This window comes from Gemmatimonadota bacterium (genome assembly GCA_026705765.1).
Lineage (GTDB): Bacteria > Latescibacterota > UBA2968 > UBA2968 > UBA2968 > VXRD01.
In genome coordinates, this window is the sequence record JAPPAB010000079.1 from 1 (window position 1) to 55,303 (window position 55,303).

The following is a 55,303-nucleotide window of genomic DNA, read 5'->3' on the forward strand; positions in this document are numbered from 1 at the left end:
ATAACCCGCCACGCCCACCATATCGACCACACTCTCGCTGCATGGCAGAATATCTTCAGCCCAATCGCTCTTGCCCGCATCCGCCATCATTGCGAGTTTCATCCCCGTCGCTTCGGGATCGTGATCCCCGGTAATTTTGCGAATATCCTCTTCATCGCTGTGTCGGAACGCACCAAAATCTCTTTTGGGGAACATCTCCTTGGAGTTTCGGTACCCAATTTCCATATAGTCAACACCTGCCGCGACACATGTTTCATACACGGCCTTTACAAAATCATCATCAAAATGATGGTCATTCATCAAACCGCCATCGCGGATCGTACAATCGAGTACCTTGAGTTCCGGACGGTAGGTAATCCAGGGTGCTTTCATGAAAAAATCCTTCCTTTGGGTTAAGTAATTAGTGAAAAATCTACATACACCTGCCCAGTCACGCCGACCACTTTACCAAAAAGTAGCTGCGTTTGCCGCGGCGAATCACCAGATATTTTCCAGCCAGTCTTTCAGATGGCTCTAAAATATGGCCCATATCTATACAGCGTTGCCCATTGATATAAATAGCACCATTCCCGATATCTTCACGCGCCTGTCGTCTGGACGAAGAAATCCGCGCATCCACGAGCAAATCGATCAAACCCACTTCATCAGCACCTTTGAGCGCGTAAGACGGCACATCGCTAAACCCCTCTGCGATCTCCTGTTCATTCAAATCCCACAAATTGCCGTAAAACAGCGCCTCGGAAATATGCACGGCGCGATCCTTTGCGGCTGCACCGTGGATAAAAGTCGTCACCTCTTCGGCCAGCACGCGCTGCGCCTCGCGCTTCTCGGGTCGCGCCTCCACCTCTCGCTCCAATTCCTCTATGCGTTCGCGGCTCAAAAAAGTGAACAACTTCAAAAATTTCACCACATCGCGATCCGCTGCATTCACCCAAAACTGATAAAATTGATAGGGCGACGTCTTCTCGGGATCGAGCCATAACGTACCCGTCTCGGTCTTGCCAAATTTCGTCCCATCCGATTTTTCCAGCAGAGGAAACGTCAACCCATACACAGTCTTATTCAGCACGCGCCGACACAACTCTATTCCCGCTGTAATATTGCCCCACTGATCACTGCCCCCGATCTGAAGCTCACAGCCATACTCCCGGTTCAACTCCATAAAATCATACGCCTGCAAAATCATATAACTAAATTCGGTAAACGAAATCCCGGTTGAAAGACGCGACGACACCGACTCCTTGCCCAGCATATATCCCATTGAAAAGTGTTTGCCCACATCGCGCAAAAATTCAATCGTACGCAACTCCGAAAGCCAGGTATAATTGCTCACCATCAGCGCCGAATTGTGCCCGGTCTCAAAATCCAGATACTTCTCCAACTGCGCGCGCTGGCGCTCTGTATATGCCTGCACTACCTCCAGGGAATTCAACTGACGCTCTTCTGCTTTTCCACTCGGATCGCCGATCAATCCCGTGCCACCGCCCACGAGTGCAATGGGCTTGTGTCCCGCATCTTGAAAGCGACGCAATCCCATAATAGGAACCAGACTGCCCGCATGCAGACTATCGGCTGTGGGATCAAATCCGCAATACAATGTCATCTGCCCCTCTGCCAAACGCCTGCGGAGCTTATCCTCATCTGTCATCTGAAAAATATAGCCACGAAATGCCAAATCGTCTAACACATCCACGTTTTTATCTCCATATTCATATCACGCCTTTGCACGCGCCAAAAAATCTCGTACTTTTTTGTGATCCTTCTTCCCTGGCTCGGCTTCTACGCCACTACTCGTATCCACCGCATAGGGACCAACTCGCTCAATCGCCTCCTGAACATTATCTGGATTTAGCCCACCAGCAAGAATAATGCGCCCATACTCTTTTGCCTCCACCGCCTTTGTCCAGTCAAATATCTCCCCCGTACCGCCGTAAAAACCCGCTTTCTCTGTATCCAATAAGAATGTATTGACCAGATACGACCCCATGGTCTGCACATCAAAATCGCGTCCCACGCGAAGCGCGCGAATCACCGGAACCGCATGCCCCAGACATGCTTCGGGCGGCTCATCCCCGTGCAATTGAATCGCTCGAAGTCCCGCCAACTTCACGGCAACGTCAATCTCGCGCTCCGATGCATTCACAAACACCCCTACGGGAGTCACAAATGGTGCCAAATCAAAAATAATTTCTCCGGCTTTCTCGGGCGCGATATAGCGAAGACTCTTCTCGTAAAAATTAAACCCCAGGGCATCTGCACCATGATCAACCGCGCACAGCGCATCATCCCGATTTGTAACACCGCAAATTTTAGCTCGCATGCCCTATCAACTCCTGCAACCTGGCGGCAATATCCGGTTCGCGCATCAAACTCTCGCCCACCAGCACGGCATCTGCGCCCGCATCTCGAAGCGCGACAACATCCTCGCGCGTATAAATACCGCTCTCACTCACCTTCAACACATCATCGGGAATATAATCGATCAACCCATAAGTCGTACACAGAGACGTATCAAAAGTTTTCAAATTCCGATTGTTAATCCCAATAATCTCTGCACCCGCATCAAGTGCGACCATCAGTTCTTCTCTCTCGTGCACCTCCACCAGCGCATCCAGCCCCAATGCCCGACTCGTCGCTATAAATAAGGACAATTCTCGAGGCGTTAAAATCGACACAATCAACAACACAGCCGAAGCCCCAATCGCGCGCGCCTCGTAAATCTGATAGGGATCAATCGTGAAATCCTTTCTCAAAATGGGCCGATCAACAACTGTTGAAATCTGAGTCAAATAATCTGCCGACCCCTGAAAAAATTTCTCATCCGTCAATACCGAAATCGCCGAAGCTCCATTTTCCACATAAATTTTCGCAATATCCACCGCGTCAAAATCCCCGCGGATCACACCCTTGGACGGCGAAGCCTTTTTCACCTCGGCAATCACAGCAATATCATCCCCATATACCAGCCCATCAAAAAACGAAGGCGGCTCTGGCGCATCTTCGGCCAACTGCGCCATCTCCTGAAACGGCGTCTGCCCCATACACCTGGCGAGAAAATCGCGTTTATACGCCACAATCTCATCGAGAATATTGCCGGCCATAAAGTCCCACCATCCTAAAGCCAAGACCGCGGATCGGGAACGGACACCCATCCATTTTCGCGTACTGACTGCAACCCCGCAATACCGGGCAGTGTCATATCCAGCGCCTGCATCAAATCTACCGGCGGTGGCGATCCATTCGCAACCGCCCGCACAAAATCCAGAACAATGAGCATACTCGTTTTGCCGTGACCTGCACCGAGCGCGTCCGAAAACTGGGACAACTCGGGATGGTGGCATTCTTCTCGCGTCACCTGCTCCTTATTCCCCACCGAATAATAACACACCGTTCGGGCTTCGCGAAATCGCCCTGTCTCAAATGAGCCCTCATCGCCATAAAAACTCAAAAAATGGCTCATCCCATGCACATTCTGAAACGAATTGGTCAACCTGAACACCGCACCTTCTTCGGTTCGAAACAAAGCCGTCTGTACCCAATCTGCTTCATACCCTTCTAAAAACTCATCTCGTCCTGAAGCCGAAACAGCCATGACCTCAACCAAGCGGTCGCCCGTCATATTCAAATACGGCGACGTCCCATGTGTCGGATAAAGAAGGGGTTGCAGACTATTCCGCCAGGTAGATCGTCCATCGGGATGTCGTCTCAACGCTTTTAAACCGTGAATATACTCGGCTTCGGCATAGTAAATACGCCCCAATTTCCGCGACTCATAAAGCGACCTCGCACGCACCACACTGGGTTCATAGACCCAATTCTCTGCCATCATATAAATGCGATCACTTTCTGAAATAACCTCGACCAGCGCCCTTGCCTCATCCATAGTCAGCGCAGCGGGCACGGCACACAAAACGTGCTTACCTGCCCGAATCGCTCGAATCACATGTTCTGCATGAAGCGGCGCGGGAGTAAAAATAGCCACCGCATCAACCCGTTCATCAGCGACCAGATCATCAAAAGCCGCATAACAAACATCGACACTCAACTGCTCTTTTGCCTCGTCCAGTTTCTCCTGCTGGATGTCACAAACAGCGACCAACTCAGTCTCGGCATACGCATCAAACACCCGTGCCCAGGACATGCCAAATCGCAAACCAGCAACACCTACGGAAAGAGCCATTTTACCTCACTCCAATCATTCCTGACTCGCCGCCACCAACCCCTCCAACTTCTCCAACGCCTTGCCCGAATCAATCACTTCAGCCGCGGCCTGCACGCCTTCCATCAAATCACGCGCCTTATCCCCCGCCACAATTGCCGCTGCCGCATTCAACAACACAATATCTCGCCGAGGACCTTCTTCGCCATTCAGAATCGACCGCGTAATCTCCGCATTATAATCGGCATCCCCGCCTTTTAGCGCGTCGACTGGGGCCTGCGCCAGCCCAAAGTCCCCAGGCGATACATCATACGTCGAAACCGATCCATTCTTCAATTCACTCACCCGCGTCGGCCCCGTCAGCGTCATCTCATCCAAACCATCCGAACCGTGGACGACAAACGCGCGCTCCGCTCCCAGAGTCCCTAAAACACCCGCGAGAGTCTCGGTCAATGCCGCGCTGTACACACCGACCACCTGCCGCGTTGCACCCGCCGGATTGCTCAACGGTCCCAGCGCATTAAAAATTGTCCGCGCACCAATTTCCCGACGCGGTCCAATCGCGTATTTCATCGCCCCGTGTAACGAAATAGCAAACAAGAACCCGATACCCACATCGTCCAGACACCTGCTCACCGTCTCGGGCGATGCCTCAATATTCACACCCAATGCACCCAGCACATCCGCACTACCGCTTTGACTCGTCGCCGCGCGATTGCCGTGTTTGGCCACACACAAACCCGCCCCAGCCGCCACAAATGCCGCTGTCGTCGAAATATTAAACGTGCCCGAATGATCGCCCCCCGTGCCACAAGTATCGACAATCACATCGTGCCTTGTCGCAATAGGCGTCGCCTTCTCGCGCATCACAGACGCAGCCCCGGCAATCTCATCAACACACTCGCCCTTCACGCGCAACGCAATCAAAAACGCGCCGATCTGTGCATCCGTCGCCTCGCCCGACATAATCTGATTCATCACATCCGTCATCTCACCCCGGCTCAAATCCGCACCTTCAATCACTTTTGCAATCGCCTCTTGTATGTTCATATTCATCTCCTCAGCTAACAAATCATGCATCGAGAAAATTTTGCAGCAAATTCTTGCCCTCACCCGTCAAAATCGATTCCGGATGAAACTGCACGCCATCCACCGCCATATCTCGATGGCGCAAGCCCATAATCACGCCATCACCGGTCTCTGCTGTAATTTCCAAACAATCGGGAAGGCTATCTCTCTCCACCACCAGCGAATGGTAGCGCGTGGCAATAAACGGCTCGGGTAGTCCCTGAAAAATAGACTCCCCGCTATGATGAATCTCCGACACCTTCCCGTGCATAATTGTCGGCGCGCCCACAATTTTCCCACCAAACGCCTGTCCAATAGATTGATGTCCCAAACAAACCCCTAAAATCGGAATTTTTCCGGCAAAACGCTGCACCAGAGCCACGGAAATCCCCGCTTCGTTTGGCGTACACGGCCCCGGAGAAATAACGATCTTCTCGGGCGCCATATCATCAATCTCCTCAAGTGAGATCTGATCATTGCGATACACCACCAGATCCGCACCCAGTTCCCCGAGATATTGAACGAGGTTATAAGTAAAAGAATCGTAGTTATCAATGACGAGAATCACGACAACTCTCCTCCTTCAGCCATTTCCACCGCCCGAAACAGTGCCCGCGCTTTGTTCACAGTCTCCTGATATTCGTATTCCGGCTCGGAATCGAACACCACGCCCCCTCCTGCCTGCACATACGCTTTCCCATCCTTAATCACCAGCGTGCGAATGGCAATACACGTATCCATATTGCCCGCAAAATCGATATAACCCACCGCACCGGCATAAGGCCCGCGGCGCGTAGGTTCCATCTCGTCGATAACCTCCATCGCCCGAATTTTTGGCGCACCCGACACTGTACCCGCCGGATAACATGCAAAAAGCGCGTCCAGCGCATCGACCCCCTCGTGCAATTCGCCGCGCACATTCGAAACGATATGCATCACATGTGAATAGCGTTCAATCGTCATCTGCTCGGTCACGCGCACCGTATCAAACTTTGAGACGCGCCCCACATCATTGCGCCCCAGATCCACCAGCATAATATGCTCGGCGCGTTCTTTTTCATCTGCCAACAATTCCTGTGACAGCACCTGATCCTCTGCCTCTGATTTGCCGCGCCACCGCGTCCCCGCAATAGGTCTCACCTGCACCACCCCATCCTCTACCCTGACGAGCAACTCAGGCGACGCGCCCACGAGTTGATGGTCTATCAAATCGACGTGAAACATATAAGGCGAAGGATTCACCGTCCGCAACGCCCGATAAATATCCAGCGCATCCACCGTCACATCCATTGCAAAACGCTGTGAAGGCACCACCTGAAAAATATCACCTGCCACGATGTATTCCCCGCAACGCGCCACCACATCCATATACGCTTCTTTGCTCGTATTTGAAGTCACCTCGCACGAACTCGTTCCAGGCTTCAGGGATGCATCCACCGGTTGAGCCAGTGCCTCAATCAGTGCATCGATCCGTTTGACTGCATCCTCGTAATTAGCCTCCAAATCTCCTTCTGTATGCACATTGGCCATCACATGCACTTTGTGCGTCACATTGTCAAACGCCAGCACAGAATCGTAAAACGAAAAAAATATATCGTCCAGACCGAGGTCGTCTTCAACCGTCTCGGGAATGCGCTCAATCAAACGCACGGCATCATAGCTCACATAGCCCACGGCACCACCTGTAAATCGAGGAAACCCCTCTATATGTTGCGAGTGATATTTTTTTAACAACCCCCGCAACACCTCAATAGGTTCCCCCTTAAATAGTCGCAGCTCACCCGTCGTCGCATGTTCAATCGAAATTTTTGTTCCGCGCGAACGAAAAACCAAAAACGGATCCACGCCCAAAAACGAATACCGCCCAATCTGCTCGCCGCCCACCACGCTTTCAAACAAAAACGCATGCGATGATCTGGCGCGAATTTTCAAATAGGCCGAAACCGGCGTCTCTGTATCCGCGAGCAACTCTCTTGAAATGGGAACGAGACCACAGCCTTTGCTCAACTTTTTCACAGTTTTGAGATCGGGTTGAATCACTGGAAAATCCTGAAAAAAATAAAAAAGGTCGTGAGCAGTTTGCCCACGACCTCGTACTTTTATTCACTTACATCACACTTAAAACGCAGGACAAACCACACTCTTGGACGGGCGGCGATAATAATATCGGCCGTCAAATCGACGCCAAAAATACCAGAAGCAGGTTGCAAAAGCGTTCATCACATCAAATTCCTTAAACGAGATTTATATATCAGACGCGCCAAAGATAACAAATTCTAAAACAGTGTCAAGAAGGAAGTTATTCATGACCATCAATCGTGCCCACCTCAATCTTCAACTCATCGCGGTCAATAATGCGATCTACGCGGCCATCGCGCACCCACACCACGCGGTCAGATACCGACAGCATCTTGTGATCGTGCGTCGCTGAAATCACGGTCACGCCCGACTCCTCGTTCATCTGACGCAACAGTTCAATAATCTCCCGCCCCGTATTCAAATCGAGATTCCCAGTCGGCTCGTCAGCCAGAATGATCGCAGGGTCGTTGGCAAAAGCCCGCGCAACAGCCACGCGCTGCTGCTGCCCACCCGAAAGCTCAAAAGGCTTGTGCATCACGCGCTCGCCCAGACCGACCTGGGTCAACAATTCCACGCCCTTGTCGCGCGCCTCGTCGCTCGTCAGTCCGGCAAACACCATCGGCAGGGTCACATTCTCAAGCGCTGTCATCACCGGAATCAAATTATAAGATTGAAAGATATAACCGATTTTTCGGCAGCGCAACCACGCGAGTTCATAAGCGTCGAGTTGGGCGACATCGACATCGTCGATATAAACCTTGCCCTCGGTCGGCTTGTCCAATCCACCCACCATATTGAACAGAGTACTCTTCCCCGAACCAGAAGGTCCCATAATGGACAGGTATTCGCCCTGTGTCACTTCCAGATCCACACCTTTGAGTGCGTGAATCTGCTCATCGCCCATTACGTACACCTTCTTCACATCTTGCGTGCGTACAACTGTCGCTTCTTCGGCCTCTGCATTCGTTTCTGTTTTTTCTTCGGCAGCCATAAAACACCTCACAATCAGATTTAAACTTCCAATGACATCGCGTCAACTGGCTCCATCTTGGCAGCGCGATAGGCTGGCAAAATACCGCCAATCAGCGACAAAACAGAACCAATAACAATAGCTTTACCACCATCTTGAAGAATTTGCGCCATAGGAAGATGATCGAAAATCACCGTGCCAAAACTCGACATATTGAGCAATGCAGTCAGCAAAAACCCAATGATCACGCCAATAATCGTACCTGCTGTACCCATAAACGTCGATTCGAGAATAAACAGCTTAATAATAAATCCGTCCAATGCGCCCATACACTTCATGGTACCAATCTCTCGGAACCGCTCGGTAACAGACATCAGCATAGCATTGGCAATACCCACCAAACACACGAGCAGTGACAACACCACCAACCATGCATCCTTAGAGCGCTGCTGCATTGCGGCGGCACTATCGGGATCAATCTCAACACCCTTTTGTTGCAAGATCAAGTTGATCTTGGGATCGCTGGCAGACATCAAACCGTCAATAATGGAATTGCCCGCCCAAATCGACATCAAAAAAGCGATAGCAAGCACAATACCACTCACCGTAATCAAAGACCGGCCAAATCGAATCTTAACGCTATTAAAACTGATCTCCACCGCTTTGGAAAGCGGAAGAGATATCTGGGTATTGAGTTCGTGCTGCACTGCCATAAACGCCTCCAGTTTCGAAAGAAATGCACAAATCAATGCTCAACATAAAAGCCAATTGTTCCTCTGTCAAGCCAAAATACCAGATTATTTATTATCGGCGTTGCTCTTTTTGGAAAAAATATAGAATGTCAATAATTGCTTGAGAAACAAATAGTACTCAGTCCAGTTTAACTTGCTACTGCTGTATTGCCGGTTGCGAAACACAAAGGGTACTTCTATAAAAGACTCATAATGTCCTTTGACCAGAATCTCCAGCAAAATTTTATACCCCGGCGAAGTCAATACCATGTCTTTAATAACGCGCCGATGCAAGAAAAAATAGCCCGCCAGAGGATCTTGCACACCGGTTAATTGCCGCGCGAGAAATACTCCCAATTGGGAAATAATCCTGCGGTACCAGGCCCATTTTTCGACGTGACTCTCCGAATCAAACCGGCTACCAATAGCCAGATCGTGATCCCGCAACCCGTAAATGAGTTGAGGCAAAACAATGGGATCGTGGCTCAAATCGGCATCAATCACCCCCAGGAGATCCCGCTCTGCCCGCTCAAATCCGGCCATCACGGCGCTACCCAATCCCAATTTCCCGGTGCGGTGGACCACCTGCACCGGATAGCGATCCACGAGTGATTCGGCCACCTCTCCCGTACCATCGGGCGAATTATCATCAACCACAATTAATTCGAGATCGATGTCGGGATAGTCTTTCAGAACGTCGAATATTTCTTCTACCAATAAAGAAATGTTCTCGCGCTCGTTATAGGTGGGTGTAATCAGAGAAATGCGGAGTGTATTATCAGACATAGGTATTAACAATCCTGTGAAAAACGCCCTTTAATTGTCTTAAATTACGATCAAAAGAGGCAGGTACAATATCACACAGTGTTCTGGCAAGTGCGGTTGTCAACCCCGCTCGCAACGGACGCTGTGCAAGCTGCCCAAATTCTGCGGACGTTGTAGAAGACACCAGCGAAAAATCAAGCCCCATCACAGCACAAATCCGCTCGACCATTTCAAAGCGCGTCAAAAAATCAGCTCCTCCAAAATGCACCACGCCGCGAAAGTCAGTGCGACACAGTTGCAAAATAAATGCGGCGAGTTCATCGACAAAAGTCGGATTTGTCCACTCGTCTATCACCACGCGAATCGCCTCCCGTCCTGCCAGCGATGAAATAGACCAGGTCACAAAATTGGGCCGACAAGATGAGTGAAAACCGTACAATACCGCCGTTCGCACCACAATGCCGGGGCAAAGTGCATTCAACAGAATAGCTTCACTTTCTAATTTGGTCTGCCCATACACATTCACTGGCTGTGCTTCATCGCCTTCGGCATAAGGCCCTTTCTCTCCATCAAACACATAATTGGTCGATAAGTTCACCAGACCACATCCAACCCGTTCACACGCTTGAACCAGATTGCGCGTTCCAACGACGTGTATCGCACGCGCAAGCGCGGGATTTCGCTCGCATCCATCAACACTTGTCATAGCTGCCGAATTGATCACCCACCGGGGGCGCACCTGTGCCACTACCTCGTGTACCAAATCGGACCGTGTCAAATCCACGAAGAGATGACCTTTACCGCTACGCGACGCAGGTACTCGCTCCCAGCCATCGCAGGATACATCGCAAAGCGCGTGCCCCAAAAAGCCCGATGCACCAATAATGAGCAACCGATTATTAGCCATTAGTTTTCGCTTTCTCGCACAAATAACGCCAATGCGCGATTCAGCGCGCCGGCATATCCGATGCGATCTATATTGGGTCCAATCAGAGCGGTCAAAATCGCTTCGGCCCGATCTCGATAGCGCGGCATCTGCGTCTGCACAAAAAGCCGCATAAAAACCTGTGCTGCTACACCATTTCCAGAAGGCAACCACCGATCAATAGCGGGCGATAGCGCGGCATTGACCTCGGGCATTCGGTCTTTCAAAGCACCCGAAGAATCGGCAAAAACTGTCATAATCCGATCTGCATGCGCCCGCGCAAATAACAAATCGGCCTCGCGTTTCTGAGTCTCAAACAAATCGAGGGCGGCGCGGATGATTAAAACCTGATCCAGCAAAAAATGGGGCTTACTCAGAGATTGCGCGTGGGCAAACAGGCTATCTTCCCGTTCAAATCGCGTCTTAACCGCTTCAAAAATTCGCCGTCCAGCATCTAAAAAACGCGTCTCTCGAGTCTCGCGAAACGCCGCACACAAACCCGAAACTGCCAGTGCATTCCAGCCCGAATAAATCTCTGAATCCCACAATACATTTCCCGCCTGATCTCGAAAGCCAGCCAGCCCGGCCCCCAACAAAACATCGCCAGATACGGCAAATAGTTCGAGCACCGCATCGGCCAGATCGCGAGACAAATTTACCCGTGCAAACGCCCGCAACAATTGGGCATTGACCGCCATGTGTTTTTCTGCATCAGTCACAGGTCCGCGATGCGTTAATACCCCCAACATATAAACGCCATCTGTATCGCGCCGTGCGCTGTGTGCAAAATTGATCAAAGGCGAATCAATACCCACTTCTGCAAGCGCGAGAAGGCCTTCAGGACCTGGATCAAAACCGCTTTTTACTACCGATTTTAAACTATCGCGCACGCGGTGCAAAAGCACTGTGCTCGGTTCGATACGAGGGCGTGGATCTCTCTTTTTTTCGAGTTCCGCTCGTCGCTTCAACTCTGCCCGCTGCTCTTCGAGCCTGACGAGCCTATCGGGATTATCGTACAAAATTTGCACCCATCGCAACAGATCTATCATATCATCGGGATCGAGATAGGTGCTGCCCGTGATCCATTGCTCATCAGGCGTCAAAAAAGATAGAGATGGAACCCCACCCAGACCAAAACGCTCAAACAAATCGGGCCGCTGATCGGCATCAACCCATATCGGCAAAGTGTAACGGGCAATTGCCCGCGCAATTTCTGAATTTTCAAAACATCTCGCTGCCAGATCGCGGCACCAGGCCGATCGCTGTGTAAAAAAAAATAATAAAATGGGGCGCCCGAGGACTCGGGCAGAATCTCTTTGGCTCCATGTCCGCCAACTTATGCTCCCGCCATCCAGCGCCGGTACATCTAATTTTACTGTCTCATCTCCTCCACCACATGCACCAGATAAAAACCCAAACGCGAACGCGATCCAGATATTTTTTCTCAAAACGACCCTCATGTGAACGATAGTACATAAATTTTGTAAAAAAATGTGGAACTCGCTGCATGGGAAAACGTCTAAACCGTTCAAAAAAGGCTTGACACATGGGAAGGATTTGTTGAAGTTCTAAAATACTTTAGAAATGGGGAAAAGCCTATTGAGACACGAATTTTTCTATTGGGATGGCTTCGTCGATCAACATGATGGGAATCGCGTCCTGAATGGGATATAAAAAGACGCGATCTTCGCGCACCAGGCCTCCATCAATTGGCTGTTCAACTTTTTGCTCCCCCCGGTTTTTAACCTCGCCTTTTTCAATCGCGCTATTGATCGTATCAATCAGCGGTTGATCGGCCAATTTCACGGGCATTTTGTTCTCTGGACAGGCCAAAATATCGAGTAAATCCCGATCAATCACGATTCTCCTCCTTCACTAAAAAAAATTCGTGATTTGAAAATAGTCAACACGCGAGTCTCAAACAAGCAGTTTTTTTGATTTTATCTCACCATTAATCAGGGAAATTGTCTATCGCATCACCGCTAAAGCGCTGTTTTTTACATCGGTAAAATCCCATCGGTCATTTGTCCGATATCCGTGATGTGTCTGCTTTAGCGCGCGATGTTAGAATGCCCCCCGGTTGGCGGCGCGTTCACACGCGCTCACGGCCGGGTTTTTTCATATCTTGCAGGCTTTCCGGCCAATTCTATAAAGGAGAACCCCATGAAACACCGCCTTCTCGCCCTGTTCGCGTTTGGTATTGGCCTGTTCAGCACCCCAGCTTATGCAACGCCAGAAAGCCATGCTGCAGCCACTTTTTTGTTATTCGCACCATCGGCTCGTGCAGCGGGCATGGGCAATGCGTACGTCGCTATTGCCGATGACGCCAACGCCACGTACTACAACCCCGCCGCACTGGCCTCGTTGCAAATTCACAGTCTCAGCACCACCCTTTACAAACCCGTTCCCCGACTGGCCAGTGACATCTTTTCGTCCTTTGGTGCTTACACACATCCATTTAGTGATATTGGCAATCTGGGATACAGCCTCATTTACAGTTCTTTGGGCGAACAACAACGCACCGATGAAGAGGGAAATCTTCTGGGCACATTTAAGAGCTACGGCATGGCCCTGGGCGTATCTTATGGCACGCACCTCTTCAAAAATCTGGCCATGGGCATCACAGTTAAATTCATCTATGAACACCTCTCCGACACAGGCGCAGGTATTGAGCAAGGCAAAGGTACAGCGACTTCTTTTGCCGGAGATATAGGTCTCATGTGGGCAGCCACAGACCGGCTTAGCTTTGGCAGTGTGTTGCACAATGTTGGCCCAAACATGACGTTTATCGATGCCGATCAGGCAGATCCACTGCCTCAAAATTTCGTTTTTGGCATTGCGTACAAAGTGATCAAAAACACCTCGTCTTCCCTGATGCTCACCGCGGATGTTTATAAACCCCTCGCCGCGGATGGTTTCTTTTCCTTTATTTCTGGCTGGAATGACGACACCTTTGGCTGGAAGCCCAATCCGGGCGGCAACGGTTTTACGGAATTCGACGATATGGATTACCGCGTCGGTGCCGAATGGATGTACCAGCTTTCTGAAGATTCGGCTTTTGCCTTGCGCAGTGGCTATTCCTATGACAAGGATGGCAAACGCAACTTTCCCACCTTTGGACTCGGCCTGAAATACAACTGGGCAAATTTCGATATCTCATATTTTGTGCCGACAGAAGATACGCCTGCCAGCAATACATTCCGCTTCACGGGTGGATTTATATTTTAAGCCCCACAGGTTCAGAAACTGACTCCTCTTGCGACGAAGACATCAGTTGAATACAATGCTAAATCTCTTGAGATATAATGCCAAACCTCACCTTCTCGCGCTCGGTACCGCCAGTTTGCTAAACCTCACACTCTTAATTTCGTCTCTTTTCTCTCAAAATAGCAGCCCCCCTTCTTCGGACTTTAATGGCAATGGTGTTGTCGATTTCCCCGACTTCCTGCTATTTGTCACCGCGTTTGGCTCTCAAACCGGTCAAGAGCGCTACGATGCGAAATACGATCTGGATGGCAATGGCGAGATTGCATTTGACGATTTTCTATTATTTGTCGATAGCTTTGCGGCATCATCACAGCCACCACCCCCCAGCGATCCACGCCTGACGCGAATTGAACTACCCGAAGGATTCCACATTCGCATATACGCCGAAGGGATAACTGGCGCTCGCTCGATGAGCCTCAGCCCAGACGGCACCCTGTTTGTCGGCACCCGCCCCAGCGGCCGTGTGTACGCACTGCGCGACGAAGACGGCGACCACAAAGCAGAGCGGGTCATCCTCCTCGCCCGCGACCTGAACAACCCCAATGGCGTCGCCTTCAAGAACGGCGACCTGTACGTAGCTGAAATCAGCCGCATCCTGCGCTACCGCAACATCGAAGCACAACTCGACAACCCGCCGCAGCCAGAAATCGTCAACGACACTTTCCCCACTAATCGATCGCACGGCTGGAAATTCATCCGCTTTGGACCCGACGGTTTGCTGTACGTGCCGGTCGGCGCACCGTGTAACATCTGCAATCGCGGGGATCCATATGCCTCAATCGGAAGATTGGATGCCAATGGCAACTTCAGCATCATAGCGCGGGGCATTCGCAACACCGTCGGTTTCGATTGGCATCCGGAAACAGGTGAACTGTGGTTTACGGACAATGGAAGAGACAGGATGGGCGACGATGTGCCACCGGACGAACTGAACAGAATAACCGTCGAGGGACAGCACTTCGGTTATCCCTACTGCCACGGCACCAACATCGCCGATCCCGTATTCGGCGATCAGCGTAGCTGCGGAGAGTTCGTCGCGCCGATCCAGAACCTCGGTCCGCACGTAGCGGCACTGGGAATGCGCTTCTATACCGGCGACATGTTTCCAGAAGAGTACCGCAATCAGATCTTCATCGCCGAACACGGATCCTGGAATCGCAGTAGCAAGATCGGCTACCGCGTCACCCTGGTGCGTCTAAATAGCAATAGGGCGATCAGCTACGAACCATTCGCAAAAGGCTGGCTACAGGGCGAATCGAACTGGGGCAGACCAGTCGATGTACTCGTCATGCCCGACGGTTCTCTGCTGGTATCGGACGACCAGGCCGGTCTCATCTACCGCATCAGCTATTCTCACTGATTTAGCATTATGAATCTGAACAGACGCTTGACTATGACCCTCCTGCACGGATGCTCAATCCTCCTGTATCTTATAGCTCTCTTTGTACAGCCCATTATGTCTGCCGACACCTATCGCGTCTTAGCCGTGCGCGTCTCTTTCCCCCCTGAAACTCCCGACAACGAAACTACCAGCGGGGACGGCACATTCAATCTCAGCACATCCGAAAGTTCTGATCGCATCTACCCATTTGACGCGCCCCCCCACGACCGCGCCTATTTTGAGGCCCACCTTCAAGCTCTATCCAATTATTACCGCGACGTATCCCGGGGGCAACTGATCGTCGAATACGACGTGTACCCGCAGGAATCTACCGCGAGTTACACCCTCGATACCCCCTTGATCGAATACGGCAATGGACGCACGAGACGCGAAATAAATGAGCGCGTCACTCAGCTCTTTCGGGATGGCATTCGCGCTGCAGATGCCGCAGATGGCGCAACCATAGACTTCTCAAAATATCACGCCTTTGCGGTATTTCACGCGGGACTCGGCGGAGAAGCAGGTCAAAAACTCAACGACATACCCTCGGCTTTTATTTTTGAACGCGACCTCATCGAACTCACCGACGGCGCGATTTCCGTCAACAATGGTGCTTTTCAGGTGACATCGGGCATGCTATTGCCCGAAGCCATAAGCACAAACGGGCAGGGCGGTCTCAATGGCACGCTCGCCCGATTTTTTGCCTCTCAACTCGGCTTACCCGGTCTGTCAGACTTTGAAAACGATCTGCCCGCAATTGGCGACTGGAGTTTGATGGATACAGGCGCCAACAATCAGATTGACGCCGCACGTCTGGGGCTCCAACCCCTGATAAATGACCCCACCAGTACAAATTTGATCGGATTTTTACCCAGTCGCATGATAGCCTGGTCGCGCATACAACTCGGCTGGCTCGAACCACTCGTAATCACCCACAACGACACCGTAGAAATCGCCGCATCCGGCAACTCGTCCGATCTTCCGCAGGCTATTCGCGTACCCATCAGCGCCACGGAATACTTCCTGATCGAAAACCGCTTCTCTCGTCTCAATATTGAAAATCGCATTCCGCAAATCGAATTTTCTACCCCTCATAATGTCTGGCTTTCCGCAGACGACTACGATGCGTTCATACCCGGTTCGGGCATTCTCATCTACCACATCGACGAAGCGATTATTCGAGATAGCGACGCAGAAAAACACATCAATAGCCACCCCGATTATAAAATTGCACCTGCTCAATATCGCCGCGGCATTGCTCTCGAAGAAGCCGATGGCTTGCAAGACATCGGCAATGTATCGGCCAGCCGCATCATTCAAGCTGGTATCATCTCATTAAGCAGTATCGAAGGCGCGCCAGAAGACGCCTTTTACGTAGGCAACAACGCCTTATTTGGTCCCGATACCTCGCCGAATACCCGCAGCAATTTGGGCTATAAAAGCGACATAACCATCGAAACCCTCAGTCCACCCGGTGAAGTAATGACAGTTGCTATCCGTTTTGCCAGGCAACTGGACAACTGGCCGATCACAGACTTGAATCCCACGCTGGAATCGCCCCGCGTCATCGACCTCGATGGAGATGGCATCAAAGAAATCCTTCACAGTTCTGGCGCGTGGAAAATCGCGGGCACACAGCACAGCACAGGCGAGATATTTGCGACAACCCCTGCAATTGGCGACCCGGAAATAGCCGGCTTCATCTATCATCGCGGAGAAACAACTCGAACGCACTGGCATCCCGGTGGTACAGTCCACGAAACCGTCGATATCACCTCCTCTTTTTTTTCCACAACACCTGTCATTGCACAATTCCCCACAACACCTGTCGATATCTGGGGATGGAGCGACGGAAAAATCGAATGGGGTAATTTTTTATCGGAAATCGCGGGCAACATCGCCCTGAGCGACGCCATACAATCGCTCGCCGTGGGCAATATCGACAGCGATTCGGACAATGAACTCATCGCCATTACCAGCAGTGCTCAAATCCACCTCATACACGACACCGGCCAATCCAATCCACTCGCCACATTCGCATCTCCCATCATCGGTAGTCCCGCAATAGGCGACCTCGACCGCGATGGTGATGACGACATTGCAGTCGTCACAACAGATGGCATCCTCTACATCCTCGACGCCAACGGCCTCACCTTTGCGAGCGACCCCGTGCCCGGTGGCGCGCATTCACCCCCTGTTGTCGCCGACCTCGACCAGGACGGATTTATCGAAGTCCTCTTTGGCGGCAACGGCAAACTCTATATTTATCGCTTCAACGCCATCTTGCAAACTGAAGGCGCACTCGCCTTTCCGATAAAAGACGACGCCGGTCCCATTGAAGCACCGCCCATTCTCGCCGACATCAATAACGACGCATCCCCCGATATTTTTGTGGGTACACGCGGTGGCCTCCTCTACGGCCTGACCGCCGAAGGACATCCCCTGCCCGGCTTTCCCCTGTTAGTGCCCGGCCCCATTCTCTCATCGCCACTTATCGATGACCTTGACAACGACGGCACTCTGGAACTCATTATCTATACCGCCGACAGCAGCGCGCACCTCTTCCATCTGGAAACAATTGACCCATCTTATACCGGCAACAAAATTATCTGGGGACAACTCGGCGGCGGGCCGGGCAACGCGGGCAAATTGCTCCAGCAGCCTGTCGAAATCGCAACCCCAACAGACACCTCGCTTTTACCCGCGACGCGAGCATACCTCTACCCCAACCCGGTCCGCAATGGCGACAGGGCGCGCATTCGCTTTTTTTTATCACAACCCGCCGAAATCACTATGACCATTTACAATCCCCTCGGGGAAAAGATCGCCGACCTCACACACGACAATCCCATGCCCAATACCGACAACGAAATCGCGTGGGATGTAGCCGATTACGCCAGCGGCCTCTATATCTGTCGCTTGCAAGCCAGCAATAGCACGCGCACAGAGGTGCGATTTATCAAAGCCGCAATAATAAAGTAAGAAGGTGCAGGTTTAACCCTTCCGTTCATTCGCGTTTCATCTGCGTTCATCTGCGTTCATCTGCGGATCAAACATGTCTTACAAATTCACACAAACAATTCTCATTCTCCTGACCCTGAGCACACAGGCTCTCGCGCAATTTGACGCCAATCATCCCGAACTGGACTGGCGCGTCATAGAAACCGAACACTTCAAAGTCTATTACCATCAGGGCCTGGAAAAACTGGCTCCGCGTGCTGCACAGGTCGCCGAAGACGCGTACGGCCCAATCGCATCCTTTTACAATTTTGATCCCGACAGCAAAGTCCGCATCATCCTCAAAGACACCGAAGACTATGCCAATGGCGCGGCGTATTATTACCACAACACCATCGAAATCTGGGTTTCCAACCTCGACTTTGCACTGCGCGGCAGTACAGATTGGCTCCCGAATGTGATAACGCACGAATTGACACACATCATCTCCCTTCAAATCGCCCGAAAATCCTCGCGGCGCATCCCGGCCATCTTTGTCAACTACCTGCAATATCAGGGCGAGGGCAAACGCGACGACATCCTGGCTGGCTACCCCAATGTCCTGGCCGCGTATGCCATCCCCGCCACCATCATCCCCCCCTGGTTTGCCGAAGGCACGGCGCAATACATGGCACCGGGCGCACAACACGACCGCTGGGACTCGCACCGCGATATGGTCTTGCGCCAGGCCACGCGCAATGGGAGCTTGCTCACCCGCAACGAAATGTCCGTCTTCGGCGCGAAAACAGGTCTCGGATTTGAAAAAGTATATGACCACGGCTATTCGCTCACCCTCTTTATTGTCGATACCTTTGGGCGCGACAAACTCCCCGAATTGTATCGGCAAATGAAAGTCTGGTGGCGCACGGATTTCGGCGGCGCAATCCGCGCGACCCTGGGCATCTCTGTAAGCGAATTGCACACGCGCTGGATCGCATCGCTCAAAAAACGCTATGCGACTCAAATCGCACGGATCGAAACCAACCCCGAACAGGGCGACCTCATCCGCGAAGACGGCTACCTCAACCTGCATCCCCGCTGGTCGCCCGACGGCAAAAAAATCGCCTATCTCTCCAATAAAGGGCGCGATTACGGGCGCACGAGTTTGATGGTCTATACCCTCGCCGACAGCAGCGTGGAACTCACTGCTCCCAGTGCCGTCACGGCCTTTGACTGGTCAACCGATGGCGAACAATTCCTCTACGCGCGCCACAGCCAGCCCAACAAATACGGCGGGCGGCAATGGGATTTCTATACCATAGATCCCAAAGCCTCGAAATCGGGCCTATTTCAAAATGTCAAAACCGCCATTGGCCTCGCGCGTGCCACCTTCCCGGGCGAAACGCGACTCAGCACAGGCTTGCGCGGCATTCACCCGACCTATTCGCCAGACGGAACGCAAATTGCATTTGTCAAAAATGGCGGGGGCAACACCAATCTCTGCATCCTGGACATTGCAGCAGACACCATTCGCTATCTCACATCCTTCGACGACGGCTCACAGGTTGCCACCCCGCGCTGGTCGCCCGATGGATCGCAAATCGCATTCTCGCTCTACCGAAGTGGTACCTCGCGGGACATTGCCACCATTCCCGCAACAGGTGGAAACTACACAGTGCGCGTTGCCTCCCGCGAAACCGACCGCGACCCGTGCTGGACACCCGATGGGTCATCCCTCGTATTTGCCTCTGACCACGACGGCATCTTCAACCTGTACCGCGCAAATCTATCCAGCGGCGCAATAGATCGCCTCACCCGCGTGTACGGCGGTGCATTTCAACCCCATGTGCATCCAGATGGCGACCGCATTGCCTATGCCCACTACGGCAAAAACGCCTACGAAATTCGCGTTATTTCCCAGCCATTAAATGAACCCGTAGCGAGCAACATCTTTCAGGTCGAACCCTTCGCGGCCGCAAAGCCTAAACCCGCAATAACGAGTCGCCCATACAAAAATGAGTTTTCATCCACCACCATACTTCCACGTCTGGCAATCGACAGCGGCAAACTCAAACTCGGCGCCATAGCGGGATCTGACGACGTCTTGCGAAAACAAACCTTTTTCATCAGTGGCCTGCTTGCCCACGACCTGGACATGGATTTATACGCGCTTTACGAATACCGCAAAAAACGGCCTACTTTCTTTCTCGAAGCCTATCGCATATCGCGCCACGTTGAAGAAGATGTAATCAGCCGCGACGAAGACTTCCGCATCTACAACCGCACCTTCGCGCTGACGGGCATTGAAATAGGCGGCAAATACACCATGAGACGCGGCGGTATGATCGACGCCCGCCTCGTGTATCATCGCACGGGTGCCGTTCTGGATCAAGCGCGGTTCAACGGCCTCAATCGCGACATAGTCGGCGCCACTACGCTCAACGGATTTGACCTCGCCCTCACCTATCGTCTCGATGCCATAGGCCGCTCACGCGACTCGGAAATCAACCCCCGATCCGGACGCCGTCTCGCGTTGCGTTACGACCGCTATTTCAACTGGTTCATCAGCGGCTTTGAGGAAAATACCTCGCTAATTATCGAAACCTACGATCGCTATTTCTACAACCAGCTCTCCCTCGACTGGAATGAATTTATCCCGACTGCCCCCGGACGCAGTGCGCTGAGTTTCCGCTTTTTTGGCGGCCTGATCGACAGCGAAGTTGACGACACCTTTGACTTCTTCCTCGGCGGCTTGCCCGGCATGAAGGGATATACGTTTTACAGCCTGGAAGGCCGCCGTGCCCTGATGTTGCGATCGGCTTATCGCTTTCCCCTCTGGTCGCGCATCGACCGACAAACCGGCCCGATCTACTCCGACCAGCTATACGGCGCATTCTTTGCCGGAATCGCCCGCGCCTGGGACGGTAAACCCGAGGACGCGATACTCAAACGCGGCTGGAAACGCGAACTGGGCACACAATTGCGCTACGACGCCACCTCGTTTTATCTTTTTCCCACACGCGCCAGCATCGACGTAGCCTACGGCTTCGACCATGTGCCTTTGCAACGGGCTGGCGATCCACTTGAACGAAGCGGCTTGAAGATTTACTTTACATTGTTATTTGGATTTGTTACAGATGTTGGGAAAGGCAACTTTTAGCCAAAGGACTCCCCATGCGAAAATTCACACTCTGCACGCTTGTTTTCGCGCTCATGTGCGGGCAGGCTACCGCGGAAAAATCGCCAAAAACGGCCTTCTTTCTCTCACTACTTGTACCGGGTTTGGGTGAATTATATGCCGGGGCCAAAATACGCGCAGTCGGGTTTATGGGCGCCGAAGCCCTCACCTGGACCGCTTATATTTCCTGGCGGGGCAAGGGCAATGATATTAAGGAAGAATTTCGAGCGTATGCCGATCGGCATTGGCGGGAACCGCGGTACAGCGCCTGGCGGGAATGGAACAAAACTCAGCCCGATCCATATCACGAAACCCACGCCCTACCCTCCAAAAGCGAAGACACGCAACAGTATTACGAACTCATTGGCAAATACCACCAATTTGTCTATGGCTGGGACGATGTGACGGCTGACTTTTCCACCGATAACAAAAACGTGCCATCGTCACGCAGGCTGGACTATGAAACCCGTCGCAACGACAGCAACAAATACCTCAAGCGCGCGTCTGTTGTCACGGGCCTGGCCGTGCTCAACCACATTGCCAGTGCCATACACGCCTCGGCCTATACGCGCACGCTACAAAAACAGACCGGACCGAGCTTGTGGATCGACATCACACCTGTCGATAGCTATGGAAGGTCCATGGTCGAACTGAAAACGAGATTTTAGCACCGTGAAACCATCATCTCAAATTCTAATCGCATTCTCAATCGCCTGTTTGCTCGCGCCATCTGTCGCATTTGCACAAGAAGCGAAATCACCGAAAAAAGCCGCTTTTTTATCGGTCCTTTTACCCGGCCTGGGCGAGCGGTATGCGGGCGGACGAAAATCCGCCAATTTTTTTCTCTTCACCGAAGGCATGTTCTGGACGGGCGTATTTGCATTTAAAAAACTCAACACCACGCGAGAAAACACCTTCCGCGCTTATGCCGCGGCACGCGCTGGCGCAACCACGGTCAAAAAACCCAACTCCCATTACGACCGCCTGTCCAGTTACAACAGCATCTACGACTACAATGCCCGGCTGCAATACGTCGAGGGCTCATCGGCCACCCCACTGCCAGAAACACCCGAAAACTTTTGGGAGTGGGACACACCGTCTTCCCGCGAACACTTTCGAGAACTGCGAAGCAAAGCCACCTGGGCGCGCACGCGCAGTTTTCTCTTTGTGGGCGCACTCATCTTCAACCGCTTTGCCAGCGCGCTAAACGCCGCCAGCATCGCCGCCAAAACCCGCCCCATCGCAACAGTCTCCCCCAACACCTCTGGAGACTTACAGGTACGTCTCTCAGTCCGGTTTTGACAATGCCTCTGCCAACAATCCTCAAACGCGATTTGCGTTATATCCTAATTTTTTTTCCCTGCTGCATTGTGCTTTTTTGCATCACAGCCCACGCCCACCCCATCCCTCAAAGCGGAACCCACCTGATTCCACGTCAAACCACACCCTATCTCCCCGCAACCAAAATATCCCTCTCCACGCCTTTCCGCGTTGGCGATACGCTCACGCTACCGGCATACAGTTTTCAACTGGTTGGCGGCGGGAAATACCACACCACAACAACCTGTCGCTATGTGGGCGACCACTGTTACATTTTTGTAGAAGATGACATGTGGAACACCCCACGCGTAACACAAACGGGCATTGAATCCCTTGCCCTTGCATTTGATAAATCCACCGCACACCATCCCAACCGCGGCATTTACGAGACTGTCACCGACCTCTTTGGCGATCCCCCGGATGTCGATGCCGATCCCCGCATACTCATCCTGGTACTCGATGTGCTCGACAGTCCAATTACGGGCATCACATTTGTCGGTTATATCGACACCGACAACGAAGCCCCGCCCGTCTCGCGCGAAATCATTTATATTGACGCACGCCCCCTCGACATTGACAGCAACCTCGCACGCGCCACACTCGCCCACGAATTTCAGCACCTGATCCACTGGAAAGCCGATCACGACGAAGCCAAATGGCTCGACGAAGGGTGCTCGGAATACGCCGAACTCGCCTGTGGATACAAAGACACGACAGCAGCCGCGACCGAAAATTTTCTCTCGCTCGCGGCCAACACAGGCCTCACCCATTGGGAAGATCAATTTTTTGATTTTGACCAGGCATATCTCTACATGACGTACTTCGCACAGCGCTATGGCGAGGGCGCACTCCGCAAACTCGTCGCAGACCCGGACAGCAGTATCGCGAGCATCGACAATGTCCTTCAATCGCTCGACGCGCCCGAACGATTTGACCACCTCTTTGGACAATGGGCCGCTGCCATGTACCTCGACGGTGAGGGCGACCTCGGCTATCGCGCCATTGATCTGCATCCCGCAAAGCGCGAAGTCCTCACCATCCCGACCAATAATCTCACGCGACGTGCCGCGCGCTGGGGCATAGACTATCTCGATCTGGGCAAAACACCCGGCCTCGCCTTCACCATTCAATCCACAGGTGACAACGATCTCCTCGTCACACTCATCGCCGAAGGGGATCAACCCTTTGCCGCACCGATCCCCATTTCAGCCTCACAGCACAAACGCATTCACACATCGGGCAATATTGCCAGAACCCTCGCCATCACCTCCACATCTGGCACAACAATCGGTTACACCCTATCCGTATCTGAACTCGCATCCGGTCCCACAACCTCAGACTTTGACGGCGACGGGGAAATCGGCTTCTCCGACTTCCTCGCCTTTGCCTCTGTCTTTGGCAAAACCGCAGGCGACATTGGCTTCGACCCCACCTTTGACCTCGACGGCGACCTGCGCGTCACCTTCTCTGACTTCCTCATCTTTGTCCAGAATTTCGGCGCAGACTTTTAACATAAAAAAACGAAAGGCACGCCCATGCCAATCACGACTCTTATTCACTCAGGTAAAATTATCGACGGCACCGGCAACCCCTATTTCTACGGCGACATAGCGCTTGAAAACGGCAAAATATCCACCATCGAACCGCCGGGGACCATCCCCCGCGATGGCATCGGCGAAATCGTCGATGCATCCGGTCACATCATCTGCCCCGGCTTCATCGACATCCAGAGCCACTCCATCGTCCCGCTCATGCGCGATGGGCGATGCCTCTCCAAAATCACCCAGGGCATCACCACCGAAATCATGGGCGAAGCGTGGACCCCCGCACCTGTTGGCGGCTCCAACACCCTCTCGCGATCTCTACCCAAAAACTGGCGGGAACGCGCGCGGAACTGGCACCGCTTCGGCAACTGGCTCGACGCCATGATCAAAGCTGGCGTCTCACCCAACGTCGGCTCCTTCCTGGGCGCGGGCACCCTGCGCTCGCTGGCAATGGGCATGCGGATGAGCGAGCCAACCCCCGACGAAATGAAAACCATGCACCGCATCATGTCCGAATCCATGGAAGACGGCGCCTTCGGTCCCTCCTATGCCCTCATCTACCCACCGGACACATATACCAGCACGGATGAAATCGTCGAAATCTGCAAGACAGCGGCGCAATTCGGCGGCATCTACATCACCCACATCCGGTCCGAAGCCGACAAACTTCTCGAAGCCCTGGACGAAGCCATCGAAATCGGACAGCGCGCCAACATCCCGGTCGAAATCTATCACCTCAAAGCCGTCGCCGAGCGCAACTATCCTAAAATGCACCAGGTCATTGCGCGCATAAACCAGGTACGCGCCGAGGACCTCGACATCACCGCCGATATGTATCCCTATCCCGCAAGCGGCACCGGCCTATCCACTGTCCTGCCCACCTGGGTGGCCGCAGACGGCAAATTCTTCGACAACCTGCGCGACCCCGACATCCGCGCAAAAATCGTCTCCGAAGTCAGAGACCGCCAGGGCGAGATACCCCGTCGCCCCGACCAGATCGCCCCGGTCGCATTCAAAAAACCCGAAAACCAGCAGTACATCGGCAAACGCCTTTCCGAAATAGCCGAGATGCGCGACCAGGACTGGATAGAAGCCACCATCGACCTCCTGCTATCGGAGAACCAGCGCATCTTCACCATCTACCACACCATGTCCGAAGACAACGTCCGTCTCCAACTCCAGCTCCCCTGGATCAAAGTCTCCACCGACGCGGGCGGCGTCGATCCAGAATGGGCGGCTGCTGAAGGACCGCTCCACCCCCGGTCGTACGGAACCTACCCCCGCGTCCTGGGCCGCTATGTCCGCGACGAAAAACTCATGCCAATCGAAGAAGCCATCCGCAAAATGACCTCCTCAGTCGCCAATCGCCTCTCACTGTGGGACCGCGGGCGACTCCAGCCCAACTGTTGGGCCGACATCGTCGTCTTTGACCCTGACATCGTCGCCGACCGCTCGACATTCGACGACTCTCACCAACTCTCTATCGGCATCCGCGACGTCTTCGTCAACGGCATCCGCGTCCTCAAAAATAGCGAACACACAGGTGCAACCCCTGGAATGTTCGTCAAGGGTCCGGGAGCGTAAGCAGGATCACACCGCGCCTGCGAAGCATATCGTCCACCCCATCATCGCCCGTTGTTTTACCAGCGAAGTTGAACTCCGATCCCGCATTGAGCAGCAATTCGATCACTCCCGCATAATCGGCATCTGGCACGGTATGATTTGCCAGAAAATACATTGTTGAACCAAGTGCTGTACCACCATAGTCATTCTTTAGCTCAACAGAAGCTCCGCACTCCAGAAGCATCTCGACCGTATCTCTTCGACCGCGTTGTGATGCCAGCATCAACCCCGTATTATTTGCCCCACCCTTTGCGTCTATATCCACGCCGCGTTTGAGAAGACATTCCACCACCTCAGTGTGTCCATACTTGCAAGCAGACCAGAATGCCTCTTCCAATTCCCTGCGGACTACCCCCCCCTCATCAACGAATTTTTCAACCAATTCAAACTCTCCCAAACCAGCGGCGACTTCGACATTCATAATTTTTGCACCGCATTTGAGAAGAGCCTGAACCGACTCGGGATACTCAGAACTAAGCGCGAGCCTTAGTGGTTCACCATCTCCCTTTAACCCATCTACCCTGGCACTCGCATTGACGAATACGCTCACAAGCTCAGCGGCGACACCCGCTTTATGTGGATGAAAACTGGTCACCAGTGAAACAAGAGGCGTGGTCCCCGATCCTCCATCCAGAAACGTGGCATCTATTTCGGCACCAGCATCAATGAGTACATTTGCGACATCAACCGCGTTGACCGGTGTCCTCTGCCGTTCATCTTCCACGCCATTTGCCGCCACATAGTGGATCAACATCGCCCTATGTGCTCTGGAGGACCGCATGCGAATCAGATCAGGCTCTCTCTCGAGCAGCGATTTGAGCGTCCCAATATCACCGGAAATCACGGCATCAACTGCTTTCTCAAATTCCTCAGTCATATTTCACACCCCCTCATCCTTCACCACTTCCCCATCGAGCAGATGCACAATACGCTTGCTATAGCCCGCCCACTTTTCCGAATGCGTCACCTGCACAATGGTTGTCCCCTCCCCGTGCAATTTGGTAAACAAATTCATCACATGCTCGCCCTGTGTCGAATTTAAGTTTCCCGTGGGTTCATCGGCCAGAATCACGCGCGGTTTAATCACCACGGCGCGCGCGACCCCCACGCGCTGTTGTTCGCCGCCAGACAACTGGTGGGGAAACAAATCCTTCTTCTCCACCAGATCAAACTCATCCAGCATCGCATTCACCATCTCCTCGCGTTCATCGCCCTTCACCTTCTTGTACAACAAAGGCGTCTCAATATTGCCGTACACAGTCAACTCATCAATCAAATGATAGCTCTGAAACACAAAGCCGATATTGTTCTTATGACAATCTGACCGCTCGCGCTCGCGCATCTTATGCACGGCTTCGCCGTCAAACAAATATTCCCCTCTATTCGACGAATCCAGCATACCCATAATATGCAACAACGTGGATTTGCCCGAACCAGAAGGACCCATAATGGACACAAACTCCCCGGACGCGACCTCCAGATCAATCCCCTGCAACACAACCGTCCGAATAAAACGCGACGAATACCACTTTTGAATACCCGACATCTTAATCATCTCGCACCTCCTCTATAATACTGAACGACGGATCAAATTTTAACCCCATCTACTGCAATATCCGTGCCAAAATATTTATCTCATTATTTATCAACATTTTAAAAAAAATGGCTAAATTGTACAACACCGCAAGTGTCCGGAAATGATACACTGGTGTCCGAAAATGAACACTTAAAACCAACTATACCTTCACCTTCAACGCACCCGGAACAACCTCAATCTTTGCGGGCACCTCACACATCGGTTCGCCATCGGCAAAAATCCACAAGGGATCATCGGACTCAATCTGCAAAGTTCTCGTCTGCACAACGCGTACAGCAGAATGACCAACATGAGCGCCGGAATACGCGCGCAAAAACATCCGCAAAACCGTCCAACGCGAAACATCTGCCACAATGCACACATCCAGCACCCCATCGTCAACCACGGCATCAGGTACAATTTTGATCCCGCTCCCATAAAAAGGCGCGTTCGCCGTTGCCGCCAGCAAAATACGCCCATCAAAAACACCAAAATCTCCCCGTAAACGCACAAAAGGAGATTGATATCCGACCAGTGTTCGCAAAACTGTCAGCCCATAAGACACCGTTCCCCCTACCTTCAAAGCCCGTGTGAGAAAACCAAGCCCCTGATTCCGCATCCTTTGCGCCACCGCCGTATCGAACCCCAAACTCGCAACAGTCGCAAAAAATCGGTCACCCACTTTCCCCAGATCAATCGCGCGATCCATCCCATGCACCAGCGCATTGACCACATCCTCCACATCACTGGACAACCCCAATGCCCGCGCCAAATCATTCCCCCGGCCACAGGGCACAACCCCCAAAACCGCATCTGAATTTGCGAGACCATTGACCACCTCATGCACTGTCCCATCCCCCCCACACGCAGCAACCTGTCGCACCCCACGCGCCAATGCTTCCCGCGCTAACCGCTCGCAATCGCCCGGTGCCCCCGACATCATCAAATCGACATATACACCGCGCTCGTGCAACAAATCCGCAACCCGCTCACCTGTGCGCCTTGCACGGCCACGTCCCGAAACGGGATTTGCAATAATTGTCCAGTGATCTGACATAAAAATAAAAAGAAAACTCATCTCGCAGTGAGATGAGTAGAATCTAACCCGATGCAGGCGGGAACGATGCTATCGAGCTTAGGGGGTAACTTAAGGGGTAACTTAGATGGTAACTTGGATGGTAATTGCCAACCAGGCATCCGCCTCAGATCGCACTTCTGGGTTTGGATGCAGGTCAGAAGGTGTCACGCTCCCTCCGTTAAATCCCGAACCTCTGTTTCAATCTTTGAATCCGATTAAAAGATTCGCAAATGCGATCTTCTCCAACAACGCCATCTGCTACCGCCTGTACAATAGCATCTTTTACCTCGTACACCTGCTCAATATTGTACTCCCCAATCTGGTTGCCGAGCAAAATCATATCGACACCCGCTTTTACAGCCTCAACAACCGCTTCCGTCAACCCATACGCCTCGATAATCGCTCCCATTTGCATATCATCGGAAATAACGACCCCATCAAAACCCATCTCATATCTGAGAAGCCTCGTCATAATATCATGCGACAAAGTTGCCGGTCTTCCGCTCTTATCGAGCTTCCGATTAACAATATGCGCGGTAAGAATCGGATCTCCATAGCCTCTCTGGATGAACCTTTGATACGGCAAAAGCTCTTTTACACGTCGGTATGTCTCCGTAACATCAGCAACACCCAGATGCGTATCACCCGCCGCACTTCCATGCCCGGGAAAGTGTTTCAGCGTCGATATCACCCGCTGTTCTCGATGCGCCTTAATAAACGCATTGGCATGTGCCAACACAGTCCTCGGGACATCGCTAAACGACCGTTCTATCGCACCAACAGCCGGGCTTTGCGGATCTATATTCACATCGACAACAGGAGCAAAATTCCAGTTAATCCCCATCTCTTTCAATTCGCGCGCAAGTGCTTCTGCCACCTTTTTCGTCTTACCCGGAGACTGCCTGCCGAGTTTTTGGGCAGAGGGCACAGAAACGGTAAAACCATACTTCTTTTTCAGCCGATTGACATACCCACCCTCTACGTCAACCGCAATAAAATAAGGCGCTATATCCCGGAGCGCTGAGGTCAAAGCGCGAAGTTGCCGCGGTGACGTAATATTCCGCACCACCTCACCTTTACTCGACAGATCATAATCAAAAAGCACCACCCCACCGGGTTGAATATCCCGCAATAGCGCAACAATATCCCCATATAGAACATCACCGCGAAAACCGATCATCAGCATCTGCCCCACGGCTTCTTCTATGGAAGTTCCAGGATCACCAAGCGTCACGCCATATCTCCCAAACCCTGATCTCTCATCTTCCTCCTCACCAGCCACTCGACAATTTTGGGATGAATCAATTGGAGATAGGGCAATGCGCGGTGATGCCAGGGAAGCACCAATTCGCGCCTCTGTTTTCGCATCGCTTTCAAAATTGCCGCGCAACAATATACAAGAGAAAGTGCCTCTTTATTGTGCCGCTGTGAGGAATCGCCCAGTGCTTCACCATCCTTCCCAAAAGCGTGCCGTCTCAAATTCGTTCCCTGAAGCCAATGCGGCAAAACCGCCAACACATGCACATCTTCAACTTCCAGACGCAGGGCGTTTAAAAAACCCAGCACCGCGTGCTTTGACGCCCCATATCCCGTGTGCAAAGGCACGCCAAATTTGCCCTGCAAAGAAGCAATGGCCACGATCATACCCTTTGAAATTTTCAAATGTGGCAATGCCGCATGCACGCAATAAACCAGACCGAGATAATTGGTCTCCATCAGCTTGCGAAACACCCCCAAATCTTCCACCTCGTCAAACCGCGCCCACATACTGATCCCGGCATTGGCAATCAAATAATCTATGCGACCAAATTCTGCAATCGTCGCCTCAACCAACTGCTCACAATCTTCGGCCTGTGTCACATCCCCCACCACTGTCACCACCTCTGCGCCCAACCGCCGACACTGCTCAGCCATCTCGCCCAGCTTGTCCTCTCGCCGAGCAAACAACGCCAGATGCGCGCCCTGCTTCGCCAGTTCCAGAGCCAACGCAGCCCCAAGCCCCGAAGACGCGCCTGTAATAATCGCTACCTTATCGCAAAACATTGCGCCACTCAAAATCAACAGGTCCTTTCCAATTTCAATCCGCAAACGCCCCATTGCCAATGGCAAAGATATTATTCGGATCCATCGCCTTTTTCATCTGCCGCAACACTGCAATGCTATTTTCGCTTTGAATCTGCGGCAAAAAGCCACTGCGGAGCTTGCCCACGCCGTGATGGTGCGACAAAGACCCCCCGTGGTCTAAAATCTCCTGCCGCAGCCGGCGTTCAATCGCGTGATAAACGCCAACCGAATCTTCAAGTCCCTGCGCGCAAAAACCCATTGTAAAATAAATGCACACGCCCGTGTGATAGGTCTGCGTCACGCGATAAGCCAGAAAGGGCTTGCCCGGCACACTGTATTCTTCACACAAAACAAATAGCTTCTTTTCCACCGCACCTATAACGTCGTGAATATTAGTCCACGGCACAGAAGTCTCAAATGTCTCGCCCAAAATGTGAAACTGAGTAAAAAAATCGCGAATATACGCAATGCCAAACGTCAACATATACCCCCGCTCCCCCCTGTGCGCTCCGCCCGAAATACCACCGTATTTCTTCGCCAAACGAAAAATCGTCTTTGCCTGCTGCCGAACCTCGTCTTTTGTGCCCTCCATCACAATCGTACACGCCACCAACCGCTCTGGGTCAAATCCCTTGACCTTAACCAAAAAAAATTGCTGAATATCCTGTTGGAGCTTCTTGAACCCTTTTACCTCGGGCTTCAGCGCCTGCCCAAGCTGTAATTCCGTATTGTTCACCAGCCGAATGCTCGCCGGAATTTGCCCCGTTTGCCGAAGAGCCTTCAGGTAAGCCACACCCCGTTCAAATGACGGAAATACCAGCGAACCGAACGCCTGTGCTTCGGGCTGTTTGTGAATCTTTATCGTCGCCCGGGTAATAATCCCCAAATTGCCCTCGCTACCAAACAAAAACGACCTGGGCTGCACACCTGTCGAATTGCGCGGTGTCGCATGGTGTGTCTTCACCTCCCCCGTCGGCGTCACCAGCGTGGCCTCTATCACAATATCCTCAATATTGCCATACCGGTTCTTTTTCATACCACTGGCATTGGTCGCAATCCATCCCCCCAGGGTTGAAAACTCCAGACTATCGGGATCGTGTCCCGACGTGTATCCCAATTCATTTAGCGCAATCTCCAATTGCTTACCCGAAATACCCGCTTGCACACACGCCTGAAAATTCTCTTCATCCACCTGCACAATGCGATTCATTCGACGCATATCCACCGACGCGACCATCCGCGTCTCTGAAGTCGGAATAGCGAGCGCACCGCTCACATTCGTCCCGCCGCCATAAGGCACCAGCACCACATTGTGGTCATTTGCAAGCTGAATAACAGCCTGAATATCCGCGTCTTCCTCTGGAAACAACACCACATCCACCAGGCGTTCGGGCGGCCGATGGTACAAAATTTGATACACCTCATCCACACTCAACTGCCCATGACTATGCACCAGACGCTCTATATCCTCTTGAGAAACCCCATCTTCACTGAGCGCCTCGCGCACCCCCCTTAAAAATTCATCATTTGCCACGGGTGCAGGCAAATCGCGGTGCTCGACCTCTTGCCCCATATCTTCGGGACGGACCGGCACATCGAGCACCTCTTCGACAAAAGACAAAAAATACGGCATCCGATAGCCACACAACGGATACCGCGTTCCCGTCACTCGCACGGTCCTATCATCGTCAAACTCAAACCGCGTATCCTTATACCCCCACTTGTGAGCAAACCGCTCGCCTTCTGCCCCCTCATAAAAACGGTCTTTACTGGCAAAAGCGCGACGCCCTCTAATGAACAAAAATACCAGCGCCAGTAAAAAAGCGACAACCATCAGTTCATTCATTTCACACCTCACAAAGTGCGAATAGACGAATAGACGAATAGACGAATAGACGAATCCCGCCCCACCACCCAAAATCACTACTAACTCCTTCGTTGATTCGTTGATTCGTTGATTCGCTGATTCGTTGATTCGTTGATTCGCTGATTCACGACTCTTCCGGATTCAACAACGTCGCAATATGCACCGCTTGAAACAGCGCGGCAGCCTCGGACTGAATCCGCAGCGACCGTCTTTTGGGCAACAGGGTCGTCTCTCCCAGCATAGGCGGCGAAACCCACACATCGACCTGCCCCGGATTAATATTGATATTGCCCTTTGGACACTTGGGCCACAGCGCGTGAAGCCCCCGGTAAGCAATCGGCACAATCACCACATCCTGAGGCAATTGTGCAAACACTCCGTGTTGAAGCGGAAATTGCTGAATCGCAAAAGCCGCGGTCGTCGCCATGGGATAAATAACGCCCGGTCGCTCTGTCAATGCCTGTGCCACGCGCTGTGTCGTGTGGCCTGCCGCATGGGACCGCTCGAGCATCACATAGCCATCGACATTTTCCAGAATCTGATCAAAGACCTCAGACGTCATCCCAAACTGCGTGATCTGTTTCGACCCAATTTTGATACCCGAACGCGCCAGCCCCGTGCGCGCCAAAATTACACAAGGTTCGGGTCTTTCCCATCCCATCGCATCCAAAAATTCTCGAGACTGCAAAACCCTGTACAAAACGGGATGATCAAACAAACTCTGATGTGTTGGCAAAAAAATAAGACGTCGGTCTTCTGTATCGGCTCCCAAATCTCGTACAATGGCTTCAAAATGGGGATCGATATAAATATCAACGCGAATATCAAAAATATCCAGCGTACGCCGTCCCCAATCGAGCCAGGTGCGCCATCCAGCTTCGCGGCGACGAATGGGATCGGCTTCTCTTTCCAACAATTTCTTTTTTTTTCGCCCCACCTTGAGCGAAGTCCCCATCCACCTCACAAAACGCATCCCTCTCTGCAATTTTGAAAATTGCCCCCGACGCCCAACATTGGAATATTCCAAAAATCGCCCTTGCGCTGCATCTGCGAGCAAAGCGGGAATTTCTACACGCGAAACACTTTGTCCAACGCGATCGATTTGCGCATTCACATCGCGTATCAGCTTAACCGACAAATCAATCATATCCCGCGTCAAATAACTATATTCCTGTCCATACCAATACAGCCGGGGACGCAACCTGGTGGGATCTTCTTGATGCGCGTGCAAAAATTCAATCAACAGCGCCTTGATGTGCAACACATCCTCATCTATCCCATCCAGATCCACATCGTCGCGCAACTGCGCCAACGCCACCTCCGAATCCACAATAACCTTCCAAACCGACACGCCAAACCAACCAAAATTCGTCAAATAATTATACCGCGTTGACAGCAACCCCCCCGCGGCGATCAAACTGAGCGTGCGCTGTGCCACATTTTGCAACAAATCGCGCAAAGTGCCCTCAATCCGCTCGCCATCTCGTTCACAACGATACTCCTCGGCCCAGTGTGCATCTTCATCCGCCTCCACAGTGTCAAGCGCCTCTGCGACGGCGCGGGCGTGCGACATCGGCACCTGTGTAATATGCACCTGAGCCAACGCCTCTTCCACCGCTTCGGGCGCGTGCAACTCCGCCCGTGCCAGAGCCTTCAAATACAGAGATTGATACAACTTCAAAAAATCTTTTGCATCTCCGCGTCCGCGCTCGACAAATTGTCGCCTGAGTTGCAAATAAATTCGACTGCCCGTGTGATATTGCGGAAGCAACTCCGCAAAAGGACGATACGCCTCGTCCAAACGCTCATCGCGAACCTGGGGCAGACCTTGAAAAATCGCATCCACAAGCTGAGCGCGAAATTGCAGTGCCTCCATATCCATCGCTCCGCTCTGACTTTTGGGCCAGACAAGCGCAGTTGAATCGAGGTCGTCAAAATAGCCATCGTGACGCACGGCTTCCAGCATAAGCTGAACCGATTGGTCATAAATAGCCAACATCTGATCCAGATCGTCGAGCAGTGTTTCGTGCAATGGACGAGTATCCGATCTATCGCGTGAGGTCATGAGAGATCCTAAACACCGGTCTTGAGTACATGGCGTTGCAAGCCGGGAATGTGAACCTCTTTTACATAAGAGGGCCAATCTATGCGCGAAACATCACAATTAAAAATCTCTTTATCTTCTGCATCCAGACTGTCAAACAACTGATTCATATTGTCGTTTTGAAATACGCAATTCAGAGAAATATAAGAGCCGTAAATATCGGTAAGCGACAGTGTATTTTCCAAAGTAGCATTTAAAATCGACAATTGGCGTTTCTGCTTTGAAACATCGACCAAAGGCACCCTGTTTAGTGCCCATTGCAAAATTTTGAGTGGCAATAAATACTTATAGCGCAACTTTCGACGAAATTGTGATAGCGTCGGATAGGTCCACTGCGTCACCGCAATGGGCTTGCCATTGCGGTCGTGCATTGGGTTGTTCACAAAATACTCGTACACATACTGGACGACCTCACCTACCGTGACCGGATTCTTTGCACTTGTCGTCACATGATAAACCTTCAAATCGGTATTTGCACGCACAGAAGGCAAAACACCGATAATCACATTGATAATAATATCCACGGGAATAACGTCTAAAATTGCTTCAGGGCGTGCGGGGAAATCCGTTAAACGCCCCTTGCCGTAGTGTACAATAAGGGGGTCGGCCACTTTTAGCCCCTCCAGCCATCCCGGCTCTGGATCGGACAGACTGCTCTCAATAATAGAAGGACGCACGATCACGGTTGGCAAATCGCCCCGGGTCCTGGCAATCATCTGCTCGCCCATGGCTTTGGTAAAAGAATAACTGTCGTGCCAGCCCAACTCTCGCCCGCGCTTTATGCCGCGTGCCACCATCCGTTCCTGCACCCAGCGCTGACGCAAAGCCTCCAACTGGTGTTCTCGCCGATGCGCTGTAACGCGTTTGCCCCGGTCCTGCCGGTCCAGCAGCCGCGTAAATTCCGCAAATCGTTCGGGACTCCGCGACGACGCCTCTACTTCGCGACTATACGCCAGAATATCTTCAATTTCTGAATCCAGACTATAATCGGGCACGCGACCATTTCCCATCTGTTGTGCCACAGTTTGATCCGGCACGGGCGCGTCTTCAGAAATGATTCTCTTTTGCCGTCCATTGACATAAGCCGTCGAAACGTGCACGAGCACAGCATCGCGACACGCCCTGGCAAATTCGACCACGCGCCTGGCCCCAAGCGTATTTTGCGCCAGAGCCAGATCCAGAGGCGCATCAAAAACCACATTGGCTGCGCTATTTATCACAATATCGACTTCACGGGTCAACCGCGTATATGTCTCGGCGTCCATGCCGAGGTGGTCTTGTGTCAAATCGCTCGGTACGGCAATGACTTTTTCGCGCATCACAGCATCAAAACGATCTCCGAGTTCTGCGCGCAATCGCGTAAAGGCACTGGATCGCAAAATCTCCCTTTGCAGCCTGTCTTCGGCACTAATGGGCTTGCCCCCTCCCCGCCTTTGGGGGCGCACCATGAGATAAATGCGCCCAACATCTGGCGCCTGGCAAAGAATTTTTCCCACCAATCCCTTGGCTAAAAAACCCGTTGCACCCGTAACAAAAAGAACCTTGTGGTTCAAAAACGGAATAACGACACTCATAACAAAGACCCCGGCATTCTAAAAAATTAAAATGCAACAGCACTAAAAACCACCTTCCCAATTAAAGGCGTCCATTGGACTTGTGTCAACCTCTTTCTCGCGCAGTTCACAAGCGCAAATCCTTATCAAAAATGGGGTTGACAAAAAAATGATCAACTCCTATCTTGTCCATCTTCAAGCCGATATAAGCCTATTTTTTTTATACGGAATTTTATGCATGGAACGCACCCTGCTCATCGTCAAACCCGATGCTGTTGCACAAAATGTAATCGGTGAAATCATTCGCCGTCTCGAAGAAAAAAAATTTAGCATTGTAAATCTGGAAATGGTTCGCCTCACGCGCCAACAGGCCGCCGAGTTTTATGCAGTACATAGCCAGCGGCCTTTTTACAACGACCTGCTCGATTTTATGACCTCTGGCCCCTGTGTGCCCATGGCACTCGAGCGAGACAACGCCGTTGCATTTTTGCGCGAAGCCATTGGCAGTACCAATCCCGAAGAAGCCGCAGAAGGCACCATTCGCAAAGACTTTGCAACCGATATTCAAAACAATGCCGTACACGCCTCAGACTCACTGGAAAACGCGGCTAAAGAAGTGGCTTTCTTTTTTGGCTAAGAGCAGTCAACTACCTTATGAAAATTGACCTGAGAGATATACGGGAAGGCGAGACCGAATTTGTGTTTGAAGAAACGCCAGCCGACCTGCACATTACAGAAGAAGACACCCAATTTGCAGGTGCCATAATCACCCGTCTCATCGTGTACAAATACGGCGACTCGCTCTCGGCAAAAGGGCAAACCACCTGTCTGGTGCGCCCCGAATGCGCGCGGTGCCTAGAACCCATCGAATTTCCCATCGACATCTCATACACATTCGTCTTTCAAAAAGGTCGTCCCGACCAGATGGACGATGACGATGACGAAACGCTCATCTGGCTCAATGAAGAACCCGGCGAAATAGACCTTGGCAATGACGTAAAAGATTACATCTTGCTCGAACTACCCATGATACCAACCTGCGCGGCATCGCTTTCTGGCCCTTGTGAACGCTATGCGCAAGACCCGCACGAATTGCTGGAATACGAGCGTGAAAAGAGCCCTGACCCGCGTTGGGATGCTCTCCGCGCACTCAAAGAGAGCGAACAGTAAACGAAGCATTCATCAAAAAGGAATATCCCATGGCCAACCCCAAACGACGAAGTTCAAATTCTCGCACAGGCAAACGCCGTGCCAATTGGAAGCTGCGTCAACCCACCTTTAACGAGTGCCCCAACTGCGGGCAACAAAAAATACCCCATCGGGTCTGTGGAAATTGCGGTTATTACAATGGGCGCGAAGTAATTGAAACCGACGGCTTTTAGTCTGGTCTAACATCGCGCAAACAATAGCAAGTCATTAGACCCTTCAGATCTCAAACACCTTTATGAAAAAACCATTTACAGCCACCATTAGCGGGGTGGGGCACTACGTACCGGAACAAAAGCTGACCAATGCCGATCTCGAAAAAATGGTCGATACATCCGACGAGTGGATCACTTCCCGCACAGGCATCAGAGAACGCCGCATCCTCGACGAGGGGTTGGGCACATCCTTTATGGCTCTAAAATCTCTGGAATCCATTCTGCACAACAAAGGACTCGATGCCAGAGATATCGACCTGATCATCGTCGCGACCATCACCCCCGACATGGTATTTCCGTCAGCAGCCTGTCTGGTACAGGACCAAATTGGTGCCACAAATGCCTGGGCTTTCGATCTATCGGCAGCCTGTAGCGGTTTTCTATATGCACTAATGGTGGGAGGGCAATTTATTGAAACGGGTGCACACAAACGCGTGGTCGTCATTGGAGCCGACAAAATGAGCAGCATCACAGACTATGCCGATCGCGAAACCTGTGTGCTCTTTGGCGATGGCGCAGGCGCGGTTTTGCTCGAACCCGGCGAACCAGATTTGGGGCTTAAAGACTTTATCCTCTATTCTGATGGCAGCGGCGTAAAATATCTGCGACAACCCGCTGGCGGTAGCCTGCTTCCGGCCTCTCGTGAAACCGTGAAAAAGAAAATGCACTATATTTATCAAGACGGTCGCGAAGTTTTCAAATTTGCAGTTCCCAAAATGGCCGAAGTTTCCGCTCAAATTCTCGAACGCAACGGCCTTGTTGGCAAAGACATCGCGCTTTTTGTGCCACATCAGGCCAACAAGCGCATTATCGACGCATGCGTCAAACGCACAGATATACCCCAAGATCGCGTTATAGTCAATATCGACCGCTATGCCAACACCTCGGCTGCCACCATTCCCATTGGCCTATCTGAAGCAGTCGAACAGGGCCGTCTCAATCGCGGTGACAATGTGCTGCTCGCCAGTGCCGGTGCGGGATATACCTGGGGCAGCACCCTGCTAACCTGGGCTTATTAAATGAAAAAAAAAGCTTTCCTATTTCCAGGGCAAGGCTCCCAATTTGTCGGCATGGGACACGACCTGTACAGGACCGCACCAGAAGCACACAAAATTTTTGATCTTGCCGACGACGTGCTCGACATAGACATCAAATCATTCTGCTTCAACGGTCCTGCCGAGTCACTCAAACAAACCGCAGTCACACAACCGGCAATTTTTGCCCATAGCATTGCCGCTCTTGAAGTACTTAAAAGCCGGGGATTGCACCCCGACCTCGTGGCTGGACACAGTGTTGGGGAACTCGCCGCTCTCGTGGCGGCAGGTGTCATGCGCGTCGAAGACGGCTTTCGGGTCGTCAGTGTTCGCGGACATGCCATGCAAGTCGCCGGAAAAATTCGGCCAGGCACCATGGCTGCAGTACTCGGTCTCGACGACGATGTAATGATTCGGCTTTGCGATGATCTCAGTTCTTCGGGCCATGTTACAACAGCCAATTTCAATTGCCCGGGACAAGTAGTCCTATCTGGCGAGGAAAACACCGTTGGCAAAGCACTCGAAAAAGCCAAAGCATTGGGAGCCAGACGCGCCGTGCTCTTGCCCGTAGGCGGCGCATTTCACTCAGCCCTGATGCAGCCAGCCGTAACAGCACTGACCGATATACTCGACGATGTGCCATTTGCTCAGGCACAAATTCCCGTGATTCCCAATGTCACGGCTGAACCCACACGCGATCCGGCTCTGCTCAAAGATCTTTTGATTGAGCAAGTTATTTCGCCGGTTCGCTGGACCGAAGCCATGCAACGGCTCATCGCAGAAGGCATGACCGAGGCCCTCGAAGTGGGGCCAGGCAATGTGCTCAAAGGTCTCCTGCGCCGAATTAACCGAAATATTCCAGTCCACCAGGCCGGCACATTAGAAGCTATTGAACAACTGGTAACTACCCCATGAACCGACTCACAGGTAAAATAGCCCTTGTAACGGGCGGATCCCGCGGCATTGGCGAGGCCATTGCCCTGCGCCTTGCGCGCGAAGGGGCCAACATCGCCGTATGTGCCAGCCAAAGCACAGAAGCTGCAGAAGCAGTGGCCGAAAAAATTCGCGCACAAGGCCGTGAAGCCCTTGTACAACAGACCGATGTCTCCAATGCCGAATCTGTTGAATCCCTTGTCGAAACCGTCCTCGATACCTGGGGCAAAATCGATGTGCTCGTCAACAATGCGGGTATCGCCCGCGACAATTTGTTGATGCGTATGAAAGAAGACGAGTGGGATGCAGTTCTTGACGTCAACCTCAAAGGTGCGTACCATTGTATCAAAGCCGTCACCCGTCCCATGATGAGAGCGCGAGCCGGTCGCATCATCAATGTCTCATCGGTCGTGGGTCTCACGGGCAATGCAGGGCAGATCAATTACGCCGCATCCAAATCGGGTCTTATTGGCCTGACCAAATCCGTAGCCAGGGAATTGGCCAGCCGCAATATTACGGCCAATGCCATTGCGCCTGGTTTTATTCCAACGGACATGACCGCAAAACTCAACGCCAAAATACAAGAACAGTTGATCGCACAGATTCCGATGGGCAAACTCGGCAGCCCCGAAGATGTCGCTGCTGCCGCGGCCTTTCTCGCCTCTGACGACGCATCCTATATTACCGGACAGGTTCTCGTTGTCGATGGCGGAATGGTGATGTAAATAATTACTACACACTAATCACGGAGGGCTTCACATGACCGATGATATTCAACAAAAAGTTACCGACCTGATCGTTGACCAACTCGGCGTCGATGCCGATAGCGTCAATGCCGACGCCCATTTTATTGACGATCTGGGTGCGGACTCGCTCGATACAGTCGAACTGGTCATGGCTTTCGAAGAAGAATTTGACATGGAAATTTCCGATGAAGACGCCGAGAAGCTCGAAACAGTTGGCGACGCCATCGCATACTTAGACGAGCATCTGGATTAACTCGGAAACTGGAGGCTGGAATCGATCTCCAGCCTCCAGGAGGTCATTTAGTGAACAGACAGCGCAGAGTGGTCATCACCGGCATGGGCACACTTGCCCCCAACGGCAATACCACAGAAAGCTATTGGGAAGCATTGTGCAACGGCCAAACAGGTGTTGGTCCCATAACAAAATTTGACACTACCGATTTCCGGGTGCAATTTGCCGCCGAAGTCAAAAACTTTGACCCAGCGCACTTTGGCATTGACCGTCGAAGCCAGCGGCGCATGGATCTCTTTACCCAATACGCCATTGCATCATCTGTCCAAGCCGTGGAAAGTGCAGGCCTCGATATCGGTAATGAACAGGCCGAACGCATCGGGGTTGTATTCGGCTCGGGCATTGGCGGCATTCAAACCTTTGAAGACCAGTACGAAGCCTATCGCAAAGATGGCCCAAGACGCATCAGTCCACTTTTTGTGCCCATGATGATCCCCGACATGTCCGCAGGTCAAGTATCCATTTACCTCGGTGCCAAAGGTCCCAATTATACCACCGTCACAGCTTGCGCCTCGGCAGCCCATGCCATTGGCAACGCAGCCCGCGAAATTTGGGACGACGAAGCCGATGTCATGATTACGGGGGGGGCAGAAGCCGCCATTACCCCAATGTCAGTCGGTGGATTTGCCGCGGCGCGAACCCTTTCAACCCGCAACGATGCCCCAACGCAAGCCAGCCGTCCCTTTGACGCAGACCGGGATGGATTTGTAATTGGAGAAGGCGCTGGAGGGCTTGTTCTGGAAGAACTCGAACGCGCAACACAACGGGGTGCCACGATCTATGCCGAAGTTGTAGGGACTGGCTATACTGGCGATGCCTATCACATTACCGGTATGGCACCTGGCGGCGAAGGGGGTGCCCGCGCCCTGTGCCGCGCCATGCGACAGGCGCAGATCAACCCCGAAGACGTGTCTTATATCAACGCACACGGCACATCAACACCTGTGGGCGATCCGGCAGAAACAGCCGCTATCAAATCCGTATTTGGCGACCGGGCCAAAAAACTCGCTGTCAGTTCGACAAAATCCATGACCGGACATCTTTTGGGGGCGTCGGGTGCGATAGAAACCATCGCAGCAACCCTGGCAGTTCACCACAATGTGGTACCGCCCACGATCAACTATGAGACACCCGATCCAGAATGCGACCTCGATTACGTGCCCAATGAAGCGCGAGAAATACCCGTTGAAATCGCCATCAGTAACTCCTTTGGCTTTGGTGGTCACAACGCAGTACTCATCCTGCGTAAGTTTCGCAACTAACGGGACCATACATGCTCCGAGAATTGAAAGGGGGCGGTTTTATCCGACTCGAAACCGTCTTGCAAACAATCAGACGCTGGTCCGCAAGCGGCAGAGTGCGTTCCCAGGAAGAACTCCAACGCAAACTCGGTTACACCTTTTCCAACACCGCTTTGCTCGAACAAGCCCTTAAACACCGGTCCCATGTTTACGTCACTCAAGAAGGCAGCATTGCTTCCAACGAACGCCTGGAATTTTTGGGCGACGCAGTGCTCGATCTCATTGTGACAGAACATCTCTACAATCAGTTTAAAAATAAAAGAGAAGGCGAACTCACACAGATCAAGTCTCTGCTCGTTAGCAAGGTAGTTCTGGCCGAAAAAGGCCGCAAAATCCAACTCGGAGAATATCTCTATTTAAGCAAAGAAGAAATCTCATCTGGGGGGCGCCAACGCACCTCAATTATCGGCGATGCTTTTGAAGCACTCTTAGGTGCGATTTATCTCGATGGTGGGCTTGAAGCTGCTCGCTCATTTGTCGTACGCACAATTCTAACCAATGTTGAAGAAATCCTCGCCGACGGCAACTACCTCAACTTCAAAAGCCTGCTTCTCGAACACACGCAAAGTACGGGACAGGGCCATCCGCGATATCAGCCCATATCCGAAGAAGGCCCGGATCACCGAAAAATTTTCTTTATTGAAGTAACCCTCCAGGGCGATCGATTGGGCGAAGGACAGGGGCGCAGTAAAAAAGAAGCCCAACAGATGGCCGCAAAAGACGCGCTCAGACATCTGGGCCTGCACTAACCGTGACACAATATAATCCCCCCACATGGCGTTTCCTGAATACCCAACATGGAAACGCCTTTTTTAATATGGCAGTAGATGAAGCCCTCGTGCGCTCAATAGCAACAGGTGCTCAGCCTGCATTTCGCGTTTACGGGTGGCAACCGCCCGCGGTCTCCTTTGGGTATGCACAGCGCATCAGCCGCGAAGTCGATGCCCAAAAAGTACGCGAGCGCGGCATCGACATTGTCCGCCGTCCCACCGGTGGTCGCGCTGTCTTGCACTGGAACGAACTGACCTACAGCGTTATCTGCCCTGCCGACAATCCCGTCATGGGGGGCAATATCAACGAAGCCTATCGCAAAATCAGCGAGGGGCTCCTCGCGGGTATTCGTGCGCTCGGCGTCGATGCGACCTTTGAATCCCGCCGCCAAACACAGCCCTCACCACATGGCAAAGAACTCACTGCGCCCTGTTTTACCAGCACGGCGCAATACGAAGTCACATTCAAGGGGCGCAAACTCATCGGTAGCGCGCAACAGCGCATCGGCACAATGCTCTTGCAGCATGGGTCTCTCCTGCTCGGCCCAGAACACAAACAAATCGCCGATCTTCTGCCCGGCGACAAACCGGGCTTGCAAAAGCGTTTTGCACGCGAACTAGACCGCCACACCACCTCGCTCTCGGAAGCCCTCGCATACCCCATCAATTTCGACACGGCGACCACAGCCATCCGGCAAGGCATTCAAAACACCTTTAACATTCAACTTGTCGAAGCCGCTCTCAGCGAAACCGAAATTGCCGAAACCCAGCGCCTCATCGCCGAAAAATACGCAACCCATGAATGGAATGACAAGTATTGACGCTTCAAAAACCTGGACCTCACATCCCTTGCGCGAAGAGCCTTTGGCAAAATCTGTTTTACTCGCACTCATCATTCTGGGCGTCGCGTTTATTGTCGGCGTGAGCTTTCAGAGCATCTCTTTCGCCTTTCTTTCACTCGCATTGCTCACCGCGGCGATGACCCGCTATTTTCTGCCAACGCGCTATGTTATCGATGCTCGCGGTTTTACCATTTCACATATCGGCACACACAGGCAATATTTGTGGACAAATTTTCGCCGCGCCGCACGCCATCCCGACGGCGTCTTCTTAAGTCCTTTTGCCAAACCGCATCGTCTCGACACATTTCGCGGTCAATTCCTGCGCTCGAAAAATCCCTCAGAGATCTACCATGTCGTCCAAAAACACATCGCTATTGACCCGGCTTAAGAATTACTGCGCCCATGCCTTTGCCGTCTCCCCTCCTGAAAGTGCCATCACCGAAGAAGACGAAATCCTCGCCGAAAAAGCCGCCGCCTTCATCGTGAGGCGCAGACTCACAGCACCAGCTATTATGTTACTTGAAACCGGGCGACCCTTTAACTATATTGGCAGCCAACTTTTGACTTTTTTGTCGCCCTTCGTATCCATCATCTTCTCCTCAACAGCCGAGTTTGACCGCTTCACGCGCTTTCTGGAAAAGCGGGAAAGCATTCCCTGCCTCATTCGCCATATTGAAACCCTGGAAAATAAAAACCATGGATAAACTCGACGTCATCATCGCTACCGATTGCGGCAGCACCACGACCAAAGCCATCTTGATAGAAAAAAAGGGCGATGTCTATCGCCAGACCTATCGAGGCGAAGCGCCTACCACAGTTGAAGCCCCCTATGAAGACGTCACGCGCGGCGTACTCAACGCCATTCAAGAAGTCGAAGAACTCTCCGGCAGACAAATTCTCGACGGCGAAACCATCATCACACCCGCAGAAGATCATCGCGGGGTTGACATCTACATTTCTACCAGCAGCGCAGGCGGCGGCCTGCAAATGATGGTCGGCGGCGTCATTCAGGCCATGACCGGCGAAAGCGCACAGCGCTGCGCCCTCGGCGCAGGCGCAATTGTCATGGACATTCTCGCGTCCAACGACGGGCGGCAGCCCCACGAAAAAATCGAACGCATTCGCCAATTGCGCCCCGATATGGTGCTCCTTTCGGGCGGCACAGATGGCGGCACCATTTCACACGTTGTCGAACTGGCTGAATTTATCTCGGCAGCCGACCCCAAACCGCGATTTGGCTCGGGATATCAACTCCCCGTCATTTACGCGGGAAACAAAGATGCCGCGCCGGAAATCGAACGCACTCTGGGCGACAAAACAGCCCTCACCATCACGGAAAACATCCGCCCCACGCTCGAAGAAGAAAACCTCGGACCGGCTCGACACGTGATCCACGACCTCTTTCTCGAACACGTCATGGCGCAAGCACCCGGCTATCGAAAACTCATCTCCTGGACAGGTGCGCCCATCATGCCCACACCCGGCGCAGTTGGCCTCATGATGCAAACCGTCTCCAAACAACAAAATATCAATGTCGTAGGCGTTGACATAGGCGGTGCCACCACCGACGTGTTCAGTGTTTTTGACGATATCTTCAACCGCACGGTATCTGCCAACCTCGGCATGTCCTACAGCGTATCCAACGTACTCGCCGAAGCGGGCCTCAACGACGTCATGCGCTGGGTACCTTTCAAAATCGACGAAGCCGACCTGCGAGACCGCATCAAAAACAAAATGATCCGCCCTACCACAATTCCGCAAATGCTCGAAGAACTTCAGGTCGAACAGGCCATTGCCCGCGAAGCCCTGCGCCTGGCCTTTGTCCAGCACCGCGCACTGGCCGTGGGTCTCAAAGGCGTACAGGCAGAGCGCACCCTATCCGATGTATTTGACCAATCCGCAGGCGGCGAAAGCCTCATCAAAATGCGCGACCTCGACCTCCTCGTCGGAAGCGGCGGCGTTCTATCTCACGCCCCGCGTCGAATGCAAACAGCCGCCATGCTCATCGACGCCTTCCAGCCCGAAGGCATCACGCGCCTCGCCGTTGACAGCATCTTTATGATGCCACACCTCGGCGTGCTCTCATCGGTCAACGAAATCGCCGCCACGCAAGTTTTTGAACGCGACTGCCTCATTTACCTCGGCACGTGTATCGCGCCCATCGTACAGGGCAAAATCGGCACACCCTGTACGCAATACGAAATCGGCCTTCCCGACGGAACTCAATCGGGTACCCTGAATATTGGCGACCTTCTACACTTCCCGCTCGAAGCCGATCGAGAAGCACACCTCACCTTGCAACCCGAGCGCAACACAGACGCAGGTGCAGGGCCGGGTAGAGAACTGAACACCACAGTCAAAGGGGGCACCGCCGGGCTGATCCTCGACGGACGCGGTCGCCCCATTGTATTTGCCGAAAATCAATCCGAACGCGCCGATCAAATAAGCCAGTGGAGCGAGACCCTCGACCTCTATCCCCGGTAAGAGAAAGAGCAAGGCCCTGATTTAATTTATTTTCTTGTAAAGTAGCCCTCGCATTGTATATTCCGTTATCCGTAACCTCAGGTATTACTCTATGGCACATGCATACACACCCGGCCTTCGCGTCACCCCGCAGACCCTTCTTCAACGCCAGCGCCAACTCCCCCTCAAAGGTGAAGTCGTCGTATCACAGGGCGACAGCGTAACGCGCGATCAAGTCGTTGCACACACGCACCTCCCCGGCAACGTCACCACCCTCAACCTGGTCAACATCTTGAGTTGCACGCCAGAAGAACTGCCCAATTACATGCTCAAACGCGAAGGCGACCCCGTCGAAGCCGACGAACCCATTGCCGAAACTCGCCCCTTCATCAAATGGTTCAAAACCACCGTCAAAGCACCCATTAGTGGCACCCTCGAAAGCATCTCCAAAATCACTGGGCAGGTCATCTTTCGCGCGCCCCCCCGCCCCGTTCAAGTACAGGCATACATAGATGGCAACGTGATCGAAATCCTGTCCGAAGAAGGCGTCATTGTCGAAACCACAGGTGCATTTGTGCAGGGCATCTTTGGCATAGGCGGTGAAATCTGGGGACCTCTGCTCGTCATCTCCGAAGCGCCAGATCAAATATTAACCCCCGACCAAATCGACGACGCGTGCGCGGGAAAAATCGTCGTAGGCGGCAACCTGCTCACCCTCGACGTAATTGACAAAGCCCGGGAAAGCGGCGCCGTTGGCATCATTGGAGGCGGCATCCGCGACGCCGATTTGCGCGACCTGCTCGGTTACGACCTCGGCGTAGCCATCACCGGCACCGAGAACATCGGCCTCACCGTCATCGTCACCGAAGGCTTTGGCCCCATCGCAATGGCGCACAAAACCTTTGGCATACTGAGCGAAAACAACGGCAAAGAAGCCTCTATATCAGGTGCCACCCAGATCCGCGCAGGTGTTTTGCGTCCCGAAATCATCATTCCAGAATCCAGAATCCACGAACAAGCCGAAGAATCCGATCATTCGGGCCTCATCGAAGGCGCACTCTTGCGCGTGATTCGCGCACCCTATTTTGGTCAGGTGGGCAAAGTCACGGCCCTGCCACCCGAATTGCAAACAGTCGAATCCGAAACCCATGTGCGCGTACTCGAAGTCGAATTTGACAATGGCAACCGCGCCACTGTCCCGCGCGCCAACGTCGAACTCATCGAAGAGTAAACGACCCATCGGGAGATTGCGTATGAGATATTTTTTAACTTGCATCACACTCGTGCTCTGCACAGCACAGGTATATGCACAACAACCCACCGGTGTCAAAGCCGAAGACACCCCCAACGACTCGGGAGGCAGCATCACCGTTGTGTGGAACCGCGCGGAACTTCCCGACGGAACAATGTATAAAATTGCCGTTAGCGAATCGAAAACCGGTCCTTTTCAACCCGCAGCCAATATCGACCCATCGGGCAACCTGCAATCCAGCAATCCAGGAACTTTTGGACATGGCGAAGAAACATCCCAAATGCACTTTGCCAAAATCGCCGAATATACTGACCCCACCGATTCATCGAAAAAGATCGCCATCGAAAATGGCAAAACCTATTACGTACAGGTCACTGCTCATCTCCCCTCTGGCGGATCATTTCCCTCGGCAACCGCAGCCGCAGAAGCGTATGAAAATCTCTTCAACCGAACCAAAACCAACAATTTCATTCTCGGTATAATTTTTTCCGCCATCATTTTGATCAGCATTTTCCTCGCCCAAAAACGCGAACTCTTCATTCGCCGCATCGCCGGTCTCGAAGCCCTCGACGAAGCCCTCGGTCGCGCCACTGAAATGGGCAAACCCGTGCTCTTTGCACACGGATTGGCGTCTATGGGTAGCGTATCGACCATTGCAGCAATCAATGTGCTTTCCCGTGTGGCCAATCGCACTGCCGAATTTAACACCGAATTGCGCGTAGCCAACAATGACCCAGTCGTCATGGCCGTGAGTCAAGAGGTCGTCAAAGAATCCTATCTCAACGCCGGTCGTCCCGATGCGTACTCAGAAGACTCGGTCTTTATGGTCGCCACCGAACAATTCAGTTATGCCGCAGCCCTCGACGGCATGATGGTGCGCGATAGACCAGCCACCAACATCATGATGGGCTACTTCTTTGCCGAATCTCTGCTTTTAGCAGAAACCGGTGCCTCCATAGGCGCAATCCAGATCGCGGGTACTGACGCTTATACGCAGTTGCCCTTTTTCATCACTACCTGTGACTATACGCTCATGGGTGAAGAACTCTATGCAGCAAGCGCGTATCTCTCCCGAGAACCCAAATTGCTGGGCAGCCTCAAAGGACAGGACATCGGCAAAGCAGTACTCTTGATCGTCATGATTTTGGGCACGATCCTGGCGACTCTTGAAATTCAAACACTCACGCATATTTTTACCGCATATTAAGCAGGGGATTCTTTTATGCTTTTTTTAAGACGCACCCTTCCGCTGATCATCGCCTTTGTCTTGGGTATGATTGGCATCCTCGTTTTCTATATCCCACACAGCGGCGCCCAGGCTCTCGAACAAGAATTGACAAAATGGGATCGCATTGTCGCGGCCTTTGCTCTGGCATTGGGTATCTATAGCTTGATGCGCTTGCACTGGAACCGTGTGCGACGACAGCAAGCCGGGTGGGCATATAGCTTTCTCGTTTTTGTCGGTTTCGCGGTCATGCTTATTTTGGCCATCTACAACGATGGGCAAGGCCCTCTCAACCCTCAGGTCATTGATTCGGGCCCCTTTGTGTGGATGTTTAATAATGTGCAGGTACCAGCCGATGCAACCATGTTCTCCATCCTCGCGTTTTTCATCGCATCTGCTGCCTACCGCACCTTTCGCGCCCGCACGCCAGAAGCGGCTATCCTGCTCGTATCGGCCATTATCGTGATGATTGGTCGCGTCCCCATTGGCGCGTCAATTTACCAGGGATTTCCCGAAATTGCCCAATGGATGATGGATGTACCAAATCTGGCAGCCAAACGCGGCATCTTGCTCGGTGTCAGTCTCGGCATAGTCGCCACATCACTGCGCATCATTTTTGGCATCGAACGCTCCTATCTCGGCGGAGGTGAAGAATGAAAGAATTTTTACTCAATATCGACCGCCGCATCATCTTCGTTTTTGTCGCGCTCGGTGTCATCATTCCCTCGTTGGCTGCCTTGCGCTTGCCTATTCCCGTTACGAAAGATGTGAAAGCGATTTACGAAACGATCGAAGAAGTCGGTGCAAAAAACGGTACCATTCTCATCTCCTTTGACTACGGTCCCGGATCCATGCCCGAAGTACAGCCCATGGCTCTTGCAGTTTTGCGCCACTGTTTCGAGCGCAACGTCAAAGTAGTGGGCATGTGCCTTTGGCCCCAGGCGGTGGGTTTAGCTCAACAAGCCCTCGATAAAGCCTCACAAGAACTGGGGACCGAATACGGCAGCGACTATGTCTTTCTCGGATTTAAAACGGGATTCCAATCGCTCGTTATCAACATGGGCCACGACTTTCACGGCACTTTCCCTCAAGATTTGCATGGCAACAACACAACCGAATTACCCGTCACCCAAAATATAAAGGGATTGGCGAACTTCGACTATGTGATCTGCTTGGCAGCGGGCAACACGCCAGATGGTATCTGGATACCTTTCGGACAAGAACGCTACAAATTCAAATTTGGCATTGGCTGCACCGCTGTTATGGCACCCGATCAATATCCATATCTGCAATCGGGCCAAATGAACGGCATGATGGGCGGATTGGCCGGCGCCGCCGAATACGAGACCTTGATTGAAACATCGGACAAAGCCACTGCAGGCATGGGAGCCCAATCTTTTGTGCATCTCATCATCATATTCTTCATTATCCTGGGCAATGTTATGTACTTCCTCTATGGACGACAGAGAGGAGGCACCCAGTGAGCCGCGATCATATAATTTTTATTGCCTTCTTGTTCATTTTTGCCACCATCAATATTTACCTCTTTGTCTCGGGTAGCCTATCTGCGGATTGGTCTGGCTTTGGCACATTTATCGCCGCTGGCATCACCCTGTCGCTTTACAGCTTTCTCTACAAGGATAACCCCCTCTTCAAATTTGCCGAAAATCTCTATGTGGGAGTCGCAGCCGCATACACACTCAATCAAATATGGTACACAGTACTTTTGGCCGATGTCGTGGAGCCCCTCTCCAAACTCGACAGCGAAAGTATGGGCAATTTGTGGCTCATCGTCCCCACATTACTCGGCTTCTTCATGCTTACCCAACTCGCCTCGGCAAAATTTAGCTGGCTCAGCCGCATCGCATTCGCATTTGTGGTTGGCCTGGGAGCGGGGCTGGCTATTCCACGTACCATTTCGGCCAATTTGCTGGCACAAATACAGCCCACCATGGGGCCTATAACAGCCGACATGGCTGGATTCAATCTATTTATTATTCTGGTCGGCGTCGTTACAGTACTCGTGTATTTCTTTTACTCTGTCGAACACACCGGTCCCGTAGGCGTGGCGTCCAAAATTGGTATCTGGTTTCTCATGATCTCGTTTGGCGCATCATTTGGCTACACCATCATGGCGCGTCTCTCACTGCTAATTGGGCGCGTCGGGTTCTTGCTCGAAGACTGGCTCGTGCTCGAATTGCCTCTATTTTGATTTGTGGAGAAGCGCGTGTCCATTCGCTCATATCAAAAAATCGGGAACGTTCAAACCTGTATAGAAGTCCAAAGAAACATCACATGCCCAATTCCGTGCTGATAGTTGACAACCTCCAAACGCATTTTCACACAGACAGCGGAACAGCGAGGGCGGTAGATGGCGTATCATTCACACTCAACAGGGGCGAAACGTATGGCCTTGTTGGTGAATCGGGGTGCGGAAAAAGTGTTACTTCGCTGTCAATCATGCGATTGGTACCTCATCCTGGCCGCATCGAAGGTGGGCATATTTTTTTTCAGGACCGGGACCTGGTATCCCTTTCAGATACCGAAATGCGCGACATACGCGGCAATGACATTGCCATGATCTTTCAGGAACCCATGACCAGCCTCAACCCGGTTTATACCTGTGGGTTCCAGATTGACGAAGCCGTGAGGCGGCATCAGGGATTAGAAAAAACAGAAGCGCGAAAAAAAACAGTTGAAATGCTCCACCTCGTGGGCCTGCCCGACCCCGAACAACGCGCAAACGAATACCCGCACCAGTTATCGGGTGGGCAACGCCAGCGCGTCATGATCGCCATGGCCCTCTCGTGCAACCCAAAAGTGCTAATTGCGGACGAACCCACAACAGCACTTGATGTCACCATACAAGCGCAAATCCTGGACCTGTTGCGCGATTTGCAGCAACAACTCGGCATGGCAGTCCTGCTCATCACACACGACTTGGGCGTGATTGCCGAAGCCGCCGATCAGGTCGCGGTCATGTACGCAGGAAAAATTGTAGAAACCGGACCATCAGATGCGATCTTTCACAACCCCAGACATCCCTACACGCAGGGGTTACTCGCATCAGTACCCCGTCTGGATATCGCGAACAAGCGCCTCAGAACCATACCGGGCACAGTGCCCGAAGCCACGCGATTTCCATCGGGATGTCGATTTGCAGACCGATGTGAAAAAGTCGATTCAATTTGCAGGGAAACCACACCGCAACTGCAACCAATTGACGGCGATCACCAGACCGCATGTTGGATGGCATAAGGCGAGAAATAGTGCTTCTTCAAGTTCAAAAACTAAAAAAATACTACCCCATTTCTCAGGGACTCTGGGGGCGCAACGCCGGGCATGTCAAAGCAGTAGATGACGTGAGCTTCGATATCTCTCCCGGCGAAACCCTCGGCCTGGTCGGCGAATCCGGATGCGGAAAAACCACAACGGGACGCGCCATATTGCGCCTTATTGACGCGACAGCAGGCACCGTGCGATTCAAAAATACCGACATCCTCTCCCTGGGAAAAAAGCAACTTCGAACACTGCGCCGACACATGCAAATCATCTTTCAGGACCCCTACGGATCGCTAAACCCCCGCCTCACCATCGGCGGCATCCTCTCGGAACCCCTGAAAATCCACGGCGACAAAACAAAAGATCGAGTCGCCGACCTGCTCAACACCGTGGGCTTATCTCCTGACGTCGCGCGCCGCTATCCGCACGAATTTTCCGGTGGACAGCGACAGCGCATTGGCATTGCCCGCGCATTGGCCGTAAAACCGCAATTCATTGTCGCGGACGAACCCGTGTCTGCACTCGACGTATCGATTCAGGCACAAATTGTAAACTTGCTCCAGGATTTACAGACTCAGTTCGGCCTCGCCTATCTCTTTATCGCGCACGACCTGAGCGTGGTCAAACACATCTCCAATCGCGTGGCAGTCATGTACCTGGGCAAAATTGTAGAACTGGCAGAAAGCCAGGAACTCTACGACAATCCGCAGCATCCCTATACACGCGCATTGCTCTCATCAATCCCCATACCCGACCCGCGCGTCAGGGGATCGCGCACCATTTTAACAGGCGATGTTCCCAGCCCGGTCAACATACCTTCGGGCTGTGCATTTCATCCGCGCTGTCCCGAAGCAACGCCGGACTGCGCCCACCGCAAACCCGAACTCTTAGACATTGAACCCGGTCACAGCGTGGCCTGTATCTTGCGGCATAATTAGAGACGAATAGACGAATAGACGAATAGACGAACCCCGCTCCACCCACCAAAATCACTACAAGCTTCGATTCGTTGATTCGTTGATTTGTTCAAACCATCCACCATCTCAAGGAGTCATAAGTGAAGGTCTTCAAAATATTAACGTTGCTGTGCCTCACCGGCCTCATATCCCACACCGTCCAGGCACAGCCCCCCTCTTTAGGTCCTGCCAAAGCCATTGGGGTTGACCTCGCCAATACCCCGCTGAACCGTCCGTCTCCCGATCAGAAAAGCTACACCTATTGGAAGCCCGAAACAGCCGACGGCTTTTTTCCATCGCTTTTGGGACTGCGTACGGCTGGCGCTCAAATGATCCGCACCAGATATTTCAATATCTACTTCTCTACAGCCGAAAAAACCGCACGTCAAATTGCCGACTTCTGCGATGAGGTTCTCTCGAATCTCATGCGCCATTACCCCACCTTTGTCGATCGCATTGCACCCATCCACGTCGTCGTTGACGACCAGGCGGATTACCTCGGCAATGCCTTTGCCGTGTACAGTGCCAATTACATCCACTTTTGGACCAACCCCATTGACTGGGAAATCCGCGGCACCAGCGACTGGGTACGCAATGTTTTTGTCCATGAACTCGCCCACATCGTAACCCTGAAAGCCGCCTATAAGGGCCTACCCTTCCAAATTGGCATAGTCAACGCCTCTCGCGCCAATGAAAATCCCGATTTCAGCTTTACACTTGGCCTGTATCACCTCGCCGTCAACTCGGGTTTTGCCGAAGGCATCTCGCAATACGAAGCCACCGAATACGGCGACGACCGCTGGGACACACACCGCGATATGCTCCTGCGCATGGCCGCGCTCGAAAATGATCTGCTCTCCCTCCCCAGCATGGGGCAACTCGGCGGCAAGGGCAATTTCCACGGCGAAATGGTCTATAATCAGGGATATGCCATGCTCAACTACATTGGCGAACGCTTTAGTCCGAGTGTTGTCAGACAGATCTTTGAACACAGACCCATTATCAACTTCAACTCCTCGCTGAAAAAAGCCACAGGTGTATCGGCCAAACAACTCTACCGAGACTGGAAAGCGCATATTAAAGAGCAATACAGCGCAGTGCAAAGCGACATCCAGGAAACTGGCGAACGCGAAGGCGAATTGATCGTCGATAGAGGCGGTCTGGACTATCACCCGGTCTATTCCCCACAAGGCGACAAGCTGGGCTTTATCTCCAACGACGACAGCGAATATTTCATCACCGAACTCAAAGTGATGGACCTCACCACCAAAAAAGTCACAAAAATCGCCGACCGTGTCGATAATCGCTTTGTCTGGACCGCCAGCGGCGACAGCCTGATGTACATCAAAGCCGTAGGCGCACGTTGGGACATCTTCACCTATGACATCAAAACGAAAAAAGAAACCCGCGTCACCGTGGGGCTGCGCGGCAAAGACCCCACCCTCTCCCCCGATGGCAAACAAATCGCCTTTGTAACCATGAGAGATGGCACGGCGAACATCGGCCTTGTAAACACCGACGGCACCGATGTGCGATACCTCACACACAACAACGATGCCACACAGTATTTTGGCCCCAAATGGTCGCCCGACGGCAAACACCTGCTCTTCAGCGTATTCCGCACGGGCGAAGACCGCGACATTGCCATCATAGACGTGGATGCCACAACCTGGGAAAAGAAAAAAGGCAGGCGTTCACCAAAAAAAGAGGAAGTTGACACACAACTCGACAGCCTCCAGCAGGCAAAAGCCGACAGCCTCAAGGCATTTCCCGACAGCCTCGCCTACGCCAACAATGCCAACTTCAAAGCCATTGTACACTCCACAGCCGACGAACGCGACCCCGTATGGCTACCCGATGGCAGCGGATTTGTCTTCAGTTCAGACCGCACGGGCATCTTTAACCTCTACACCCATGACATGGTCACTGGAGAACAGAAGCAACTGACCAATGTTGTGGGCGGCGCGTTTTTGCCCACGATTTCTCCCGATGCCAAAGATGTGATCTACGCGGGATATCACGCCGCGAACTACAACCTCTATCGCATACCCATGTCCGAGGCCGTTGCAGTTGATCCCCCCGAGGGTATTGCGCGAGACTATGCCGAAATTTACACCGGCAAATCCATCACCGACCTTCACGACATCGGACGGTATTCCACGCGCCTCATCTCCTACGGAATCACACCCATCGCACTACTGGGTCCCACATTTATCGGCAACCGGTTCGGCCTGGATCAAATCAGCGCAGGTGTTCAATGGGCCTGGGGCGACCTGCTCGGCAGCGACGTTTTTGTAACCACCGCCCTGATCGGCAAAAACTTCAGACGACAACAAGACTTCAACTCGGAATTCGCCTTCTACTACCAGAACAGCCTCACCCCCATTCTATCTGAACAAAGCACCTATGTCCCCCGCATCTTCTTTGGAGGCAGCAGGCAAACCATCAACAGCATCGTGGATTTGGGCACTGTCCAAACCGTACGCGATACACTCAGCGGCACACTGATCACCACAAATGACGAAGGGCAACAGGTTCTGATCCCCAATGTTACGCAGCACTTAGACCTCACGGTTACAGAGGAAGACGATTTTAAG

51 protein-coding genes are annotated in these 55,303 nt (G+C 52.4%); 29 read left to right on the forward strand and 22 right to left on the reverse strand.

Features of this window, described 5'->3' with window-relative positions:
• The 14 genes from OXH16_10250 to OXH16_10315 all read right to left on the reverse strand — a co-directional run.
• On the reverse strand, positions 1-372 hold a 372-nt coding region (locus OXH16_10250), incomplete at its 3' end, for a nucleoid-structuring protein H-NS (GenBank protein ID MCY3681769.1).
• Between the two features lie 58 nt (positions 373-430).
• Positions 431-1,693, reverse strand: a complete 1,263-nt coding sequence (gene tyrS / locus OXH16_10255) for a tyrosine--tRNA ligase (protein MCY3681770.1) — start codon at positions 1,691-1,693, stop codon at positions 431-433.
• Positions 1,694-1,714: 21 nt separating this feature from the next.
• On the reverse strand, positions 1,715-2,320 hold the full coding sequence (locus OXH16_10260) for a phosphoribosylanthranilate isomerase (GenBank protein ID MCY3681771.1): 606 nt from the start codon (positions 2,318-2,320) through the stop codon (positions 1,715-1,717).
• Positions 2,310-3,101 carry an indole-3-glycerol phosphate synthase TrpC gene (trpC, locus tag OXH16_10265; GenBank protein ID MCY3681772.1) on the reverse strand — a complete coding sequence of 264 codons (792 nt, stop codon included), beginning with the start codon at positions 3,099-3,101 and terminating at the stop codon, positions 2,310-2,312. Before trpC ends, OXH16_10260 begins: the two co-directional genes overlap by 11 nt.
• Positions 3,102-3,115: 14 nt before the next feature.
• Positions 3,116-4,180, reverse strand: coding sequence for a Gfo/Idh/MocA family oxidoreductase (locus tag OXH16_10270; GenBank protein ID MCY3681773.1), 1,065 nt, complete (start codon positions 4,178-4,180; stop codon positions 3,116-3,118).
• 15 nt (positions 4,181-4,195) lie between these two features.
• The gene (trpD, locus tag OXH16_10275) at positions 4,196-5,209 is read right to left on the reverse strand and encodes an anthranilate phosphoribosyltransferase (protein ID MCY3681774.1); all 1,014 of its coding nucleotides are present in this window, start codon (positions 5,207-5,209) and stop codon (positions 4,196-4,198) included.
• A gap of 22 nt (positions 5,210-5,231) precedes the next feature.
• Positions 5,232-5,795 (reverse strand): aminodeoxychorismate/anthranilate synthase component II, encoded by a 564-nt coding sequence (locus OXH16_10280; protein ID MCY3681775.1) that lies wholly within the window; start codon positions 5,793-5,795, stop codon positions 5,232-5,234.
• On the reverse strand, positions 5,792-7,267 hold the full coding sequence (gene trpE, locus OXH16_10285; protein ID MCY3681776.1) for an anthranilate synthase component I: 1,476 nt from the start codon (positions 7,265-7,267) through the stop codon (positions 5,792-5,794). The genes OXH16_10280 and trpE overlap by 4 nt, the downstream gene beginning before the upstream one ends.
• 259 nt (positions 7,268-7,526) lie before the next feature.
• Entirely contained in the window at positions 7,527-8,297 is a 771-nt protein-coding gene (locus tag OXH16_10290) for an ABC transporter ATP-binding protein (protein MCY3681777.1), read from the reverse strand.
• 20 nt (positions 8,298-8,317) lie between these two features.
• Positions 8,318-8,989: an FtsX-like permease family protein gene (locus tag OXH16_10295; GenBank protein MCY3681778.1), complete on the reverse strand. Its 672-nt coding sequence runs from the start codon at positions 8,987-8,989 to the stop codon at positions 8,318-8,320.
• A gap of 84 nt (positions 8,990-9,073) precedes the next feature.
• Positions 9,074-9,793, reverse strand: coding sequence for a polyprenol monophosphomannose synthase (locus OXH16_10300; GenBank protein ID MCY3681779.1), 720 nt, complete (start codon positions 9,791-9,793; stop codon positions 9,074-9,076).
• The gene (locus OXH16_10305) at positions 9,786-10,679 is read right to left on the reverse strand and encodes an SDR family oxidoreductase (protein MCY3681780.1); all 894 of its coding nucleotides are present in this window, start codon (positions 10,677-10,679) and stop codon (positions 9,786-9,788) included. The genes OXH16_10300 and OXH16_10305 overlap by 8 nt, the downstream gene beginning before the upstream one ends.
• Positions 10,679-12,145 carry a DUF255 domain-containing protein gene (locus tag OXH16_10310; GenBank protein MCY3681781.1) on the reverse strand — a complete coding sequence of 489 codons (1,467 nt, stop codon included), beginning with the start codon at positions 12,143-12,145 and terminating at the stop codon, positions 10,679-10,681. Before OXH16_10310 ends, OXH16_10305 begins: the two co-directional genes overlap by 1 nt.
• A 148-nt stretch (positions 12,146-12,293) precedes the next feature.
• Positions 12,294-12,557, reverse strand: a complete 264-nt coding sequence (locus OXH16_10315) for a Trm112 family protein (protein ID MCY3681782.1) — start codon at positions 12,555-12,557, stop codon at positions 12,294-12,296.
• Positions 12,558-12,860: 303 nt separating this feature from the next.
• Here OXH16_10315 and OXH16_10320 point away from each other — a divergent pair, with 303 nt between their 5' ends.
• The 8 genes from OXH16_10320 to OXH16_10355 all read left to right on the forward strand — a co-directional run bounded on the left by OXH16_10320 (position 12,861) and on the right by OXH16_10355 (position 25,908).
• Complete coding sequence (locus tag OXH16_10320) at positions 12,861-13,925, forward strand: PorV/PorQ family protein (GenBank protein MCY3681783.1); 1,065 nt, start codon at positions 12,861-12,863, stop codon at positions 13,923-13,925.
• A gap of 46 nt (positions 13,926-13,971) precedes the next feature.
• Positions 13,972-15,324 (forward strand): PQQ-dependent sugar dehydrogenase, encoded by a 1,353-nt coding sequence (locus OXH16_10325; GenBank protein ID MCY3681784.1) that lies wholly within the window; start codon positions 13,972-13,974, stop codon positions 15,322-15,324.
• 9 nt (positions 15,325-15,333) lie between these two features.
• Positions 15,334-18,327: a T9SS type A sorting domain-containing protein gene (locus OXH16_10330; protein MCY3681785.1), complete on the forward strand. Its 2,994-nt coding sequence runs from the start codon at positions 15,334-15,336 to the stop codon at positions 18,325-18,327.
• 73 nt (positions 18,328-18,400) lie between these two features.
• Positions 18,401-21,442 (forward strand): hypothetical protein, encoded by a 3,042-nt coding sequence (locus OXH16_10335; protein MCY3681786.1) that lies wholly within the window; start codon positions 18,401-18,403, stop codon positions 21,440-21,442.
• Positions 21,443-21,456: 14 nt separating this feature from the next.
• Entirely contained in the window at positions 21,457-22,128 is a 672-nt protein-coding gene (locus OXH16_10340; GenBank protein MCY3681787.1) for a hypothetical protein, read from the forward strand.
• A 4-nt stretch (positions 22,129-22,132) separates the two neighbouring features.
• Positions 22,133-22,762 carry a hypothetical protein gene (locus OXH16_10345; protein MCY3681788.1) on the forward strand — a complete coding sequence of 210 codons (630 nt, stop codon included), beginning with the start codon at positions 22,133-22,135 and terminating at the stop codon, positions 22,760-22,762.
• 2 nt (positions 22,763-22,764) lie between these two features.
• Positions 22,765-24,291, forward strand: coding sequence for an EF-hand domain-containing protein (locus OXH16_10350; GenBank protein MCY3681789.1), 1,527 nt, complete (start codon positions 22,765-22,767; stop codon positions 24,289-24,291).
• 24 nt (positions 24,292-24,315) lie between these two features.
• The gene (locus tag OXH16_10355) at positions 24,316-25,908 is read left to right on the forward strand and encodes a D-aminoacylase (GenBank protein MCY3681790.1); all 1,593 of its coding nucleotides are present in this window, start codon (positions 24,316-24,318) and stop codon (positions 25,906-25,908) included.
• On the opposite strand, the gene OXH16_10360 is transcribed toward OXH16_10355, so the two are convergent.
• The 8 genes from OXH16_10360 to OXH16_10395 all read right to left on the reverse strand — a co-directional run bounded on the left by OXH16_10360 (position 25,889) and on the right by OXH16_10395 (position 36,210).
• Complete coding sequence (locus OXH16_10360; GenBank protein MCY3681791.1) at positions 25,889-26,824, reverse strand: ankyrin repeat domain-containing protein; 936 nt, start codon at positions 26,822-26,824, stop codon at positions 25,889-25,891. The two genes, OXH16_10355 and OXH16_10360, sit on opposite strands and share 20 nt — an antisense overlap.
• Before the next feature lie 3 nt (positions 26,825-26,827).
• Entirely contained in the window at positions 26,828-27,502 is a 675-nt protein-coding gene (locus OXH16_10365; protein ID MCY3681792.1) for an ABC transporter ATP-binding protein, read from the reverse strand.
• Between the two features lie 181 nt (positions 27,503-27,683).
• On the reverse strand, positions 27,684-28,580 hold the full coding sequence (locus tag OXH16_10370) for a diacylglycerol kinase family lipid kinase (GenBank protein MCY3681793.1): 897 nt from the start codon (positions 28,578-28,580) through the stop codon (positions 27,684-27,686).
• A gap of 199 nt (positions 28,581-28,779) precedes the next feature.
• Positions 28,780-29,835: a glycoside hydrolase family 3 protein gene (locus OXH16_10375; protein ID MCY3681794.1), complete on the reverse strand. Its 1,056-nt coding sequence runs from the start codon at positions 29,833-29,835 to the stop codon at positions 28,780-28,782.
• Positions 29,832-30,710 carry an SDR family oxidoreductase gene (locus OXH16_10380; GenBank protein MCY3681795.1) on the reverse strand — a complete coding sequence of 293 codons (879 nt, stop codon included), beginning with the start codon at positions 30,708-30,710 and terminating at the stop codon, positions 29,832-29,834. The genes OXH16_10375 and OXH16_10380 overlap by 4 nt, the downstream gene beginning before the upstream one ends.
• Positions 30,679-32,589: an FAD-binding oxidoreductase gene (locus OXH16_10385; GenBank protein ID MCY3681796.1), complete on the reverse strand. Its 1,911-nt coding sequence runs from the start codon at positions 32,587-32,589 to the stop codon at positions 30,679-30,681. The genes OXH16_10380 and OXH16_10385 overlap by 32 nt, the downstream gene beginning before the upstream one ends.
• A 67-nt stretch (positions 32,590-32,656) precedes the next feature.
• A complete protein-coding gene (locus tag OXH16_10390; GenBank protein MCY3681797.1) occupies positions 32,657-34,597 on the reverse strand; it encodes a hypothetical protein in 1,941 nt (646 codons plus the stop codon).
• 8 nt (positions 34,598-34,605) lie between these two features.
• Positions 34,606-36,210: an SDR family oxidoreductase gene (locus OXH16_10395; GenBank protein MCY3681798.1), complete on the reverse strand. Its 1,605-nt coding sequence runs from the start codon at positions 36,208-36,210 to the stop codon at positions 34,606-34,608.
• A gap of 217 nt (positions 36,211-36,427) precedes the next feature.
• On the opposite strand from OXH16_10395, the gene ndk reads away from it, so the two are divergent.
• From ndk to OXH16_10500, 21 genes are all read left to right on the forward strand, one after another.
• The gene (gene ndk, locus OXH16_10400; GenBank protein MCY3681799.1) at positions 36,428-36,826 is read left to right on the forward strand and encodes a nucleoside-diphosphate kinase; all 399 of its coding nucleotides are present in this window, start codon (positions 36,428-36,430) and stop codon (positions 36,824-36,826) included.
• Positions 36,827-36,843: 17 nt separating this feature from the next.
• On the forward strand, positions 36,844-37,359 hold the full coding sequence (locus tag OXH16_10405) for a DUF177 domain-containing protein (GenBank protein MCY3681800.1): 516 nt from the start codon (positions 36,844-36,846) through the stop codon (positions 37,357-37,359).
• 29 nt (positions 37,360-37,388) lie between these two features.
• Complete coding sequence (gene rpmF, locus OXH16_10410; protein MCY3681801.1) at positions 37,389-37,571, forward strand: 50S ribosomal protein L32; 183 nt, start codon at positions 37,389-37,391, stop codon at positions 37,569-37,571.
• 62 nt (positions 37,572-37,633) lie between these two features.
• On the forward strand, positions 37,634-38,629 hold the full coding sequence (locus OXH16_10415; GenBank protein ID MCY3681802.1) for a ketoacyl-ACP synthase III: 996 nt from the start codon (positions 37,634-37,636) through the stop codon (positions 38,627-38,629).
• Positions 38,630-39,559 (forward strand): ACP S-malonyltransferase, encoded by a 930-nt coding sequence (fabD, locus tag OXH16_10420; protein ID MCY3681803.1) that lies wholly within the window; start codon positions 38,630-38,632, stop codon positions 39,557-39,559. It begins immediately after the preceding gene.
• Positions 39,556-40,302: a 3-oxoacyl-[acyl-carrier-protein] reductase gene (gene fabG / locus OXH16_10425; protein ID MCY3681804.1), complete on the forward strand. Its 747-nt coding sequence runs from the start codon at positions 39,556-39,558 to the stop codon at positions 40,300-40,302. The genes fabD and fabG overlap by 4 nt, the downstream gene beginning before the upstream one ends.
• Positions 40,303-40,336: 34 nt before the next feature.
• Positions 40,337-40,576 (forward strand): acyl carrier protein, encoded by a 240-nt coding sequence (locus OXH16_10430; GenBank protein ID MCY3681805.1) that lies wholly within the window; start codon positions 40,337-40,339, stop codon positions 40,574-40,576.
• A 50-nt stretch (positions 40,577-40,626) separates the two neighbouring features.
• Complete coding sequence (gene fabF, locus OXH16_10435; protein ID MCY3681806.1) at positions 40,627-41,877, forward strand: beta-ketoacyl-ACP synthase II; 1,251 nt, start codon at positions 40,627-40,629, stop codon at positions 41,875-41,877.
• A gap of 11 nt (positions 41,878-41,888) precedes the next feature.
• Complete coding sequence (gene rnc / locus OXH16_10440) at positions 41,889-42,665, forward strand: ribonuclease III (GenBank protein MCY3681807.1); 777 nt, start codon at positions 41,889-41,891, stop codon at positions 42,663-42,665.
• A gap of 68 nt (positions 42,666-42,733) precedes the next feature.
• Positions 42,734-43,507 (forward strand): biotin/lipoate A/B protein ligase family protein, encoded by a 774-nt coding sequence (locus OXH16_10445; protein MCY3681808.1) that lies wholly within the window; start codon positions 42,734-42,736, stop codon positions 43,505-43,507.
• Positions 43,485-43,916 (forward strand): hypothetical protein, encoded by a 432-nt coding sequence (locus tag OXH16_10450; protein ID MCY3681809.1) that lies wholly within the window; start codon positions 43,485-43,487, stop codon positions 43,914-43,916. The genes OXH16_10445 and OXH16_10450 overlap by 23 nt, the downstream gene beginning before the upstream one ends.
• On the forward strand, positions 43,879-44,232 hold the full coding sequence (locus OXH16_10455) for a hypothetical protein (protein ID MCY3681810.1): 354 nt from the start codon (positions 43,879-43,881) through the stop codon (positions 44,230-44,232). Before OXH16_10450 ends, OXH16_10455 begins: the two co-directional genes overlap by 38 nt.
• Positions 44,225-46,012 carry a glutamate mutase L gene (locus OXH16_10460; protein MCY3681811.1) on the forward strand — a complete coding sequence of 596 codons (1,788 nt, stop codon included), beginning with the start codon at positions 44,225-44,227 and terminating at the stop codon, positions 46,010-46,012. The genes OXH16_10455 and OXH16_10460 overlap by 8 nt, the downstream gene beginning before the upstream one ends.
• A gap of 91 nt (positions 46,013-46,103) precedes the next feature.
• Complete coding sequence (locus tag OXH16_10465) at positions 46,104-47,222, forward strand: hypothetical protein (GenBank protein ID MCY3681812.1); 1,119 nt, start codon at positions 46,104-46,106, stop codon at positions 47,220-47,222.
• A gap of 22 nt (positions 47,223-47,244) precedes the next feature.
• Complete coding sequence (locus OXH16_10470) at positions 47,245-48,450, forward strand: hypothetical protein (GenBank protein ID MCY3681813.1); 1,206 nt, start codon at positions 47,245-47,247, stop codon at positions 48,448-48,450.
• Positions 48,451-48,465: 15 nt separating this feature from the next.
• The gene (locus tag OXH16_10475) at positions 48,466-49,125 is read left to right on the forward strand and encodes a hypothetical protein (GenBank protein MCY3681814.1); all 660 of its coding nucleotides are present in this window, start codon (positions 48,466-48,468) and stop codon (positions 49,123-49,125) included.
• Positions 49,122-49,952, forward strand: coding sequence for a hypothetical protein (locus OXH16_10480; protein MCY3681815.1), 831 nt, complete (start codon positions 49,122-49,124; stop codon positions 49,950-49,952). Before OXH16_10475 ends, OXH16_10480 begins: the two co-directional genes overlap by 4 nt.
• Positions 49,949-50,680: a hypothetical protein gene (locus tag OXH16_10485; protein MCY3681816.1), complete on the forward strand. Its 732-nt coding sequence runs from the start codon at positions 49,949-49,951 to the stop codon at positions 50,678-50,680. Before OXH16_10480 ends, OXH16_10485 begins: the two co-directional genes overlap by 4 nt.
• An 83-nt stretch (positions 50,681-50,763) precedes the next feature.
• On the forward strand, positions 50,764-51,726 hold the full coding sequence (locus tag OXH16_10490) for an ABC transporter ATP-binding protein (protein ID MCY3681817.1): 963 nt from the start codon (positions 50,764-50,766) through the stop codon (positions 51,724-51,726).
• A complete protein-coding gene (locus tag OXH16_10495; GenBank protein ID MCY3681818.1) occupies positions 51,711-52,688 on the forward strand; it encodes an ATP-binding cassette domain-containing protein in 978 nt (325 codons plus the stop codon). Before OXH16_10490 ends, OXH16_10495 begins: the two co-directional genes overlap by 16 nt.
• Before the next feature lie 119 nt (positions 52,689-52,807).
• Positions 52,808-55,303: hypothetical protein (locus OXH16_10500; protein ID MCY3681819.1), on the forward strand; the 2,496-nt coding region annotated here is incomplete at its 3' end.

Coding starts and splice junctions, on each gene's coding strand:
- OXH16_10260 (MCY3681771.1), bottom strand. CDS start 2,320: ATGCGAGCTAAAATTTGCGGTGTTACAAATCGGGATGATGCGCTGTGC.
- trpC (MCY3681772.1), bottom strand. CDS start 3,101: ATGGCCGGCAATATTCTCGATGAGATTGTGGCGTATAAACGCGATTTT.
- OXH16_10270 (MCY3681773.1), bottom strand. CDS start 4,180: ATGGCTCTTTCCGTAGGTGTTGCTGGTTTGCGATTTGGCATGTCCTGG.
- trpD (MCY3681774.1), bottom strand. CDS start 5,209: ATGAACATACAAGAGGCGATTGCAAAAGTGATTGAAGGTGCGGATTTG.
- OXH16_10290 (MCY3681777.1), bottom strand. CDS start 8,297: ATGGCTGCCGAAGAAAAAACAGAAACGAATGCAGAGGCCGAAGAAGCG.
- OXH16_10295 (MCY3681778.1), bottom strand. CDS start 8,989: ATGGCAGTGCAGCACGAACTCAATACCCAGATATCTCTTCCGCTTTCC.
- OXH16_10300 (MCY3681779.1), bottom strand. CDS start 9,793: ATGTCTGATAATACACTCCGCATTTCTCTGATTACACCCACCTATAAC.
- OXH16_10305 (MCY3681780.1), bottom strand. CDS start 10,679: ATGGCTAATAATCGGTTGCTCATTATTGGTGCATCGGGCTTTTTGGGG.
- OXH16_10320 (MCY3681783.1), top strand. CDS start 12,861: ATGAAACACCGCCTTCTCGCCCTGTTCGCGTTTGGTATTGGCCTGTTC.
- OXH16_10330 (MCY3681785.1), top strand. CDS start 15,334: ATGAATCTGAACAGACGCTTGACTATGACCCTCCTGCACGGATGCTCA.
- OXH16_10335 (MCY3681786.1), top strand. CDS start 18,401: ATGTCTTACAAATTCACACAAACAATTCTCATTCTCCTGACCCTGAGC.
- OXH16_10340 (MCY3681787.1), top strand. CDS start 21,457: ATGCGAAAATTCACACTCTGCACGCTTGTTTTCGCGCTCATGTGCGGG.
- OXH16_10350 (MCY3681789.1), top strand. CDS start 22,765: ATGCCTCTGCCAACAATCCTCAAACGCGATTTGCGTTATATCCTAATT.
- OXH16_10355 (MCY3681790.1), top strand. CDS start 24,316: ATGCCAATCACGACTCTTATTCACTCAGGTAAAATTATCGACGGCACC.
- OXH16_10360 (MCY3681791.1), bottom strand. CDS start 26,824: ATGACTGAGGAATTTGAGAAAGCAGTTGATGCCGTGATTTCCGGTGAT.
- OXH16_10365 (MCY3681792.1), bottom strand. CDS start 27,502: ATGATTAAGATGTCGGGTATTCAAAAGTGGTATTCGTCGCGTTTTATT.
- OXH16_10370 (MCY3681793.1), bottom strand. CDS start 28,580: ATGTCAGATCACTGGACAATTATTGCAAATCCCGTTTCGGGACGTGGC.
- OXH16_10390 (MCY3681797.1), bottom strand. CDS start 34,597: ATGACCTCACGCGATAGATCGGATACTCGTCCATTGCACGAAACACTG.
- OXH16_10395 (MCY3681798.1), bottom strand. CDS start 36,210: ATGAGTGTCGTTATTCCGTTTTTGAACCACAAGGTTCTTTTTGTTACG.
- ndk (MCY3681799.1), top strand. CDS start 36,428: ATGGAACGCACCCTGCTCATCGTCAAACCCGATGCTGTTGCACAAAAT.
- OXH16_10405 (MCY3681800.1), top strand. CDS start 36,844: ATGAAAATTGACCTGAGAGATATACGGGAAGGCGAGACCGAATTTGTG.
- rpmF (MCY3681801.1), top strand. CDS start 37,389: ATGGCCAACCCCAAACGACGAAGTTCAAATTCTCGCACAGGCAAACGC.
- OXH16_10415 (MCY3681802.1), top strand. CDS start 37,634: ATGAAAAAACCATTTACAGCCACCATTAGCGGGGTGGGGCACTACGTA.
- fabD (MCY3681803.1), top strand. CDS start 38,630: ATGAAAAAAAAAGCTTTCCTATTTCCAGGGCAAGGCTCCCAATTTGTC.
- fabG (MCY3681804.1), top strand. CDS start 39,556: ATGAACCGACTCACAGGTAAAATAGCCCTTGTAACGGGCGGATCCCGC.
- OXH16_10430 (MCY3681805.1), top strand. CDS start 40,337: ATGACCGATGATATTCAACAAAAAGTTACCGACCTGATCGTTGACCAA.
- rnc (MCY3681807.1), top strand. CDS start 41,889: ATGCTCCGAGAATTGAAAGGGGGCGGTTTTATCCGACTCGAAACCGTC.
- OXH16_10445 (MCY3681808.1), top strand. CDS start 42,734: ATGGCAGTAGATGAAGCCCTCGTGCGCTCAATAGCAACAGGTGCTCAG.
- OXH16_10450 (MCY3681809.1), top strand. CDS start 43,485: ATGAATGGAATGACAAGTATTGACGCTTCAAAAACCTGGACCTCACAT.
- OXH16_10455 (MCY3681810.1), top strand. CDS start 43,879: ATGTCGTCCAAAAACACATCGCTATTGACCCGGCTTAAGAATTACTGC.
- OXH16_10460 (MCY3681811.1), top strand. CDS start 44,225: ATGGATAAACTCGACGTCATCATCGCTACCGATTGCGGCAGCACCACG.
- OXH16_10465 (MCY3681812.1), top strand. CDS start 46,104: ATGGCACATGCATACACACCCGGCCTTCGCGTCACCCCGCAGACCCTT.
- OXH16_10470 (MCY3681813.1), top strand. CDS start 47,245: ATGAGATATTTTTTAACTTGCATCACACTCGTGCTCTGCACAGCACAG.
- OXH16_10475 (MCY3681814.1), top strand. CDS start 48,466: ATGCTTTTTTTAAGACGCACCCTTCCGCTGATCATCGCCTTTGTCTTG.
- OXH16_10480 (MCY3681815.1), top strand. CDS start 49,122: ATGAAAGAATTTTTACTCAATATCGACCGCCGCATCATCTTCGTTTTT.
- OXH16_10490 (MCY3681817.1), top strand. CDS start 50,764: ATGCCCAATTCCGTGCTGATAGTTGACAACCTCCAAACGCATTTTCAC.
- OXH16_10495 (MCY3681818.1), top strand. CDS start 51,711: ATGTTGGATGGCATAAGGCGAGAAATAGTGCTTCTTCAAGTTCAAAAA.